Annotated in this window: 52 protein-coding genes and 2 pseudogenes; 31 read left to right on the forward strand and 23 right to left on the reverse strand. The window is 56.0% G+C overall.

Annotation, left to right across the window (positions count from 1 at the left end; genetic code table 11):
• Positions 1-232, forward strand: a 232-nt coding sequence (locus JX360_RS04890; RefSeq protein ID WP_244349480.1) for a hypothetical protein, incomplete at its 5' end; no start/stop codon positions are given.
• 47 nt (positions 233-279) lie between these two features.
• Here the strand turns inward: JX360_RS04890 and JX360_RS04895 are convergent.
• Positions 280-2,094 (reverse strand): calcineurin-like phosphoesterase C-terminal domain-containing protein, encoded by a 1,815-nt coding sequence (locus tag JX360_RS04895; RefSeq protein ID WP_244349481.1) that lies wholly within the window; start codon positions 2,092-2,094, stop codon positions 280-282.
• A 595-nt stretch (positions 2,095-2,689) separates the two neighbouring features.
• Here JX360_RS04895 and JX360_RS04900 point away from each other — a divergent pair.
• Positions 2,690-4,909: a zinc metalloprotease HtpX gene (locus tag JX360_RS04900; protein WP_244349482.1), complete on the forward strand. Its 2,220-nt coding sequence runs from the start codon at positions 2,690-2,692 to the stop codon at positions 4,907-4,909.
• A 6-nt stretch (positions 4,910-4,915) separates the two neighbouring features.
• Here the strand turns inward: JX360_RS04900 and typA are convergent, their stop codons facing one another.
• The 3 genes from typA to psbU all read right to left on the reverse strand — a co-directional run bounded on the left by typA (position 4,916) and on the right by psbU (position 7,779).
• The gene (typA, locus tag JX360_RS04905; RefSeq protein ID WP_244349483.1) at positions 4,916-6,733 is read right to left on the reverse strand and encodes a translational GTPase TypA; all 1,818 of its coding nucleotides are present in this window, start codon (positions 6,731-6,733) and stop codon (positions 4,916-4,918) included.
• A gap of 444 nt (positions 6,734-7,177) precedes the next feature.
• Positions 7,178-7,333 (reverse strand): hypothetical protein, encoded by a 156-nt coding sequence (locus tag JX360_RS04910; RefSeq protein WP_244349484.1) that lies wholly within the window; start codon positions 7,331-7,333, stop codon positions 7,178-7,180.
• A gap of 77 nt (positions 7,334-7,410) precedes the next feature.
• Positions 7,411-7,779 carry a photosystem II complex extrinsic protein PsbU gene (gene psbU / locus JX360_RS04915; protein ID WP_244349485.1) on the reverse strand — a complete coding sequence of 123 codons (369 nt, stop codon included), beginning with the start codon at positions 7,777-7,779 and terminating at the stop codon, positions 7,411-7,413.
• Positions 7,780-8,080: 301 nt separating this feature from the next.
• On the opposite strand from psbU, the gene gcvP reads away from it, so the two are divergent.
• Complete coding sequence (gene gcvP, locus JX360_RS04920; RefSeq protein ID WP_244349486.1) at positions 8,081-11,041, forward strand: aminomethyl-transferring glycine dehydrogenase; 2,961 nt, start codon at positions 8,081-8,083, stop codon at positions 11,039-11,041.
• Between the two features lie 161 nt (positions 11,042-11,202).
• Here gcvP and JX360_RS04925 read toward each other — a convergent pair whose 3' ends face one another.
• From JX360_RS04925 to truB, 4 genes are all read right to left on the reverse strand, one after another.
• Positions 11,203-12,399 (reverse strand): RNA-guided endonuclease TnpB family protein, encoded by a 1,197-nt coding sequence (locus tag JX360_RS04925; protein ID WP_244349487.1) that lies wholly within the window; start codon positions 12,397-12,399, stop codon positions 11,203-11,205.
• Between the two features lie 108 nt (positions 12,400-12,507).
• Entirely contained in the window at positions 12,508-12,687 is a 180-nt protein-coding gene (locus tag JX360_RS04930; protein WP_244349488.1) for a hypothetical protein, read from the reverse strand.
• Positions 12,688-12,693: 6 nt separating this feature from the next.
• Positions 12,694-13,197, reverse strand: coding sequence for an allophycocyanin subunit beta (gene apcB, locus JX360_RS04935; protein WP_244349489.1), 504 nt, complete (start codon positions 13,195-13,197; stop codon positions 12,694-12,696).
• A gap of 239 nt (positions 13,198-13,436) precedes the next feature.
• On the reverse strand, positions 13,437-14,336 hold the full coding sequence (gene truB, locus JX360_RS04940) for a tRNA pseudouridine(55) synthase TruB (protein ID WP_244349490.1): 900 nt from the start codon (positions 14,334-14,336) through the stop codon (positions 13,437-13,439).
• Positions 14,337-14,423: 87 nt separating this feature from the next.
• On the opposite strand from truB, the gene JX360_RS04945 reads away from it, so the two are divergent.
• Positions 14,424-15,443, forward strand: a complete 1,020-nt coding sequence (locus JX360_RS04945; RefSeq protein WP_244349491.1) for a DMT family transporter — start codon at positions 14,424-14,426, stop codon at positions 15,441-15,443.
• Between the two features lie 27 nt (positions 15,444-15,470).
• On the opposite strand, the gene trpS is transcribed toward JX360_RS04945, so the two are convergent.
• Entirely contained in the window at positions 15,471-16,466 is a 996-nt protein-coding gene (trpS, locus tag JX360_RS04950; RefSeq protein ID WP_244349492.1) for a tryptophan--tRNA ligase, read from the reverse strand.
• Positions 16,467-16,604: 138 nt separating this feature from the next.
• Here trpS and JX360_RS04955 point away from each other — a divergent pair, with 138 nt between their 5' ends.
• The 5 genes from JX360_RS04955 (at position 16,605) to JX360_RS04975 (ending at position 20,088) form a co-directional block, all read left to right on the forward strand.
• Positions 16,605-16,925, forward strand: a complete 321-nt coding sequence (locus tag JX360_RS04955; RefSeq protein ID WP_244349493.1) for a CRR7 family NDH-1 assembly protein — start codon at positions 16,605-16,607, stop codon at positions 16,923-16,925.
• 121 nt (positions 16,926-17,046) lie between these two features.
• On the forward strand, positions 17,047-17,568 hold the full coding sequence (locus JX360_RS04960; RefSeq protein WP_244349494.1) for a photosystem I assembly protein Ycf3: 522 nt from the start codon (positions 17,047-17,049) through the stop codon (positions 17,566-17,568).
• 67 nt (positions 17,569-17,635) lie between these two features.
• Positions 17,636-17,929 (forward strand): Asp-tRNA(Asn)/Glu-tRNA(Gln) amidotransferase subunit GatC, encoded by a 294-nt coding sequence (gatC, locus tag JX360_RS04965; RefSeq protein ID WP_244349495.1) that lies wholly within the window; start codon positions 17,636-17,638, stop codon positions 17,927-17,929.
• Between the two features lie 33 nt (positions 17,930-17,962).
• The gene (locus tag JX360_RS04970; protein WP_244349496.1) at positions 17,963-18,961 is read left to right on the forward strand and encodes an FHA domain-containing protein; all 999 of its coding nucleotides are present in this window, start codon (positions 17,963-17,965) and stop codon (positions 18,959-18,961) included.
• Between the two features lie 152 nt (positions 18,962-19,113).
• Positions 19,114-20,088, forward strand: coding sequence for an ABC transporter permease (locus JX360_RS04975; protein WP_244349497.1), 975 nt, complete (start codon positions 19,114-19,116; stop codon positions 20,086-20,088).
• Here JX360_RS04975 and JX360_RS04980 read toward each other — a convergent pair.
• Entirely contained in the window at positions 20,085-20,927 is an 843-nt protein-coding gene (locus JX360_RS04980; RefSeq protein WP_244349498.1) for a universal stress protein, read from the reverse strand. The genes JX360_RS04975 and JX360_RS04980 overlap by 4 nt on opposite strands.
• A 138-nt stretch (positions 20,928-21,065) precedes the next feature.
• Positions 21,066-21,914 (reverse strand): hypothetical protein, encoded by an 849-nt coding sequence (locus JX360_RS04985; protein WP_244349499.1) that lies wholly within the window; start codon positions 21,912-21,914, stop codon positions 21,066-21,068.
• Between the two features lie 285 nt (positions 21,915-22,199).
• On the opposite strand from JX360_RS04985, the gene JX360_RS04990 reads away from it, so the two are divergent.
• The 4 genes from JX360_RS04990 to JX360_RS05005 all read left to right on the forward strand — a co-directional run bounded on the left by JX360_RS04990 (position 22,200) and on the right by JX360_RS05005 (position 26,192).
• Positions 22,200-22,475: a DUF751 family protein gene (locus tag JX360_RS04990; protein ID WP_244349500.1), complete on the forward strand. Its 276-nt coding sequence runs from the start codon at positions 22,200-22,202 to the stop codon at positions 22,473-22,475.
• Complete coding sequence (locus tag JX360_RS04995) at positions 22,472-22,642, forward strand: PCP reductase family protein (RefSeq protein WP_244349501.1); 171 nt, start codon at positions 22,472-22,474, stop codon at positions 22,640-22,642. The genes JX360_RS04990 and JX360_RS04995 overlap by 4 nt, the downstream gene beginning before the upstream one ends.
• 114 nt (positions 22,643-22,756) lie before the next feature.
• Positions 22,757-24,301 (forward strand): site-2 protease family protein, encoded by a 1,545-nt coding sequence (locus JX360_RS05000; RefSeq protein WP_425244360.1) that lies wholly within the window; start codon positions 22,757-22,759, stop codon positions 24,299-24,301.
• Between the two features lie 46 nt (positions 24,302-24,347).
• On the forward strand, positions 24,348-26,192 hold the full coding sequence (locus JX360_RS05005; protein WP_244349503.1) for an aspartate kinase: 1,845 nt from the start codon (positions 24,348-24,350) through the stop codon (positions 26,190-26,192).
• Positions 26,193-26,220: 28 nt separating this feature from the next.
• Here JX360_RS05005 and JX360_RS05010 read toward each other — a convergent pair whose 3' ends face one another.
• The 3 genes from JX360_RS05010 to JX360_RS05020 all read right to left on the reverse strand — a co-directional run bounded on the left by JX360_RS05010 (position 26,221) and on the right by JX360_RS05020 (position 30,329).
• Positions 26,221-27,771, reverse strand: coding sequence for a phytoene desaturase family protein (locus JX360_RS05010; RefSeq protein ID WP_244349504.1), 1,551 nt, complete (start codon positions 27,769-27,771; stop codon positions 26,221-26,223).
• Between the two features lie 125 nt (positions 27,772-27,896).
• A complete protein-coding gene (gene psbA / locus JX360_RS05015) occupies positions 27,897-28,967 on the reverse strand; it encodes a photosystem II q(b) protein (protein WP_279611262.1) in 1,071 nt (356 codons plus the stop codon).
• Between the two features lie 444 nt (positions 28,968-29,411).
• Positions 29,412-30,329 (reverse strand): branched-chain amino acid transaminase, encoded by a 918-nt coding sequence (locus JX360_RS05020; protein ID WP_244349505.1) that lies wholly within the window; start codon positions 30,327-30,329, stop codon positions 29,412-29,414.
• A gap of 129 nt (positions 30,330-30,458) precedes the next feature.
• Here JX360_RS05020 and JX360_RS05025 point away from each other — a divergent pair.
• The 3 genes and pseudogenes from JX360_RS05025 to JX360_RS05035 all read left to right on the forward strand — a co-directional run.
• Positions 30,459-30,920, forward strand: a pseudogene (locus tag JX360_RS05025) (RNA-guided endonuclease TnpB family protein); the annotation flags it as partial.
• A 72-nt stretch (positions 30,921-30,992) separates the two neighbouring features.
• Positions 30,993-31,754 (forward strand): 3-oxoacyl-[acyl-carrier-protein] reductase, encoded by a 762-nt coding sequence (fabG, locus tag JX360_RS05030; protein WP_279611263.1) that lies wholly within the window; start codon positions 30,993-30,995, stop codon positions 31,752-31,754.
• Between the two features lie 144 nt (positions 31,755-31,898).
• Complete coding sequence (locus JX360_RS05035) at positions 31,899-32,771, forward strand: class I SAM-dependent methyltransferase (RefSeq protein ID WP_244349556.1); 873 nt, start codon at positions 31,899-31,901, stop codon at positions 32,769-32,771.
• A gap of 4 nt (positions 32,772-32,775) precedes the next feature.
• On the opposite strand, the gene era is transcribed toward JX360_RS05035, so the two are convergent.
• Together era and JX360_RS05045 are read right to left on the reverse strand one after the other, a co-directional pair.
• Positions 32,776-33,792: a GTPase Era gene (gene era / locus JX360_RS05040; protein ID WP_244349507.1), complete on the reverse strand. Its 1,017-nt coding sequence runs from the start codon at positions 33,790-33,792 to the stop codon at positions 32,776-32,778.
• Positions 33,793-33,802: 10 nt separating this feature from the next.
• Entirely contained in the window at positions 33,803-35,452 is a 1,650-nt protein-coding gene (locus JX360_RS05045; protein ID WP_244349508.1) for a SpoIID/LytB domain-containing protein, read from the reverse strand.
• Positions 35,453-35,565: 113 nt separating this feature from the next.
• On the opposite strand from JX360_RS05045, the gene JX360_RS05050 reads away from it, so the two are divergent.
• On the forward strand, positions 35,566-35,967 hold the full coding sequence (locus tag JX360_RS05050) for a DUF1818 family protein (protein ID WP_244349509.1): 402 nt from the start codon (positions 35,566-35,568) through the stop codon (positions 35,965-35,967).
• A gap of 41 nt (positions 35,968-36,008) precedes the next feature.
• Positions 36,009-36,815: an FAD binding domain-containing protein gene (locus JX360_RS05055; RefSeq protein ID WP_244349510.1), complete on the forward strand. Its 807-nt coding sequence runs from the start codon at positions 36,009-36,011 to the stop codon at positions 36,813-36,815.
• On the opposite strand, the gene JX360_RS05060 is transcribed toward JX360_RS05055, so the two are convergent.
• Positions 36,812-37,678 (reverse strand): ABC transporter permease, encoded by an 867-nt coding sequence (locus JX360_RS05060; RefSeq protein WP_244349511.1) that lies wholly within the window; start codon positions 37,676-37,678, stop codon positions 36,812-36,814. The two genes, JX360_RS05055 and JX360_RS05060, sit on opposite strands and share 4 nt — an antisense overlap.
• Before the next feature lie 93 nt (positions 37,679-37,771).
• On the opposite strand from JX360_RS05060, the gene JX360_RS05065 reads away from it, so the two are divergent.
• The 3 genes from JX360_RS05065 to JX360_RS05075 are packed head-to-tail and all read left to right on the forward strand — an operon-like array spanning position 37,772 to position 41,486.
• Positions 37,772-38,839: a BMP family lipoprotein gene (locus JX360_RS05065; RefSeq protein ID WP_244349512.1), complete on the forward strand. Its 1,068-nt coding sequence runs from the start codon at positions 37,772-37,774 to the stop codon at positions 38,837-38,839.
• A gap of 26 nt (positions 38,840-38,865) precedes the next feature.
• Positions 38,866-40,425, forward strand: coding sequence for an ABC transporter ATP-binding protein (locus JX360_RS05070; RefSeq protein WP_244349557.1), 1,560 nt, complete (start codon positions 38,866-38,868; stop codon positions 40,423-40,425).
• A gap of 20 nt (positions 40,426-40,445) precedes the next feature.
• Positions 40,446-41,486, forward strand: a complete 1,041-nt coding sequence (locus tag JX360_RS05075) for an ABC transporter permease (RefSeq protein WP_244349513.1) — start codon at positions 40,446-40,448, stop codon at positions 41,484-41,486.
• Between the two features lie 88 nt (positions 41,487-41,574).
• On the opposite strand, the gene JX360_RS05080 is transcribed toward JX360_RS05075, so the two are convergent.
• Positions 41,575-42,576 carry an AAA family ATPase gene (locus JX360_RS05080; protein ID WP_244349514.1) on the reverse strand — a complete coding sequence of 334 codons (1,002 nt, stop codon included), beginning with the start codon at positions 42,574-42,576 and terminating at the stop codon, positions 41,575-41,577.
• Between the two features lie 134 nt (positions 42,577-42,710).
• Between JX360_RS05080 and JX360_RS05085 the strand changes: the two genes are divergently transcribed.
• The 3 genes from JX360_RS05085 to JX360_RS05095 all read left to right on the forward strand — a co-directional run bounded on the left by JX360_RS05085 (position 42,711) and on the right by JX360_RS05095 (position 44,925).
• Entirely contained in the window at positions 42,711-43,151 is a 441-nt protein-coding gene (locus JX360_RS05085; RefSeq protein WP_244349515.1) for an RrF2 family transcriptional regulator, read from the forward strand.
• A gap of 100 nt (positions 43,152-43,251) precedes the next feature.
• Positions 43,252-44,163: a S1 RNA-binding domain-containing protein gene (locus JX360_RS05090; protein WP_244349558.1), complete on the forward strand. Its 912-nt coding sequence runs from the start codon at positions 43,252-43,254 to the stop codon at positions 44,161-44,163.
• Between the two features lie 147 nt (positions 44,164-44,310).
• A complete protein-coding gene (locus tag JX360_RS05095; RefSeq protein WP_244349516.1) occupies positions 44,311-44,925 on the forward strand; it encodes a hypothetical protein in 615 nt (204 codons plus the stop codon).
• A 63-nt stretch (positions 44,926-44,988) separates the two neighbouring features.
• On the opposite strand, the gene JX360_RS05100 is transcribed toward JX360_RS05095, so the two are convergent.
• From JX360_RS05100 to JX360_RS05110, 3 genes are all read right to left on the reverse strand, one after another.
• Entirely contained in the window at positions 44,989-46,203 is a 1,215-nt protein-coding gene (locus tag JX360_RS05100; RefSeq protein ID WP_244349517.1) for a Coenzyme F420 hydrogenase/dehydrogenase, beta subunit C-terminal domain, read from the reverse strand.
• 138 nt (positions 46,204-46,341) lie between these two features.
• Positions 46,342-46,944 carry a sulfite oxidase-like oxidoreductase gene (locus tag JX360_RS05105; RefSeq protein WP_244349518.1) on the reverse strand — a complete coding sequence of 201 codons (603 nt, stop codon included), beginning with the start codon at positions 46,942-46,944 and terminating at the stop codon, positions 46,342-46,344.
• A 119-nt stretch (positions 46,945-47,063) separates the two neighbouring features.
• A complete protein-coding gene (locus JX360_RS05110; RefSeq protein WP_244349519.1) occupies positions 47,064-47,702 on the reverse strand; it encodes a response regulator transcription factor in 639 nt (212 codons plus the stop codon).
• A 462-nt stretch (positions 47,703-48,164) separates the two neighbouring features.
• Between JX360_RS05110 and JX360_RS05115 the strand changes: the two genes are divergently transcribed.
• The 5 genes from JX360_RS05115 (at position 48,165) to JX360_RS05135 (ending at position 52,767) form a co-directional block, all read left to right on the forward strand.
• Positions 48,165-50,207 (forward strand): ribonuclease catalytic domain-containing protein, encoded by a 2,043-nt coding sequence (locus tag JX360_RS05115; protein ID WP_244349520.1) that lies wholly within the window; start codon positions 48,165-48,167, stop codon positions 50,205-50,207.
• 113 nt (positions 50,208-50,320) lie between these two features.
• A complete protein-coding gene (locus JX360_RS05120; RefSeq protein ID WP_244349521.1) occupies positions 50,321-50,959 on the forward strand; it encodes a type I restriction endonuclease in 639 nt (212 codons plus the stop codon).
• A gap of 91 nt (positions 50,960-51,050) precedes the next feature.
• On the forward strand, positions 51,051-51,197 hold the full coding sequence (locus JX360_RS05125) for a hypothetical protein (protein WP_244349522.1): 147 nt from the start codon (positions 51,051-51,053) through the stop codon (positions 51,195-51,197).
• Between the two features lie 60 nt (positions 51,198-51,257).
• Positions 51,258-51,824, forward strand: a complete 567-nt coding sequence (locus JX360_RS05130) for a methylated-DNA--[protein]-cysteine S-methyltransferase (RefSeq protein WP_244349523.1) — start codon at positions 51,258-51,260, stop codon at positions 51,822-51,824.
• An 82-nt stretch (positions 51,825-51,906) separates the two neighbouring features.
• Positions 51,907-52,767, forward strand: a complete 861-nt coding sequence (locus JX360_RS05135) for a DMT family transporter (RefSeq protein WP_244349524.1) — start codon at positions 51,907-51,909, stop codon at positions 52,765-52,767.
• A gap of 53 nt (positions 52,768-52,820) precedes the next feature.
• On the opposite strand, the pseudogene JX360_RS17840 reads toward JX360_RS05135, so the two are convergent.
• Together JX360_RS17840 and JX360_RS17510 are read right to left on the reverse strand one after the other, a co-directional pair.
• Positions 52,821-53,500 (reverse strand): annotated as a pseudogene (locus JX360_RS17840) (Uma2 family endonuclease).
• A gap of 148 nt (positions 53,501-53,648) precedes the next feature.
• Positions 53,649-53,783, reverse strand: a complete 135-nt coding sequence (locus tag JX360_RS17510) for a hypothetical protein (protein ID WP_279611267.1) — start codon at positions 53,781-53,783, stop codon at positions 53,649-53,651.
• Positions 53,784-53,858: 75 nt separating this feature from the next.
• On the opposite strand from JX360_RS17510, the gene JX360_RS05145 reads away from it, so the two are divergent.
• Both JX360_RS05145 and mraY read left to right on the forward strand, forming a co-directional pair.
• Positions 53,859-56,240, forward strand: a complete 2,382-nt coding sequence (locus JX360_RS05145; RefSeq protein WP_244349559.1) for a phosphoketolase family protein — start codon at positions 53,859-53,861, stop codon at positions 56,238-56,240.
• Positions 56,241-56,549: 309 nt separating this feature from the next.
• Positions 56,550-57,572: a phospho-N-acetylmuramoyl-pentapeptide-transferase gene (mraY, locus tag JX360_RS05150; protein WP_244349525.1), complete on the forward strand. Its 1,023-nt coding sequence runs from the start codon at positions 56,550-56,552 to the stop codon at positions 57,570-57,572.
• Positions 57,573-57,671: the final 99 nt, after the last annotated feature.

The raw sequence follows: 57,671 nt of genomic DNA on the forward strand, positions 1-57,671 counted from the left end.
CAGCGTTCACGGTTTTGAGTGGTATCTAAGCTTAGAACGCTGGCTCCCCCTTCATCTCTTCAATCTCCAAAACTACCGCACAGCAAGGCACCCAGCTATCTGTAAGCAGCTTTTGTCAGTCAATCAGGGTTACGAGTATCAGTTCGGCACCCTCCGCGGTCGAGAAGGGATCCACTGGTGGAGCACCCAAACCGCTCTGAATCGGTTACGGCGATGCCTGCTGAAGAGCTGAGGGGTGCTGAGGGGTAATGCTAGATGACTCCCGAGATGGGCCATGCTCTAGCCCTTCCACAGCTCATCATTCCAGTATCTAAAGGGCCGTTCCGCCCGCACTTCGAAAGGGATCCGCTCCACAAATTCTCGCCCATAGCGATCCTTCACCGTCACGCTGGCCACATGGGATCCCATGGGTAAGTCGGAAGGCAAAGGCCACCGCCAGAGATGGGTAGAACTGTTGGCAATTCCCCAACTGGCAATCCCCTGAGGAGCCACCGGCCCAAATCGTGAGCCTTGCCAAATCTCGAACCCCTGTGCCCGGGGATCCCCAGACGTACTCTGGTAGGCATAGCGCCCAATGGTTAATTGCCGCGGCACCGAAAAGGGATCCGCATACTCGGGGCCGGCAAGAATATCCTCTCCCTCTCCGGGCTGTGTGCGCGTCATCGCCTGGGGAGCACCGTTATCGATGCTGACAGACACCTCCGTATTGCGTTCTCCGCTCCACACATTTGCCGTCAGATAAACCCCTTCCGCCAGCTCATCTGGGGTAAAGAGCTTGAGATCCTCTAGATCGTTCACGGTTAGGGGTGGAATCTCTTCTGTCCCTGGCCCTCGATCGTCTTGCCATTTCCACAGGGTTTCAAACCAAGAGCGAAAGGCAGGGGTATTAAAAGATAGGGCCATCTTCCGCTGCTGTGGCTGATTGGAGGCATAAAAATCCACCCGATAGTCCGCTTGGTCAAAGTGAATCATCAAGTAGCCCTGCGGGGTACCTCCACGGGTAAAAGCCATCGGGATCCCGTCGAAGCTAAAGTCCCCCTGCCACCAATTGCCGGAAGGGGCACCGCCGACAATATGGTCGAAAGGAAGGCGGGAAACCCCCACTTGCTCTTGCCAGCCCCGAAAGGATTCTCCAGTAGACAAAATTTCGTAGGTGTGGGTATGGCCGGACAGAGAGAGGGCAGGCCGACCTTCCAGGAGCTTGTACAACTCATTGGCATTATCGGTTTGGTGGCGCCCGCTATTGCTGTCGATGAAGGAGACCAGTGGAATGTGATGCATCACCACCACCAGGTTGTCTTGGGGCACGTATTCTAAGGTGTTTTCCAGCCAAGTCATTTGCTGTTCTGGAATCCGGCCATTGTAGGTGGGATCCGCATCGGCACGGGTACAGGCTTCTCGACCGCCGGAGCCAGCATCGGCTTCGCCACAGGGATAAACCACATTATCCAAAACCACGAAAAACACATCGCCAATCTGGAAACTGAAGTAGTTAGGCCCATAAATGTATCGCCAACTATCGGCAGAATCTTCATCGGAGGTGGCATCGAAATCGTAGTCATGATTGCCATGGATGTAATACTGAGGCAAACCTACTGCCCCCATCACATTCATGAACCGAGGCAACAGGCTGAGATCATCTCCCATCACATCCCCAAGCAAAATCATGCACCTTGAGGAAGAGAGATCCTGAGCGAGGAGATCCTTAACAACTGTATCCCGGACATAGCCTATTTCAGTATTGGAGTAGGGCTGTGTATCTCCCATCACTACACAAGAAAAGGAGTTTGATTCCTCGCTGCGAGTTAAGGGAAAATCAATGGAGTCTGGCAACGGCCCGGTTGGGGCTATCCCGCCATAGCGAAGTTGTGTGGGTGTCCCCTCTGGCTTGTGAATATAGGAAAACTGCGGCACATTATTCTCGTCAAGGGGTACTCTGTAGCCAGAAGGTTTGCTGACCATGACGGTCATGTTGTCGAAGACGGGCAGGCTGTAGGCTCCCTCCGAGTCTGTTAGGGTCACGTCACGCCCATTGGAGACGATGATTTCCGGGATCCCAGGCTCATCGGCTTGATGTTCGCCATCCTGGTTCAAATCCTCAAAAACAATCCCCGATACCGTCTCTCCAGCCGCTGAGACTTCTGCACTAGAGCTTGTACTAGAGTTGGCTATAGCTCCGTCAAAGGGAGCGCTAAACTTAACCGACTCGCCTACAGATTGTGTATAAAAGAAAAAAGCTGCTATAAAAATGACAACAAGGCCTAATCTAAGGGTAATTTGTTTAACGTAGCGGTTCATTGTTGTGCTCTTCTTGTTTTCGGCTTTGTGTGGGAACCATAATTCTGACCAAGAAAAAGTGGGATGCCAACCAAGATGAGTTTAAGGTTTGGGCATGACTCGGTTAAGCCGTTTTCTCGGAATCTTTGCAGAGATTTGCTTGGGTTTTGGTTACTTGACTGAGTTGACTTGGACAAGTGCATCTTTTCTGTTGGCTGCCATCGGGTAGAGGGGTATTGCCATCGAGGTGGATAGACAGATTTCACCTTTTGTTTCATCTGGAACTCCGAACAGGCTACCTTGCCCAGATTCGCTGATCCCTCAACTACCCTCTTCGGGGGGATAAGGCCTCTCTAGGTCGGATCCCTGGGTAAGCTGGGGTAACAGGCAGATCCGCGACAGGAGCAAGCTGATGATCTCCGATGCCGTCCAGGCAGGCAAAGAAGCACTGCGGCAGGGCCGTTTTCAAGAAGCTATTCAACTTTTTGAAGACTACTTGGCCCAAGGGATCCCGGCAGCTCCACCCAACAGCGAAACCCTTGAAGCCAAAATGAACCTGGTGCGGGCCTACCATCAATCGGGCCAGATACGAAAAGCGCGGACCCTCTGCCTTGAACTGCTGCAACACCCCAACCCACAGGTGCAAAGTTGGGCCCAAAAAATCCTTCTCCGTCTGCCTGTCGTCGCAGAAAAGGACTCCGAACCTTTCCCCCCGGCCCAAAAGCGTTCTGCTTCCTCTATTCCCGTAGAGCCAGCCCCTAACCCTAAGACTAAACCCGACTTAGGAGCCCCATCCGCTCGTCAACGGGCCATTCAACTGGGCATGAAGCTCCCCTTACCGGATCGGGCCGGTTCTTTGCGCTGGGCCAAATGGGGATCCCTGCTGCTGGCCGCGGCGCTGTTGTGGTGGGTTTGTTTTGCGCTGGTGGGCGGACAACTGGATTTCAGTCGATTGGGCTTTCCGCGCCAACTGTCTTGGTTGCGGGGGGTGCTGCCCTGGCTGCGCAATGGGTTGCGCTGGCTGGTGGCCGGTAGCTTAGCGATCAACGTTGGCGTGGGCCTTTTGTTCTTTGCCCCCTGGCTGATGGATCAACTGCACCAACGGCTGCACAAATTGCGTTGGGCCAGCCTCAGTGAAATCGAGCGCCATAGCCCCGAAACCGCCCGCCTCCTGCAACGCATCTGCGCCCAGAAGCAACTGAAACAGCCTCGCTTGGGGGTGATCCCGGATGCTGGCCCCCTGGCATTTGTCTATGGCACTTTTTCGGATGGCTGCCGGATTGTGGTCACGAAAGGACTGTTGGAGCAACTCACTGAGGATGAAATTGCAGCGGTCTATGCTCAAGCCTTGGGGCGGATTGTGAATGGGGATGCCCTGGTGATGACCCTGCTGGGATCCCCGGTTCAACTGATTTACCTAGCTTTGGAGCAGGTGAGCAAACTGGGGGAAGGGCGGGGCCAGAGTCGGCGCAAAGACTTAATCGGTCATGTGGCTCCGTTCATTTACTTGCTCTACACGGTTTTGTCCTATCCTTTGTTTTTTCTGTCTCGCCTTGGCACTTATCATGCCGATCACTTTGCAGTGGAAGTGACGGGCAATCCCAATGGGTTGATCAGCGCCCTGATCAAAAGTGCTGATGGCCTGCAAGAGGCCCACAAAAACGACAAACGGCCTGCTTCTTTGCTGCACTGTACTCGCCTGTTTGCTCTGCTGGATTTCAAAACCACAACCGCTGCCGGAGCGGCAAATCGGGTTTTACAGAATCCGGAAGATCCACTGATGCAGCCAGAGCAAGTGGGACAAATCTTTCTCTGGGATCAGTACAATCCCTGGGCCCGTTGGATGCAGGCCAATTCCAGCCATCCCTTGATGGGGCACCGTTTCAAGGTTTTGGCAGGATATGGAGAACGGTTGCGGCTGCCAATGGAGCTGGGGCTGGGATCCCAAGCTGGACAAAAGCTGGATGCAGCTCGCCTTAAGGGTCAGTTTGGGTGGGATCTGGCCATTTATGCTGCTGAGGTGGTCGGGATCCTGATCGGTTGGCTGGTGGGGTTGATCCTCTATCTGACGCTGCAAAATCGTCTGGATCCCAAGGTGATCTTGGCGGCGGTGGTGGTGGGTTACGGGGTAGGGTTGTGGGCTAAGGCCGGCTTGATGTACCGGCGCACCCCCCAAGCCCGATTGACAGATGTCCTGAGTTTGGTTGCGGATCCCTACGCGGATCCCCGCCGGGGTCAGTGGGTGGAGTTGGAAGGAGAACTGGTGGGGCTGGGGCGTTCTGGCTATCAATTGGGGGCGGAACTGAAGCTACAGGACTCTACGGGGTTGATCCCGGTACGCTTTACCTCCCCTTTCGGGCCAGTAGGCAATGTGTTTTCCCGTCTGAAACGCATTCGGGCACTCATGGGCAAGCGGGTCAAACTGGTGGGCTGGTTTCGCCGCGGCAACACCGCTTGGTTGGATCTGGCCTATATACAGGTGGGATCCGAAAGGATTCACAGTCGCCCGCGCCTGTGGCTAATCCTGTTTGGGGCGGGTGTGGTCTTGGTAGGCATCTGGGGGGCCTTTTATTTCCCCAATCTGGCGTTCTACTTGCGGCAGCAGGGGCGACCTGTGTTTTGGTTTGGTTGAAGGGATTCAGCGGCGGGAGGTGGTAAGCTGAGCTTTCCGTAGGCGCACCGACTTGGGGGTGATCTCTACTAACTCATCCTCACTGATGTACTCGAGGGCCCGCTCCAGATTCATATCCACGGGGGCCTGCAAATGCACCAGTTCTTCTCCCCCCGCCGCGCGGTGGTTGGTCAACTGCTTGGTTTTGCAGACGTTCAACTCCAGATCCTGCGGGCGATTGTGTTCTCCCACCACCATGCCTTTGTAGACACGGGTTCCCGGTGAGATGAAAAACACCCCCCGATCCTCAGCATTTTTGAGGGAGTAGCTGGTGGCGACCCCTTCTTCAAACGCAATCAGCACCCCATTGCGGCGCATCTCCATTTCGGCAGTCATGGGGCGGTACTCCAAAAAGCTGTGGCTCATGATCCCTTCCCCACGGGTCATGCGGATGAACTCACCCCGGAAGCCGATCAACCCCCGTGCCGGAATGACAAATTCCAGTTGCGCCCGCCCATCGGAGCCAACCATCATGTTCTGCATTTCCCCCCGCCGTTGCCCCAACCGTTCGATACAGGATCCCATCGCTGACTCCGGCACATCCAGCACCAAGCACTCGTAGGGTTCGTAGGGTTGGCCGTTCACTTCCCGGAAAATTACCCGTGGCTGCCCCACCTGGAACTCATAGCCTTCCCGCCGCATGGTTTCTAGCAAAATGCCCAAGTGCAGTTCCCCCCGACCCGACACCAAGAAGCGATCCGGGGAGTCGGTTTCTTCCACCCGCAGGGCAACGTTGGTTTCCAATTCCCGCATCAGCCGCTCCCGCAGTTGCCGGGAGGTGACAAAGGTGCCTTCCTGGCCAGCAAAGGGGGAATCGTTCACGCAGAGCACCATCTGCAAGGTGGGCTCATCTACCTTAATCAGGGGTAAGGCTTGTGGATTATCCGGGCTAGTCAGGGTATGACCAATGTTGGCCTCCGCAAATCCAGCCACTGCGACAATGTGCCCAACTGTAGCTTCGGTCAGTTCGATCCGCTGCAACCCCTGAAAGCCAAACAGCTTGGTGACCTTGTTTTTGACGATCTTGCCCTCTTCTTTCACTAGGGCCAGTTGCTCCCCGAGACGGATGGTGCCGTTGTGGATCTTGCCAATCACGATCCGACCCAGATACTCCGAGTACTCCAGGGTGGTGACTTGCAACTGTAGCGGCTTGCTGGCATCGCCAATCGGTGGAGGGACATGCTTCAGGATCCCGTCAAAAAGGGGCTGCATATCCAGGGATCCGCTGTAGTTCCCTGCCAGAAAATCGTTTAGATCGGCCTCTTCGAGGGCAAAGCCCTGTAGCCCAGAGGCAAACAGATAGGGGAAGTCACACTGGTCTTCGTCTGCGCCCAGCTCCAAAAATAGATCTAGCACCTTGTCAATCGCTTTGTAGGGTTCGGCGCGGGGACGGTCGATCTTGTTCACCACCACAATGGGGCGCAACCCTTTTTCCAGGGCCTTACGGAGTACAAACCGGGTTTGCGGCATCGGGCCTTCGTTGGCATCCACAATCAGTAGACACCCCTCCACCATGCCCAGCACCCGTTCCACCTCGCCACCAAAATCAGCGTGGCCGGGCGTATCGACAATATTGATGAGGGTTTCACCGTAGCGAACTGCCGTATTTTTGGAAAGGATGGTGATGCCCCGTTCCCGCTCCAGGGTATTGGAGTCCATCACACAGGTGGGAACTTCCTCCCCCTCCCGAAAGGTGCCCGCTTGCCGCAACAGCGCGTCCACGAGGGTGGTTTTGCCATGATCAACGTGGGCAATGATGGCGACATTACGGATGGGGAGTGACATAAAAATAAGCCAAAAGAGATATGGCCTTTCTGGCTGGGTTGCCGCAGGCATTTCTTTACAACTTTAACGCAAAGGAGCGTTACATTGGTAAACACTCTTAGCTTTGTGCTCAGCACTCCTCACCGGATGGTCTCAGCTGTCTCTTCCGGCAAAAGCCCTAGCTTGCGCCGCAGTTGATTCAAGGTCAGTCGGCTTGCTTCTTGCTGTAAGCCTTGTTGTAAGTCCTCTTGCAGGCCCTCCTCTCTGGAAGCTGGTCTGGTACACCCGTTCCGACCGGGTTTTTCGCAGGTAAATTACGAGCTGCCGCAGCTGCTGGTCGGGGTAGCGGCGGTAGAGGCGCAGACAGTAATCGGCCATGCGAAAAGGCAGCTCAGGGTCGGGGTCGGTTTGGAACTCCAGGTGCAGGATCAGGTTTTCGGCCCTCAGGAGCATGAGGGAATCGGCTCAGATGGGCTTGCTGGAAAGTTCCGTCGGCTGCAGCTGAACCCAGGGAACAGGGGATCCCAGCAACCACTCGGCAAAAGTATCGGGAAACAGCTCCACCAGGTACTTGCAGACGTTATCGTCCTCCGGACGACCCGTAGGGTCATCGTAGGCCACACTCCCCCTTTAATCGGTAAAGAGGCAGTCCAACGAGCCCATTCCCTTCAACAGCCATTCTGTTGGGAGCATTAGGATCAACCGTAGTAGCCTTGGTTGATGCGGTTTTCCAGTTGGTTGGCCCCCTCCTGATACTCACCGATGACAAAGTTCTCGGCATTAGCTTTGATCAAGGCTTTTTGTTCCTCTGTCAGGCCCGGGATCCGCAGCATATCCTCCAAGCTGTTGTAGGGAGCATTCTGCACCAAAGTGCGGGCCAAATTGGGGTAGAACCCAGGCAATTGGCGGTAGTTGCGCAAGATGGTGTTGTTCACATCAATCGGGGCATCCAGATGCTTCACAGCGGGAAGTTCCGCAGCATGAGCCACACCCAGGATCCCCAAAGGGGCAAAACACAGACACACAATCAACAGGAAACGAACTAGGGCGGACAACAGGAAACGCATAACACCACTTCTCCGAACAGGGTTCAAAACGCTCGTTTGATTGGGCGATACAGCTTTTCCAGCGATACTGACTACAGCCAACACAGACTCATCTCTTGCCTAGCAAGGATCCTGCTCAGCCTCAAGTCCTCTATGAAGTCGGGACCTGAAGTCGGGAAAAGCTGTAATATCTTCCAACCATTTAGTCTCTCATCCCCCCTACCCCGAATCGAGAGCCGAGGTGGGATCTCGATTCCTACAGAAACAATTTTTAACAACTATGATCAGGAGACAGTCTCTTTTTTGAGTCCAGCCTTGCACCATGACTGACTCCGCTACTCTCAATCCGGCCATTTCCACCTCCCCCGCGCAGGAGCAACTCCCTACAGACGGGACACCACCCCAATCTCCTGAGCTGGGGCTTCTTCAGCAATCGGAGCAGTTTGTATGGCGGCATATTGGCCCGGATCCCAAGCAGATTGAGCAAATGTTGGCGGTTTTGGGGCTGGGTTCTCTCCAGGAATTGGTGGAGAAAACGGTACCGACGGCGATTCGTACCCCACAGCCTTTGCGGTTGGGATCCCCGCGCACCGAGCAGCAGGTGTTGGCGGAGCTGAAGGAGATTGCTGCTCAAAACCAGGTGTGGCGCTCCTTTTTGGGGATGGGCTACTCCAACTGTCTGACTCCGCCCGTTATTCAGCGCAACATTCTGGAAAACCCTGGCTGGTACACTCAGTACACTCCTTACCAAGCGGAGATCGCCCAGGGACGGTTAGAAGCCCTGCTGAATTTTCAGACGATGGTGATCGATCTGACGGGGATGGAGATCGCCAATGCCTCTTTGCTGGATGAAGCCACCGCAGCAGCAGAAGCCATGACCCTCAGTTATGGGCTAGCGGCCAAAGGCAGCTCCATCTTCTGGGTGGATCGAGGCTGTCATCCCCAAACCTTGGCGGTATTGCAAACGCGGGCCGAGCCGTTGGGGATCCAGATTCGCGTGGCGGATCCGGCGGAGTTTCGGTTGGACGGAGAAAGCTTTGGCCTGCTGCTGCAGTATCCCAACACCTCCGGTGAGATTCGGGACTATCACCAGTTGGTCGAGCAAGCCCATCAGCGGGGGATCCTGGTTACGGTGGCTGCTGACTTGCTCAGCTTGACCCTTCTAAAACCACCCGGGGAATGGGGGGCAGATATTGTCGTCGGATCCACGCAACGCTTTGGCATCCCACTTGGGTACGGAGGCCCCCATGCCGCCTACTTTGCCACCCGCGAAGCCCACAAACGTCTATTACCGGGACGCCTGGTGGGTGTTTCTCAAGATGCCCAAGGTAAGCCTGCCCTACGCCTAGCGCTACAAACGCGCGAGCAACACATCCGCCGCGACAAAGCCACCAGCAACATCTGTACGGCCCAGGTGCTTCTGGCGGTGATGGCCTCCCTGTACGCGGTCTATCACGGCCCTAAGGGATTACGGAAGATGGCCTTGAGGATCTATGGGCAGGCCCATCGGTTGGCGGCCAGTATCCGGGAGCTGGGCTACAAGGTGGGGCCAGAGCACTTTTTCGACACCTTTTGGGTGCAAGGTCAATCCCCAGCCCAGATCCAAGAGATTCAGGCTCGGGCCGTCCAACAGCGGATCAATCTGCGGCAAATCGACGAGCGAACGGTGGGGATCAGTCTGGATGAAGCCACAACCGCAGTCGATATATGGGATCTATTCCAACTTTTTACCGGCTCCAATCTCCCCTTTGAGGAACGAGAAGGCTGGGATCCCAATCAGCCGTTGCCCGATTTGAGTCGGAGCTTGCCCCCCAGTTTGATCCGCACCACACCCTATTTGACGCACCCCGTCTTCAACCGTTACCACTCAGAAACCGAGCTCCTGCGCTATATTCACCGCCTGCAAAGTCGGGATCTATCTTTGACCCACTCCATGATCCCGCTCGGTTCCTGCACCATGAAGCTAAACGCCACGGTGGAGATGATCCCGGTGAGTTGGCCGGAATTTGCTCAGATCCATCCTTTTGTCCCTCTGGAGCAGACGCGCGGCTACCAAACGCTATTTGCCCAACTGGAACAGATGTTGGCGGAGATCACCGGCTTTGCCGGGGTTTCCCTACAGCCCAATGCCGGATCCCAGGGGGAGTATGCCGGTTTGTTGGCGATTCGCCGTTACCACCAGGCCCGAGGAGAAGGACATCGGCAAGTGTGTCTGATCCCCACCTCCGCCCACGGTACCAACCCAGCCAGCGCAGTGATGGCAGGAATGCGGGTAGTGAGCGTGGCTTGTGATGCAGCCGGCAACATCGATATCGAGGATTTGCGCAGCAAAGCCGAACGACATCGGGAGCAGCTGGCGGCTTTGATGATTACCTATCCCTCCACCCACGGTGTGTTTGAGGAAGGGATCCGGGACATCTGCCAGATTATCCATGAGGCGGGTGGGCAGGTGTACATGGATGGGGCCAATCTCAACGCCCAGGTGGGCCTTTGCCGTCCTGCTGAGTTGGGGGCGGATGTTTGCCATCTGAACCTGCACAAAACCTTCTGTATTCCCCACGGGGGAGGCGGGCCGGGGGTAGGGCCGATTGGGGTGGCAGCCCATTTGTTGCCTTATTTGCCCGGTCATCCTTTTCTCCCGGGGTGCAGGGGGCCCGTCAGTGCCGCCCCTTGGGGCAGTGCCAGCATTTTGCCCATTTCTTGGGCTTACATTCGCCTGATGGGATCCGCCGGACTGACCCTTGCCACCCAAGTGGCGATTTTGAATGCCAACTACATTGCCAAGCGGTTGGATCCCTACTACCCGGTGCTCTACAAGGGATCCACAGGCCTGGTGGCCCACGAGTGCATTTTGGATTTGCGCCCCCTCAAGAAGAGTGCAGGTATCGAGGTGGAGGATGTGGCCAAACGGCTGATGGACTATGGCTTTCATGCCCCTACCATTTCTTGGCCGGTGGCGGGCACGATGATGGTGGAACCGACGGAGAGTGAGTCGCTGGAGGAGTTGGATCGCTTTTGTGAGGCAATGATCGCCATTCGCCAGGAGATCGCTGCCATTGAGCGGGGGGAGGCGGATCCCGTTCACAATCTCCTCAAGCAGGCGCCTCACACTGCCGAAGTGGTGACGGCGGATCAGTGGGATCGTCCCTATTCCCGTTCGCTAGCCGCCTACCCTGCCCCCTGGGTGAAAGCTCACAAGTTTTGGCCAAGCGTGAGCCGGATTGACAACGCCTACGGGGATCGACATTTGGTTTGTAGTTGCCAGCCTTGGTTGGAAGACTAGACGCCTCAACAGGGATCCCATGGGATCCCCAGTCCTTCAATCCGACAAAACAGCAAAAAGACTGCTCCGCAGGACAGCCCCTACTTTTGTGGAGCCTTAAGGCAATTTCAGCTCAATGAACTTTGACACTCCCCCGGTTAGAAACCGGGGGATTCTCCCTTCTAGCTCCCCACAGCTTGAAGCTGTGGAGGATTCATGGAGTTCAGGGGATTGCCAACTACCCCATCCCCTGAGCCGACCGTACCCATTACAGATACGGCTTCTTTTAGACTCAGAGGACACGCGAATCCGTCCCACTGGGCAATGTTCATTGCGGCATTCCAGTCGGCATCACAGCAATACCCGTCCTGCCCAGTGAACAGATGCCCACTCCTTTTCCCAATGGCCTCCGGCCCTGCGGAGCAGATCAATCCTGTCCTGTGGTCGGTTTTGGATGTGTAGGCAGCAGGGCGCTTGTGTAGAGTTCTACCTGCCATTTCCAGCTTGTAGGCAACCTTCCACTCCAGGTCGTAGTACGACCAGGTATGGCGCGATTTCCCGGCATCCGAACGCGCCTTCTGGCTCTGTCTGGATTGGCGGATACCTGAGAGGTCTTCCATCCACACATCCGCATTTACCGCCTTGGCAAACCGTACAATGCGGCGGCTCACGGTGTGGTTGACCGCCCTCATCCAACGGGCTTCTTTGCGCTCCAGTCGCTTGAGTGCTCGGTATTTACCCGCCTGTTGCAACTGGGCACGACGCTTCTGGAAACGACGACGACGATAGGCTACCTCTCCACCCCCAAAAAACACCGCCCGACCCCAACGGGTGGCCGCCACTGCCAAACGGTTCTGCCCCCGGTCAACACCCAGTCGCTCCGTACTCTTCACTTCGGGAACTTCCCAAGTGATAGATACAACCGCGTACCAACAGCCCCGTAGCTTCATGAGTTTCAAGGTTCCCCGTTCACAATCCTGTTCGGCCAGGATGCGCTCAAGACGCTCGGCATAGTAGGAACTGCTAACCTCAAGGGGAACCCGCTTGTCACCCTGAATCGTGGGAAAACTCACCGAGTAGGTGCTACCTACTTTGTGCAGCTTCCAGTTTTGGTTGTTGACCTCTGGCCAGAACACTTTGAAGTGCTTGACCCGCTGGCCGGCTTTCCCCTTCAGGACACGAATCACCTGGTTGGAGAGGGCCGACTTGAGTGGTGTCACCACTTTGGCGGTTGTCAAGGCTTTTCGTTCCTTCGGACTGATGCGGAGCAGTTCGTTTGCCAGTGCGGTTGTCGCACAAACCGTCTGGTTAAACATCTCTGCTTTGACCGCATTGAGGTCAAGAAACTTGAGCTTGAGTGTGGTGGTGACCCGTTTCATGGGGACTATTGTATATATATTTCTGTTGCTGAATAAATTCAGCCTGTGCGCTTATATCCCCCGGTTAGAAACCGGGGGCTTTACGCTGCTTTTCGTAACTATGAGTAACTACCCTCCCGCTTTCCAGGTACCCCCATAACGGCAGAAAGGATTGTTCCGGCTGAGGGGATCCCAGCAGGTAGGGCATACCAACCACCAACGGCCTGTCGCCTCAAACTGGATGCCATAACGAATATGCACCGCTTGGCTGCAGTGCTGGCAGGGCTTGGGTTGAGAGCGGGTGCTCAAATCGGCTCAAATATCTCTTTCGCTCAGCCCGTCGCTCAGGTAGTCAAAGGGTTCGGCTACAAAGCTGTAGTCTTCGTCAGTGCCCAGCAGCTCTAGGGTTCGCACCTTCATGTTTTGGATACCAATCACCGTCGGTGCAATTGGCACACCGAGAGAGTTGTAGGTTTCCCGCAGCCCCGCCAGCACCCGTTCATCCAAAATGCTGGTATCGGCAGCTACGATGGCATAGGAAGCATAGCGCAAGAAATAGTCCATATCCCGCAAACAGGTGGCATAGCGGCGGGTGGTATAGGCATTGCCCCCCGGACGAATCAGATCCGGCACCTGGGTGAACATGCCCGCGGCAGCCGTCTTGACGATATCCACTGAGTTGAGATTGATTACATTCACTGCCTTGATGCGCCGTAGCCCCGAGTCATAAAAAGACTTGAGTGTGTCCATCGCATCCCGATCCAGGTAGCGGCCTGTCAGGTCGTAGGTTTTGATCAGTGTGGTCACAGCATCACGCATATCCCAAGCTCCGTTCCTGTAGCGTCTTTTATTGAATCGGCTGAGATGAAAAAATGAGAAGAGATTTTGCTAACCGGGATCCGAATGCAAACCTCAGAAAGTAGGCGATGGCCCAGAAACAGTCAAGGCTCTAGGCTCCCAATTCGCCCTCAGAAGTCTAACATGCAGGGGTTTCTTGCTGACTTTGCCCTGAGAGAATGGCAAATGTTGTTACGAAAATGTAACATCCCTGCAACAATTCAGGGATCCGGCAGCAACACCCGCAGCGGCTTGAGCAGCGTGTCCTGACGTTGCCCCAACCCCAAAAACTGGCCATCATTGTCCAGCACCCGCACGGTCTCGGAGTTGGGATAGGGCGGATCGAGGTCGATTGCTTGCCCCTGCTGCCACCGTTTGGCCCCATCGGGGGATAGCACTATCGGATCCCAGTGTAAAAAACCCGTTTCGATCGGCAGGAGCGCCGCGGTGGGATCGACGGATCCCTGCCAGAGATCCAGGGGCAGACTCTCCTCAATGCGAAACGGGCCACTTTGTAAGCGCCGCAACCGGCTCATCAGTCCTCCGCAGCCCAATTTCTCCCCCAGATCACGGGCGATGGCACGAATGTAAGTACCCGGTTCGCAGGTGATCTCCAGATCAATTTCGGGGAAGTCTCCAGGTCGCCATTGCACAATCTGCAGTCGATGAATCACCACCCGGCGCGGCTCCAGTTGCAGTTCCGAGGCTTCCACACCGGCCCGAGCCCACTGATAGAGTTTTTTGCCCTGCCGTTTGATGGCGCTGTAGAGAGGCGGCACCTGCTCAATCTCCCCCATAAACTCCTGCAAGAGCTGCTCCACCTGTTCCCGGCCTAGGTTAGGACAAGGGGATCCCACCTGGATCTGCCCTTCAGCATCGTCGGTATCGCTGCGTTGCCCCAAACGGAAGGTGGCGCGGTAGGCTTTATCGCCGGACAAAAAGGACAAAAACCGCGTCGCTCGCCCCACAGCCATCGGCAAAACCCCTGTTGCCGCCGGATCTAAAGTGCCCCCATGGCCCACCTTACGGGTGCGCAACACCCGCCGTACCACCGCCACACAGTCGTGGGAGGTGAAGCCTGCCGGTTTATCCAGGTTGAGAAAGCCCTCCAGGGATCCCATGGTTATCCACCAATCATTAAGATTTGTAACCGAACTGCCTTAGCGCTTAACATGGGGTTAATTTCTGTCCCAAAGTCTTAAGTACTTATGCCCCAACCTGCCCTGTTTTCTCAGCCTATCTGGCAACGCCTGCTGATGATCGCCCCTTTCTTTCTCTGGGGTTCGGCGATGGTGGTGATGCGGGATGCCTTGGCGGAAACCACGCCGCTCTTCATCGCCATTCTGCGGTTGCTGCCGGCTGGGATCCTGGTGCTAGCCTTCCGACTTTGGCAAGGGCGTGGCTCTCAGGCTCAATCTCACCCCAAACCCTGGCATCCCCAGGGGCTACGGGGCTGGCTGTGGGTAGTGGCTTTTGCGCTAGTGGATGGCACCTGTTTTCAGGGGTTTTTGGCCCAAGGGTTAACCGAAACCGGCGCGGGCTTGGGATCTGTGTTGATTGACTCGCAACCCTTGGCTGTTGCCTTGATGGCCACCTGGTTTTATCGGGAACGGATGGGATCCCTCGGTTGGGTCAGTCTCGGCATTGGGGTACTAGGCATTGGCCTCATCGGCCTATCGGGTGGGGGATCCCTGCACCTCAGCTCCGGTGTGCTTTGGATGTTGATGGCCTCTTTGTCGATGGCGATTGGCACCGTGATGATGCCGAAGGTGGCAGAAGTCGCTGATCCAGTCTTGGCGACGGGTTGGCACATGGTGTTGGGCAGCCTGCCTTTGATCCTCCTCTCGGGACTCACGGAAACTCAGCAGTGGCAGGGCTTAAGCGGATCCCATTGGCTTGGATTGCTCTATGCTTCAGTGCTGGGTAGTGCGCTGGCCTATGCCCTCTTTTTCTATTTCGCTTCCCAAGAGAATCTGACCGAATTTAGCTCCCTCACCTTTTTAACCCCTGTCTTTGCCCTTCTATTCGGCAGCACCTTCCTAGGAGAATCCCTGACACGGCTGCAGTGGTTGGGGGTGGCCATCACCCTCATTTGTGTCTATCTGATCAACCACCGCCAGGAATGGCAAGCTCGGCTACAACTGGGGTGGAAAGGGATCCTCTCGGAATTGGGCTTGGGTTGGGTGCTGAGTACCGTCGAAATTCGGGATGGGAACCCGGATCGCTAGCTCCATCGGCACCCATACAAAAGCTTATTAGGCGGGCAGAAAGCCCATCGCGTCCCGAGCGGTTTGCAGCGTTTGATTGGCAATGGTACGGGCTTTGGCAGCATTTTCTCGCATCAAGTGGAGCAAATGGTCGGGGTTATTCCAGAGTTCGTGGTAGTGCTTCTGGATCGGTTCTAGGGCAGCAATCACGCTGTCCGCCAGGAGCGGTTTGAACTGTCCCCAGCCCATGTCGGCACATTCAGCCGCCACCGCCTCTTTGCTTTTGCCGGAGGTGAGTCGGTAAATGGTGAGCAGATTGTTGGCTTCTGGGCGGGCCGGATCGTCGAAGGTGATGCCGCGAATCGGGTCAGTTTTGCACTTTTGAATCTTCTTGCGAACCGTATCGGCATCGTCGAGGAGATGAATACGGCTCAAATCCGAGGGATCCGATTTGGACATCTTGCGGGTACCATCCGTCAGGCTCATCACCCGGGCTCCCTCTTCCCGAATCAGGGCTTCTGGGATGCGAAACACCTCACCAAAGCGGTCGTTAAAGCGACGGGCAATATCCCGACTCAGTTCGATGTGCTGCCGCTGATCCTCCCCCACCGGCACAAACTTGGGCTGATAGAGCAAAATGTCTGCTGCCTGCAAAATCGGGTAGCTAAAGAGGCCCACACTGGTCTCTTCTCCCTGCTTCTCTTTTTTCTCCTTGTACTGGATCATGCGCTCGGCCCAGTTCATCGGAGTAATCGTGTTGAACAACCAAGCCAGTTCCGTATGAGCAGCCACATGGGACTGCACAAACAACACACAATGCTCAAGGCTCAGGCCACAGGCCAGATAGAGGGCAAACAGCGAGCAGGTACGCTCCCTCAATAGCTTGGGATCTTGGGGGACGGTAATGGCGTGCTGATCGACAATGCAAAAGAAATTCTCGTAGTGCTCTTGCTCGGCCACCCAATTTTTAATTGCCCCCAAGTAATTGCCCAGATGCAGTTCGCCAGAGGGCTGAATACCAGAGAAAGTGCGTGGCTTGGTCATAGGGTGAACCGAATCTCAACAACAAACCAAGAAAACCCAAGAAAACCCTTTTCAGGATATCAAGGCAGTTGCCCTCGCGTTAGCGGCACGGAGTTCTGTAAGTTGGCGCATGATGAGTAAAGACATCCGGATCCACTCATGTCAGTCCATAACTCAGACTACTCAGACTACGAGCCCGAACAGCTACGCGCCGCTAGCCACTACGTGCTGCTCATGCCCGGCTTGCCAGAACAGTTTCTCAGCCCTGAGGAGTTGCAGGCATTTCTGGAACAGTTGTTGCAGGAACACCCTCATCTGGTAGATGCGGATCTGGCCCGTTACCCCACCCCCCAAGCGCAAGCGCAACGGCTGATTGATACGGCTTGTGAAGTCGAGGTCACCCCCGGCGAGATTTTGCAGTGGCACCCCGTGCGCCTGAATAAGCGGGCCTCAAATCCCCTCCGTTTCGGATCGTTATGAGAACCGAGAAGCGTACCGCATATCACTTCATGAAGCTGGACGAGGGTTTGTAGGGGATCCCGGCCTACGCATGATAAAACGCAAGAGTGAATAAATCCATCTCTAACCCAAGAGGTCAACCATGCCGCGCAGCATGAAGAACGACAACTTCATTGACAAGAGCTTCACCGTCATGGCGGATCTGATTCTCAAACTGATGCCAGGGGTGAGTTCCGACCAGAAAAAAGCCTTTGCCTACTACCGGGATGGCATGGCTGCCCAAGGGGATGGAGAATACGCCGAAGCCCTGGATAACTACAAAGAAGCCCTCGCTCTAGAGGAAGGGGAGGAAGACCGCAGTTACATCCTCTACAACATGGGCTTGATCTATCAAAGCAACGGTGAGATCGACAAAGCCCTCGAGCACTACCAACAGGCCCTAGAACTCAATCCGCGTCTGTGCTCTGCATTGAACAACATCGCCGTGCTGCTACACCATCGGGGCGAAGCCAGCCTGGAAGCCGGAGATGAAGAAGCAGCCGAGGCCCTGTTTGATGAGGCGGCCCAATACTGGATTCGTGCCATTCGCATTGCCCCCAACAACTACATCGAGGCGCAAAACTGGTTAAAAATCACCGGGCGAGCCAATCTGGAAGTGTACTGAGGAGGGAGCCACTCTCAAAATAGGTTAAATTAATAACCTGCTAGGTGCTTACAGACCAGAGGGGCTGATGCTGAAACGGGAAGAGGTACAACACGTTGCTCATTTGGCTCGTCTGGAGCTGAGTGAGGAAGAGGAGATCCAGTTTACAGAGCAGCTAGCGGACATTTTGGCCTACGTGGAGCAACTGAAGGAGCTGGATACAGAAGGCGTCGAGCCCACCTTCCATGTGTTGGATATGGAATTGCCCACCCGCCTGGATGAGGTGCAACCCTACCCAGATACGGAAGGGATCCTCTCCAATGCTCCCGACCGTGCCGATACCTTCTTTAAGGTGCCCCGCATTCTGGATGCGGAAGAGTAACCCAGGAGCCTTTATCCTTTAGGAGGGTTGGGCATGACTGGTTCTGGATCCCCACAGTTGCGTCATGTGTTGGTGCTGGATGACCCACAGGGACGGCGAGCCCTAATCTTGGATGCGGCCACCTATTCTTTGGGCCGGGATCCGCAAAACTCGATTCCGCTCCAGTCCAGCTCCATTTCCCGACAACATGCGCTGTTGCTGAGGGTGCCCGCCAGCTCTGGCTATCGCTACCGCATCTTGGATGGCAATGCCGAAGGGAAACGTAGCACCAATGGGATCCGGCTGAATGGGATCCCTTGTACCTCCCAGGATTTGGAAGATGGGGATTTGATCGAATTTGGCCCCGATACCAAAGCTCGTTACTACCGCCGCGAAATGACCGAAGAAGAGATCGGACGGTATGCCGAGTCACTGGAGTACCGCAGCATCAAAGCCAGCACCGTCAGCCTGAAAAGCACCGATCTGTTTGGGGATAAGCGGGATCGGGTCTTGCTGCTGCAACCCCGTGAATATCAACGGAGCGGTGTGCTGCGCCCAGGGATCCCGCATCCGGTTTTGGGACTGATCTTTCAAAATCAGTGTTACTACTGCGAGCGGCTATTGGGAACCGATCTAGAGGAGGCCATAGAGCAATGTCGGAGCCGTCTGGAGCATCCTCTGGAAGAACGGGAATTTTGTCTGTTGGTTCAAGATGACTACGGGTACCGGCTGGCCCTACATCAACCGCAGTTGGTGGCTGTGGCCTACGACTCCTTCTTAGCAACCACCTGTCAACAAATGCGGCGGGACATCCGAGTCGAAGATCGGCGTTGGCGGCTGCGCAAGTTTGAAAAGTGTTTTGTGGGCTCGGATGCAGTGACTTGGTTGGCGGGCCACTTTCAGATCAGCCGGCCTGAGGCGGTACAGGTGGGTCAAGAGTGTCTCCAGCGGCGCTTGTTTTTGCATGTGCTGGAAGAACAGAATTTTGCCGATGAGGGCTATTACTATCGCTTCCGGGAAGATGGCGGCCCAGAAGAGCGAGTGGTGGGGTGAGATTTCACCTGCAATTCCCCGCAGTTGAAATGAGGGGTGAAATTAGGAACTTGTACTACCCCTCAAACCCAGTGATGTTATACCGTCACCCCAGAAGAAGGGTTATCTGTCAGTCTCGCAGTGCAAGGGGATGAGGTTTCCTGGAGGACTTTATGAACATGGCTCAACTGATCGCCATCCTCTCGACCGCCATTGCGACCGCCACACCGCTGGTATTTGCCTGTGTCGGGGAAACCATCACCGAACGAGCCGGAGTGATCAATCTCTCTGCCGAAGGGACGATCATGCTGGCTGCTATGGCCGGGTTTGCCACAGCCAAGCTAACCGGAAACCTCTGGCTGGGTTTTGGGGCCGCCGCCGCGGTAGGAGCCTTGTTTGCCCTGATCGTCGCTTTTGGTTCCATAAGCTTGAAGGGATCCCAAATTGCCATCGGTTTCGTGTTGGCTCTGTTGGGGGCGGATTTATCCTCATTTTTGGGCAACCCATTTGTGCGGATCCCAGGGCCGACGGTGCCGAACTTGCCGATTCCGATTCTGCGGGATGTGCCGGTGTTGGGGCCACTCTTTTTTCGCGGTGATCTGTTGGTGTATGCCAGCTACGTTCTCATTGGGGGATCCTGGTTCTTTTTCTATCGCACTCGACCGGGCCTCATGTTGCGAGCCATGGGGGAACAACCGGCGGCAGCTTTTGCTCGCGGTACTGATGTGATCTTCTGGCGATACGCCTATACCCTCTTGGGGGGATCCCTTTTGGGTATTGCCGGAGCTGCCTTTTCTCTGGATTTCAAGGCCGGTTGGAGCCACCGACATACGGCGGGCTATGGCTGGATAGCTCTGGCCATCGTGATTTTTGGTGGTTGGAATCCGCTGCGAGCGGCCCTGGGCGCTTACTTGTTTGGGATTTTGCAATCCTTTGCCGGGGTTGCCCAAACCACCATCCGCGCTGTTCCCACCCAAGTTTTTACCGTTGCCCCCTTTGTATTGATGATTCTGGTGTTGGTGCTCACCTCAGGGGAATGGTGGGAGTATGGCTTGCGTGGGATCCCGCCGCGACTGCGGCGCTGGATTCAGCAAACGGTAAAGGCAACGCCACCTGCGGCCTTGGGACAGATCTTTGAGCAAGATTAGTCAGTGTCCTTACTCGAGCGCACCATCAGGACCGGACAACCGATATGAACTCGGACGTAGTCGGAGATGGAACGGCCTAACAGCCGATCCAGGTCAGGAATGCTACGGGCAATCGTGGGCCGACGGTCTGGGGATCCCATCACCAACAGGTCGGCATTGCTTTGTTCAGCCAAACGCACGATCTCTGTACCGGGATCCCCAACGGCGGTGAAGACCTGATAGCCAATGTGCCGGTTTTTTAGGGTGTCGATGGCCCGATTCAGGACTGGATCGCTGCTTTGGTTGTCGGCATCCAGTTGCACACGGGCCAGAAAAATCTGGGTTCCCTGAATGCCAGAGACCAGATCTATGGCGGTGGAGAGAGCCTCCCAAGCACTGGGGGAGTCGTTAAGGGCCACCATAACCCGATTGGGATACTTGACGTAGGCATCGTCTTTCACCAGCAACATCGGACAGGAGGAGAGCTGAAACACGTATTGGCTGACAGAATTTTGCAAAATAGCAATAATGCGATTGCGACCCCGGGATCCCATCACAATCAACGGATCCGGTAGCGACTCCGCCACCTCCAACACCACCACCTTGGGATCCCCTTCCACCAGTTGAGTGCTGATCTTGACGCCGGGCTGAGCTGGGAAGCTTTGTAGGGTTTTGGCCAACAGGTCTTGCCCCTTTTGCCACGCTGTCCGCATGTCTTCCGCTGAGGTTTGGGAAGGTACCGCATGCAGCAACGTTACATTGCACTTGGCAAAGGCTGGTAAGGAGAGCAGGGTGTGGATCATCTGCTCAGTGGTGCCACTGCCATCAATGGCGGCAATCACATTTTCAAATCGAGGCATGAGAGGACTCCTTCCCGTGGACGCGGTGGTTCTCTGATCGAGGGCCAAAATTCACCAAAACTCATCCTAGATCTGCCTCAACAGATCCCTGGGATCCAAGCGGATATCCTGCAACATTTCGTCTAATTCAATAACTTTTCAATAACTTAGCCAGACATAACCGGTGATCCCGCCACCTGCGCTGGTATTCCGTCCACTCACGTAATGAAATCCTCCCAAGCCCAGCGTCCAACCGGGATCCAGTCGCCAGTTGAATTGACCGGAGAGCTTCAGGTTGTCGTAGTCCGGGTCTTGCACGGGGTTGCCCTCAAAGAGGAGGGGAGCGCCATTACCCAGCGTAAAATCTCCATCCAGCGAGAGGATCGTTTGTAGGCTGGGCAGGAGATCCGCACCGACGGTGAGGTTGGCTTTGATGCGGTTGCCAGGGTAACCCAGGTAATCCCGAAAGGTGAGGCAGGAGTCGAAGAAACTGGGCAAGGATCCAACCCGCCCAGAAACCGCCACACCCCCACTTAGGTCATAGCCAAAAACGCCGTATCCCAACGGCAGGGGGGTAGTTTGAGTATCATAACCGGGTGGGATCAAAGCCGTTAACTGGCCTGAAAAGAAGGGATCCCCGTTCCCCCAGGAATAGCGCAAGCCCACTTCCACATCGCGCAACCCCTGATTGCGTTGGGTCACCGTATCCTCACCACTGGCAAAGCGATTTTCCAGAAAAGTGTAGGCCGTATTCAGATTGAGGGTGAGACGATCCGTCAGGCCTGCTTCCGCAAAAACATTCAGGCTGGTTTCATCAAACTCTGAAAAAGCCGACACCACTCGCCCCCCCTCGTCAAAGCGAGTACGAGGCCGAAAGATCTCCGGTTGCAAGGAAAAAAACAAATTCCCCGCTCCACGTGGAAACCCACACCCTGCCCAGCCAGGCTGCGCCCACAACGGGATCCCGACTCCCCCAACCAGCAACCCCAGTACCAACCCCTTCTCCATTGTTCACCCCTCAATCGTTCCAGCACTTGCTCCGGGAGCCAGCAGCGGATCCCTCAGCAGGGATTGTAGATAACAAAAGTGAGGTTGTCCCTATCCTTGGCCAAGGATTGATCTCGCCTCTTTGCCTTTCATGCCAAACATTTCATGCCGAATCGTCATGATGATTATGTTGAGTTCGGGTTGGGTTCTAGTAAAGTTGAAAGTTATACGAACCCTACAATAGAGCGTTTCCCCAGGGATCCCGTACTTGTGGCAAACTGAGGGTAAGTTGGGTTGGTTTCACCTATGCCGCAACCGCAGCCTCCCCGCAAACTGGAAGATCAATTTGTGGAGAATGTCTCCCGTTATCCCACCTACTTTGTCACGGTCTTGCTGGGAGGGATCTGGGCTGGTGTACAGCCGTTCGTGAATCTGTATCGCAAAAGCCCGACGGCAGGGGCTATGGTGACCCTGGGCTGCCTTTTGCTGCTACTGTTTGTCTATTTCACCTTGCGGGGCATGACGGGAGAGACCTTTCTGCCAGGATGGATGTTGCGTTGGAGCTCAGGGGGTCTCTCGTGAGCGAAGCCGTGCAATGGACTCCGGAAGCAGAAGCTCGCCTCAAGGAGATCCCTTTTTTTGTGCGCCCTGCCGCCCGTAAGAAGATCGAAAAATTTGCCCAAGAATCTGGGATCCAGCAAATCACCGTGGAAATCTACGAACAGGCCAAGCAGAAATTTGGCTCTTGAGGGGATCCCTTGCGCGTCAGCGGCTCCCAGCTCTGGCAGAGCCGTAGCAGGGTGATTGGATTTACCGCTAGCTTGGTAGAGGTATTCTCCCCTATTCCCTTCTTCTTGCAACTCATGGCAGATTGGATCCTCTTGGCACTGGTGGGTTCTGTAACCTACCTGCTGCTCCAAAAAAGTGTGGCCCGCCTCTCGAAGGTGCCGTGGCGGATCCTGTGGCTGGTGATGATGATGCCGCCCTTGGTGTGGGTGTTGGGGCGACAAGTCTTCCAGTACGAGATGCCGCCTTTGGTGATGCTGGTGTTATTTCTCACCTCTTATTTCACCAGCATGACCCTGGTGCGGCGGGGACGCCTTCGACCCCCAACAGCCGGCCCTAAGCCAGAAGTGGAGAATCCTTCCCCAGATGCCGAGACCGAACCGGATCCAGACCCCGAAGAAGAGACCCCTACCGAGCCGATTGAGGACTCCCTCTCGCTGACACAACCGGTTGCCTTGGCTCATACCCCAATTTCGGAGGTTCCCCGCGAGAAACTGAGCAACTGTTTTCCTTGGAATGTTTTTTATCTGCAAAACGTGGAGTACCGTCCGCAGGCGATTATCTGTCGGGGCAATTTGCGAGCGGATCCCAGCGAAGCCTACGAGCGGGTGCAGCAGAATGTAGAAAACACCTTTGGCAATCGCTTTTTGCTGGTATTGCAGGAGGGGTTTGCCGGTAAGCCCTTTTTTGCTTTGGTGCCCAATCCAGCGGCGCGGCGCTCTTTGACAGCCAATGGGGATCTGCCGATTTTGGCGATGGGGCTGCTGCTGTTCACCTTCTGGACCACCCTCAGTGCCGGGGCGCAGGCGGCGGGGGTCAGTGCTGACCAACTGTTGCATCTGCCCTCTCTGATGAAGGGGTTACCCTATGCCCTGGCGATTCTGGCCATTTTGGGATCCCATGAGTGGACTCGCTACTGGGTGGCCCGCCGCCACAACATCAAAACCTCACTGCCCTATTTCATCCCGGTGCCCTTTGTGTTGGGAACCTTTGGGGCGTTTATCCAGTTGAAAGAGCCGGTACCCAATCGCAAGGTGCTGTTTGATATCGGCATTTCTGGACCACTGGCGGGCAGTATCGTCGCCTTGGGAATGTTGCTGTTGGGCTTGTTTTTTTCAGAGCCTCAGGCGGCCCCTGCTGTGCCAGAAGGGCAACCAACCCCGATTAGTTTTCATCAAATTGATCCGCGCTTGTCGGTGCTGCTCGGGATCCTCTCCCGCATGGTGCTCTGGGATCAGTTGCAGCCGGGGCAGGTGATTGATTTGCATCCGCTGGCCTTTGCCGGATGGTTGGGGTTGGTGGTGATTGCTTTTAACTTGATGCCAGTGGGCCAATTGGATGGCGGGCACATTGTGCATGCGGTCTATGGGCAGCAGATGGGGGCAAATGTGGGTCGGGTGGCCCGTTGGTTGGTGTTGCTGTTGGCTTTGACGGTGCAGCCTTGGCTGTTGTTGTGGGCCCTGTTGCTGTTTGTGATTTCCAGTGCCGATGAGCCTGCCCTCAACGATGTAACGGAACTGGACGAGGGGCGGGATCTACTGGGGTTGGGGATGCTGACTTTGCTGGTGTTAATCCTGTTGCCGGTGCCGCCTTTTTTACAAACTTGGCTTGGCTTGGCCTAGATCCGGGGTAGGATCCTGACCACGTCTTGATGTAGTGCCCACGGTCATGAAGCCCAGCCTAATTGTCCAGAAATACGGTGGAACGTCTGTCGGCTCCATCGAACGGATTCGGGCGGTAGCCAAGCGGGTAGCCCATACGGTGGAACAGGGACATCGGGTGGTGGTGGTGGTCTCGGCGATGGGGGATGAAACCGACCGCCTGGTGCAGTTGGCGGAGCAACTCTTAGCGGGATCCCCAACCACCCCCAGCCAGCAGCGGGAATGGGATATGCTCCTGTCCACTGGCGAACAGGTGAGCATTGCCCTTCTGGCCCTAGCCCTACAACAACTGGGGTATACCGCCCTTTCCATGACAGCAGCGCAGGTGGGCATTTTTACCACGCGGGATCACATGCGGGCCCGCATTTTGGAGATCCACACCGAGCGCCTCCAGCATCATTTGGAACGGGGGGAGGTGGTGGTGGTGGCCGGGTTTCAGGGCATTACCAGCCCGACGGAGCTGGAGATTACCACCTTAGGTCGAGGGGGATCCGATACCACGGCGGTAGCCTTGGCAGTGGCATTACAAGCGCAGCTGTGCGAGATCTACACGGATGTGCCCGGCGTTTTTACCACCGACCCGCGCAAGGTGCCAGAAGCCAGGCTGCTGCCGGAGATCACCAGTGCCGAAATGCTGGAGTTGGCCAGTTTGGGGGCGCAGGTGTTGCATCCCCGCTCGGTGGAGATCGCCCGCAACTATGGAGTGAAGCTGCGGGTGCGTTCCAGTTTGCTGCCCTTCCAGGGGGAGGAGGCAAACCTGGGCACGTTCATTGTGTCTCCCCCTGCTCCGCCGGGTATCCCTAGGGGGGGATTAGAGATGGGCTTGGCAGTAGATACCGTCGAGGTGGACCGGGATCAGGCCAAGTTGGTGCTGGTGGGGGTACCGGATCGGCCCGGGATTGCTGCTCAGCTTTTCCAAGGCATTGCAGCAGCAGGGGTGAATGTGGATTTGATTTTGCAGTCGCTACAATTTAGCCCGGAAGATGCATCGCTCTCCACTCAACCCACCAATGACATTGCCTTCACCGTCAGCCGCTCTCAGGTTAGGGAGGCAGCAGCAGTGGCCCAACGCATCGGCCAAGAGCTGGGGTGTGAGGCGGTCATGGTGGATGAGGCGGTGGCCAAAGTCAGCATTGCTGGAGTGGGGATGATTGGGCGACCAGGGATCGCCGCCCAGATGTTTCAGGTGCTGGCGAAGGCGGGGATCAACCTGCAGATGATTTCGATGTCGGAGATGAAAGTAAGCTGTGTGGTAGCTGCTGAGCGAGCCGGTGATGCCGCCTTGGCGCTGGGGGAATCGTTTCAGGTGATCCCCCGTTTACATCGGCCTCAACCTTTCCCTAGGGATCCGCTCCAACCAGCGGCCCGCCACCCTGTACGGGGTATCGCTCTGGATCTAAAGCAATCCCGCCTAGGCATTCGTAAGGTACCGGATCGACCGGGAACGGCTGCCCATTTGTTCGGACAGTTGGCTGCCGCCGGAGTGATTGTCGATACGATCATCCAAAGCCAGCGGGGCTACCACAACGGGATCCCGAGCAACGACATTGCCTTCACGGTGCCCCAGGATCAGGCGGGGGCAGCGGAAGCGGTGTGTCAGCAGGTGGCCCGAGACCTGCAGGCGGCGGGAGTCGATATCGATCACGAGATTGCCAAGGTCAGCATTGTCGGGGCGGAAATGGAAGCCCATCCGGGGGTGGCCGCCCATCTGTTTGCCACCCTGGCGGCAGCCGGGATCAACATCGAGATGATCGCCACCTCTGAAATTAAGGTGAGCTGTGTGGTGCGCCGTGAGCAGGGTCTCCTCGCCTTACGAACGATTCACCGCGCCTTCGAGCTGGATAAACCCTAGAGTTTCTCGGGTTGTGGGGATCCCTGACTTACACCCCCGCAGAAATACCCACCGGAGAACGGCGCACTCGCTTGTCTGTAATCAGCTCCACCACATCCATGCCGTTGCTGATCACCCCCGGTACACTCGGATACCCGGCACTGGCCCCCACCAAAAAGAGGTTGGGCAGTTCCGTTTCATAGCCGAGGCGATGTAGCCCCACTTGCTTGGGCACCAACTTCGCGCCGTAGATGTTGCCTCGAGGTTGGCCGAGGAAATGCTCGCTGGTAGTGGGGGTACCGTACACTTTCATGCGGATATACCGATCCACATCCGGGATCAGATCCCGCACGCTGCTCATCACCGCCTGGTAAACCTCCCGTTTTTTGGCTTTGTAGGCTTTGGGATCCGCGTCGTGCAGTTGCTTAAAGGGTTCGTAGGGACAGACGGTAGCAATTTCCAACACATGATGTCCAGGAGGAGCCATACCCGGTTCGTCGGATTTTACGGTTGGGCAAGAAAGGAAAATCCAGGGGTGCTCCAGGTTGCCCGCCAGTTGTTGGTCGTAGGCGCGGTTCAGATCCCCGTCGGGATAGTACCAAATGTTCCAGTTACCGATGCCATAGCGGGCCGGGTTAAAGCGGCTATCCAGACCCAGGTAGATGTTAAAGGCACTGGCGGAATACTCGTAGTTGGTGAGGCGCTGTCGCTCCGCTTGGCTCAGGGATCCCCCGTGCATCAGGTCTACCGTTAGTTTTGGATCCAGATCGCTAATGTAGGCTTTGCTGGCAACAAAGTGAGTTCCCCCCGCCGTTACCCATTCCACCACGCCACTTTTGGCTTCGATGTGTTCGACCGGAGTGGAATAGCGGATGGTCCCTCCCGCCTGCACAATCGCATCCACAATCGTGTCCACAAAGCCCTTGAAGTGTTCCCGTGGATAATAGGCCCCTTCCGAGTAATCCCAAACCAGCGCAGTGTGGGTGAGCAGGGCGATCTCTTTTGGGGGCAGGGCATAATCACCGCTTTGCCCGGCCAGAAGTGCTTGCAGCTTTGGCGAAACACCGACCCGATCGTAGAGATCCTGAAGTGTCCAGTGCCGTTTCTGGAACAGGTTGAAATACTTAGGCAGTTTCAACCAGTCGTACCATTTGGGGTCGTACCAGCGCACCTCTTGGTTGAGCTGGTGAATGTCTGCGTGTAGGCGCTGAATTTCATCACAGTAGCGGTTGATTGCCGCTGCTTCTTCGGGGAATCGATCCAACAGGCGGTTACGCAAGTTCTCCCAACCCAAGGGAATAGCAAAGTCCACCTCTGGGGTGATTACCCGATCAATGCAATCGGGATCCAGTGAATTGAATGCAACCTCGCGGCCAATGTAGTTGAGAAACTGGTCGATGGCCTGCCCCGGCCCACACTGGGAAATGTAGTGGACATCCGCGCAAAAGCGGTAGTTCCCGTAGTCGAAGGTATGGCAACAGCCTCCGGGCAAATAGTGTTTCTCCAGCACTGCCACGCGGGCTCCCTGACGGCTCAGGCAAGCCGCTGCTGCCAATCCCCCCAATCCAGCACCCAACACCACATAGTCAAACAGTTCCATGGCCAGCTCCTCCTCGTAGGGTAAACAGTCCCTATCGCAGATGAACACTCCTCACCAGCCACCTTGCCGCTCTAGCCGAAACTGCTCTCAGCCTGATGACCTCAGCCTAGCCTCTTAACCAGCTCTTAACCAAGAGATTGCAGATCCTCTGACGCCAACAACAGCGGGAAATGATGGGCATTGGGGGAATGCATCGCCTGGATCCCCAAATTGGCGCGGTTGAGCACATCCGCATAGGTACCGATAAAATGCCCCTGACTATCCAGAATCGACTGGTTGAAATTCAACCCGTTCAGGTTAAAGCTCATCAGGCCGATCCCAATTGCTGCCGCCCAAATGCCGACAGTGGGCAGGGCCGCCATCCAAAAGTGAACGGAACGACTGTTTTTGAAGCCGAGGCTGGGCACCCACAACCGCCCCAAAAAGCCATAGTGCCCGGCCATAAAGTTGTAGGTCACCTCCTGCTGGCCGAAGCGATAGCCGGCATTGGCCGATTCCATCTCGCTGGTTTCTCGGATCAAGCTAGAGGTGACCAAAGAACCGTGCACGGCAGCCAGCAAGGCTCCGCCAAAGACCCCAGCTACCCCCAGCCAACTGGTGGGATGCATCAAAATGTTGTGGTCAGCCTGGAAGGCCAACATGAAATGGAAGGTGCCGGCAATGCCGAGGGGCAAGCCTTCTGAGAAACTGCCCTGACCAATGGGGTAGACCAACAACACCGCTGTGGCAGCCGCCGCCGGCGCCGAAAAGGCCACTGCAATCCAGGGGCGCATTCCCAGCCGATAGCTCAGCTCCCACAGCCGACCCAGGTAGCACCAAACCCCGATCAAAAAGTGCAGCACGATCAGTTGATAGGGGCCGCCGTTGTACAACCACTCATCCAAGGAAGCCGCTTCCCAAATCGGGTAAAAATGCAAACCAATGGCTGCTGAAGTGGGGACAACCGCTGCAGAAATGAAGTTGTTTCCTCCCATCAATGAGCCAATTATCGGTTCACGGATCCCGTCCATATCCACAGGAGGGGCTGCAATAAAGGCAATGACAAAACAAATAGCAGCTGCCAATAAAGTTGGGATCATCAGCACCCCAAACCAGCCGATGTAAAGGCGGTTTTCGGTACTGGTAATCCACTGACAAAATCCATCCCACCTCCAACCCCTCGTCATGCTGGGTGAACGACGAATCAGAATGCTCATAAGCAATGACTCCTAAACTATCACCGACAGAGCCTGTCCCTCCGGCAATCCGGTCACCAGAGCCGCAGTAGAAAGGATCCGTAAAGGATCCGTGAAAAAGCAGTGACAACGGCTCAGCTCAACGGTTGCTAGGCAAGCCAAAAAGATCGATGCAACCTGACATTCACTGGCATTCATAACAACGCAACTTGCCTTAGAAAAGCTCCATTCTGGGTGAGCCTCTTACCCCAGGCTAGACAATTCAACCCCGAGCGACAGGGATCCCTAACGGCAAGCGAGGGGAATGTGAAACAAATTAATCTGCTGACACAAAAAAGAACTTGAGTATTACAATCTTTGTCGTTCTGCCAAGGGAGTAACAGCATCAGCCCTGAATCCAACTGAACCGACTCCCGCTGGTTTCAGGGCTGGGGATCCCAGATGTACCCATCACTCCAATCGACTCTAATCATCGAAGCGAACCACCTTCACCCAGTGGGGATAGTCGGGATCCCGATTTTCTGTAATTGCCGCCAGTTTTTGTCGCAACTGCTCAGTGATGGGGCGGTTAGCTGGCATTTGGTATTGCTCAATTTGACGAACTGGGGTGATTTTGGCAGCAGTCCCCGTTAAAAAGACTTCGTCGGCGATGAACAGTTCCGATTTGTCGATGGGGCGTTCTTGGGTTGGGATGCCAAGGTCACGAGCCAGCGTGAGGATGCTATCGCGGGTGATCCCTTCCAAAATGTCTTGGTCAAAGCCGGGAGTGATCAGAATGCCGTTGCGCACGATGAAAATATTCATGCCCGAGGCTTCGCTGACTTTGCCCTGGGAGTTCATCAAAATCGCTTCGTCATAGCCCGCCTGGACAGCCTCGGTCTTGGCCAGAGAGGAAGTAATGTAAGCACCGCTGATTTTGCCCCGCAACGGCAGACTGCGATCCTCTTGCCGGGCCCAAGAGCTGATGCGACAACTCACCCCCTCCGGCGAGAGATAATCCCCCAGTTCCAGGCCATAGACGAAAAAGTCTTTCTCGATGTTGTGCAGGCGGGGCGAAATACCCAGATCTGAGGTGTATACCAGAGGGCGGATGTAGAAGGAGGAGGAGGGGCGATTTTTTTGGATCAGCGCCACAATCACCTGCTCAATCCGGTCGGCAGGCAGATCAAAGCAGAGCAGATGGGCACTTTGGCTCAGTCGTTGGCAATGGCGATCCAGCCGGAACAACAGAATTTGGTCAGGGTTTTGCGGATCCGGGATCCCGCGCAAGCCGCCAAACGCCGCCGTCCCGTAATGCAACGCATGGGTGGCAATGGAGATCTTCGCCTCAGCAAAGGGGACAATCTGGCCCTGAAAGTAGGCGTAGGGCAGAAAATCTGGCATGGTCGGCACCCATTACGGTAGGAACTAGGAATAAAAACATTATCACGAACATCACTTACACCTGGAAGCCCCACCACTTTAGTGCGGGGAGGAAAGGCGAGCGCGACTTTAGTCGCATATAGTTCTGTTATGGAACAAACACTGACACTTGTTTGCAGGCTTCAACCCACTCCTGAACAAAGCGTCAAGATGGAAGCTTTGTTGCAGGCGTTTGCCGATGCCTGCAATTTTGCCAATCAGTCCGTCAAAGCCTCCGTAACCAGTAAGACCACAATTCAGAGTTTGGTCTATCAGGAGTTGCGGGAACGGTTTGGGTTGAGTGCCAATCAAGCTGTCAGAGTTTGTGCCCGTGTTGGGGCTAACCGCAAAACCTCCAAACTGAAAGGTAAGCCGATAAAGACGTTTCGGCCCACATCGGCTGATTACGATGCCCGGATCTTTGCTTTTAGGGAGAAGGATTGGACGGTTAGCCTGACTCTTTTGGGATGTCGGGAGCACATCAAACTGAAGCAGGGTAACTATCAGATGGGCAAATTGAAGGGGCGTAAACCCACTTCTGCCCAACTGTGCAAACACCGGGATGGTTCCTACCCTTAGCATCAGCCTCCCCCAAAGCGTCATATACTGTTGCGGCTGTTGGAATCGTTCAGGAACCTGCCGCTTATGTCTGAGCTTCTCCCTTTGCCCTCTCTGCAAGACCAAGTGGTGATCGTCACGGGAGCCAGTCGGGGGATTGGCCGAGCGATTGCCCTCCATTTGGCAGCGCTGGGGGCAAAAGTGGCGATTAACTATGCGCGTTCGGGTGCTGAGGCTGAGTCCTTGTTGGAGGAGATGGCAGCGCTGGGATCCCCAGGGATTGCCCTGTCCGCCGATGTTTCACAAGCGGAGTCCGTAGAGGGCCTTTTTGCTCAGGTCATGGAGCGCTGGGGCCGAGTGGATGTGCTGGTGAATAACGCCGGCATCACCCGTGACACGCTGCTGCTGCGCATGAAGCCGGAAGATTGGCAGGCGGTGCTGGATCTCAACCTGACGGGGGTTTTCCTCTGTTTGAAGGCAGCAGCCAAGATCATGGTGAAACAACGGCAAGGGCGCATCATCAACATCACCTCTGTGGTGGGGTTAGTGGGGAATGCGGGGCAAGCCAACTACAGCGCCGCCAAGGCAGGGGTGGTGGGTCTGACCAAATCTGCAGCCCGGGAACTGGCCAGCCGCAACATTACCGTCAATGCCGTTGCTCCGGGGTTTATCGCTACCCAAATGACGGAGAAACTGGATGCCACCCCGATCGTGGCGCAAATTCCCCTAGGCCGGATGGGATCCCCGGCGGAAGTGGCGGGGCTGGTGCGCTTTCTGGCCGCCGATCCAGCAGCAGCCTACATTACGGGGCAGGTGTTCAATATCGATGGCGGCATGGTGATGCACTGACCGTCCACAACCGAGAGGGAGTCGAGGTAAACCTCAACCCGCTGGGATCCCGACCCCATCGCTTGGAAACTGTTGCCCAACCCACCGAACATTGGGGATCCCCTTCCGTATCATCAAGCTTGGATGATTAACGCTTTGGCTGCCATGACTGAAACCCTGACCCCACCTCTCTCGGTTGAACCCATCGATTGGTTTGCCCGCTGGCGGGATCGGGTGGAAGCTCGGGAAGCGCAGAATGTGCGTTGGCAGAGTCCGCGCATGGGGGATTTGGGGTTTTGGGCTGTGGCTGCTCCCCGCTTTGCCCGGATGACCCGCAATTTGCCCACAACCGATCCCTTTGTGCAGGCGATGCGCGTTCGGGTACAACCGGATGACGTGATTTTGGATATTGGGGCTGGGGCAGGGCGATACAGCTTGCCGATTGCCCCTTGGGTCAAACAGGTGATTGCGTTGGATCCCTCGCCGGAAATGTTGCAGCAGTTACAGTTGATCGCTGCGGAGCAAGGGAGCCCCAACATTCAAACTCTACAGGGATCCTGGCCTGAGGCCCTGGCGGATCTACCGCCGGTGGATGGGGTGATCTGTGCCCATGCCTTTTACTGGGTCAGGGAGATGGAACCCTACCTGCAAGCCTTAAAAACAGCAACAGGCCGATTTTGTCTGATGCAGATTCGCACCCATCAGATCGATGCTTTTTTGGATCCCTTGTTTCTCCGCTTGCATGGGGAGTCTCGTCCGCCTGAACCGGTGTTCCTGGATCTCTACGGGGCACTCACGCAAGTGGGGATTTGGGCCGATGTGCAGATCGCCAAGGGATCCAGCCGTTCCTACCCTGAGGTGGAGGAATTAACTGAGTTCGCTACAGCCCTGCTCTGCTGGAGGCCAGAGTTGGCCTCTGTGCTCAGTCGGGAGGAGATCCACGCCTACCTAGAGGGGATCCTGGAGTACCGGGACGGTCGTTACTGGCTGAATGACCAAGCCAATCAGATGGCCATGGTGAGCTGGCAGAAGGGCTAGGGGTTCAAGTTTCGGCTCGATAGCCCAAATCGCCAAGGGTGCGCTCCGACCGCCGCCAATGGGGCCTCACCTTCACGAAAAGCTCCAGATACACTTTGCCTAGGATGAGCTTCTGGATTTGCAGGCGGGCAGCCTGGCCGATTTGCTTGAGCATTTCCCCCCGTTTGCCGATCAGGATCCCCTTTTGTGAGTCCCGCTCCACCGAGAGGGTGGCCAAGATGCGCGTTAGGCTGGGGGTTTCTTCCACTTGATCAATATTCACCGCCACCGAATGGGGGACTTCCTCACGGGTGTGCAGCAGCACCTGTTCTCGAATCAGCTCGGCCATGATGAAGCGCTCCGGCTGATCCGTCACCAAATCCGGCGGGTAGTAGTAAGGCCCATTGGGAAGTAAATCGATGGTGGCTCGGAGCAAGGGATCCAAACTGCTGGGATCCAGCCCAGAGACCCACACCACAGGGGCTTGGGGCCGCAGGGCTTGGTAGCTTTCCTGATGGGCTTGCCGAGTTTGAGCATCCTTGGGGGCAAGATCCGACTTATTGCAGACGATCACACAGGGAGAGTGGGCCGGGATCCGCTCGGCGATAAAGGCATCCCCTCGACCGGCGGGCACGGATCCATCCACCACAAAGAGGATGGCATCGACAGCGGCCATGGCAGCCTGGGCATTGTGGACCAAAATTTCCCCCAGCCGATGGTGGGGCTTGTGGATACCGGGGGTATCCACCCAGATGATCTGGGCTTCCGGCAAGGAGAGGATCCCCTGCAGGCGGTTGCGGGTGGTTTGGGCAACCGGCGAGGTAATGGCAATTTTTTGGCCAACCAGGGCATTGAGCAGGGTGGATTTGCCGACATTGGGCCGCCCGATTAAGGCCACAAAGCCCGACTTAAACCCCGGCGGCGCAGTTGGGATCCCGTAGGAGGGCAAATCTTCTGGCGCTGCGGAAGGATTGGAGGGTCTTTCAATTCCGTCTAGCTCCCCTGAGACAGTGGGTACAGAGTCGGTAGGAAGATTCACCATACCCAAAATCCTAATGGCCAGAATGGGCGACGGAAGCATCCGGCAATTGCAAAGACAGGGATCCCAAGGGGGCCAAGGTGGTGCCGGGATAGTAAAACTCCAGAATCTGCGCCGGGCTAAACCCCTGCCGTGCCAGGGTGTAGGAGCCGTATTGACTCAAGCCAACCCCGTGTCCAAATCCTCCGCCAACAAATTGGTAACCCGTCAATTGATCCCCCTGCTTCAGGGGCTCTACCCGAAACATGGTGCTGTACAGACGCGGAAAGGCTAGGCGCACCTGATCCTTGTGCAAAGTGATCGAATACAGCCCTTCTGTCGTTTGTAAATCCAACTGCATCGCCTGCACGCGGCCACTGGCGGAGCGCTCCAGAATGTTCATGCCCTTGATGCTGGTCCACTGCGGCATCGGGATCCCCAAATAGTCTTGGGCCGCCCGCAGTTGTGCATTCAGCTCGTTCAAGGACTGGGCAAATTCCCAACGGAACAGGCGAGATACCCCCACTTCGTTGAAGCCTTCCCGCTGCGCCAAGAAGGATTGAAAGCTGCTCTCCTGGCGCAAATCCAACGACTGACCCGGTTGATGGGCAATATCCGCTTGTGGACGGAGGTAGGGGCGCGGATCCCCATCCCAGACATCTTCAAACGCGGCGGAAACCCCGCCATTGGTGGAAGAATACACCGCATCCACCAGTTCGCCATTGTAAGTGAGCACCTGGCCACTGGTTTGTCGAATCGCCTCGTCGGTGCGGGGGTTAGTCCCGGTGAGCCCGCGATACACTTGGCAGTGGGTATTGGCGCAGATCTGGTAGTCATCGATCTGAAAGCGGTGCAGGTTCTTTAGGGCGTAGGTGCGGGCCAAAATCGCCTGAGCGGCCATGGCGGCAAAGGGTGCCCCCGGCCCCACTTCATGGGGCACTACCCCCCGCAGGTAGGTTTCTAACGGCACAGCATTGACCACCGTATAGCTGCCGTAGGCATTGGGCTGAATCGTCAGGGATCCGGCATAGTAACGGTCGTTCACCCGTAGGTATCCAGCATCGGAGGTAACCGTCAGGCGGGTGCGATGGTAGCGGAAATGGTCGTGAACCCAGCTCAGCTCGGCCCGCTCTTGCCGCTCTTGTACCACCGCCCTGACATTCGGGATCCCTTCTTCTTGGGCATAGAGGTGGATTTGCGTCAGTTGTTGGGGGGTATAGGCGCGGTGGGCCCACACCTGCCATTCCTCCGGTTGAGCGATCTCGGTGCTAATGCCCAAAGACTGCCAGTGGTTGGCATTGGCCTCGGCACTCTCAAAACTTTTGTGGCTGCTCAGGATCAGTCGATGGATCGTTTCTGGGGTTGTCAGGGCGCGATTGACAATACCGATGGTGACTTGAGCGGTGCGCTGGGTCTGAGGGGTACCATCGGCTTGCTCGAATTGTAAGGTCAGCAGGGAACCTGCCGGGGCAGCCAATTCCACCTCATCTGTCTCGGAGCGGCCAAACCGTTGCAAGATGCCCACCTGCAGGATCGGGTTTTGGGGGGTAGCCACGGTAGCCAAAGCCTCTTCACGGAAGGGATCCCCTGCCCCAAAGGCTGTGAGCAGCAAGCTTAAGCCAGAAATGAGCGTACTCTGGACAACCCGACGGGTTTTCACAGTAGGGGGCTGGTAACTGGGCATAGCTGCTTTATCCTGACAACACACCCTGTCGATTTTACTCGCATCTTTTCCGGCCTACCCCCAGAGCTATGGATTCTTTCCCCCTTGCCCCCTCTGCTCATACACCCCAGAGCATGGCCCGATCCCCCCTACTCAAGGGATCCGGCTGGCGATTGGGTTGGGATCCCTCTGGACAAGATTTTGTTGCTTTGGTGGGGGGAGAGGTATGGGCGCTGGAACTCACCCGGACAGAATGGCAGGACTTTGTGACGGGGCTGCAACGCTTGGTCCAGGACATGGAGGCGATGGGATCCCAATTGATGGCGGAGGAAGGCATTACCTTGGAGCAGGCTTTTCCCAGTCTGACCTTGATTGCCAGCGGCACGGCCACTGCCTGGAGTCTTTACCTACAGCTCCACCAAGGGCGGCGCGGAGAAGGCTTCTGGCCCGCCAGTGCAGCCATCGAGTTGTCTAGGGCGGTGGCTCAACAAGAAGTTGGGATCCCAGCCATGAGCAGAAGGGAACACATGGCCTAGAATGCAACAATTCTTGTTCCTCTTTCTACTGAATCTGCCCCATGGATCTGCACCAGCTTCACACCTATATGCGCCCTCAGCAACTGGCGGAGCTATCCCGCTGGGATCCGAGCTGGAACTGGTTGGCAGGAGGAACCTGGCTGTTTTCGCAACCGCAACCGCACCTGCGCGGCTTGGTGGATTTGCATCCTTTGGGGTGGAATGAGCTGGAGATTGGTACGGAGGGGTTGAAAGTCGGGGCAACCTGTACCTTCGCGCAGTTGCTCCAGCAGGATTGGCCAGCCGATTGGCCAGGGATCCGCGCCCTGTGTGACGGGATCGCTTCCTTGGCTTCATTTAAGGTGGCCCACTTGGCAACGGTGGGGGGGAATCTTTGCTTGGCCCTGACGGTGGGGGTGATGGCCCCGGTGTTGATCGCCCTTGAGGCCACCTATACGCTGGTGAACTTGCAGGGATCCCAGCGCCAAATTCCAGCCCATCACTTTCAAACCGGCCCCCAACAAACTCTGCTGCAAGCGGGGGAAGCGCTACGGCACATTTGGATCCCGGCCCAACGCCTGCGCGGCCCCAGTTCTTTTCAACGGCTTGGCCTAGCCCAAACGGATCCCGCCTTGGTGATCGTGGTTGGCTCTCGGGATCCCGATTGCGGCGATTATCGCTTTGGCCTCAATGCTGCCGTTTCTTCGCCGCAGTTGGTTCAGTTCGGATCCCGGCCCAGCCCCGAACAGATTCGCTCCCTTTTGGCAGAACAAGTGCAAGGGTGGATGAGCGACTTCCGGGCCAGTGCCCTTTACCGCCAACACATGAGCGAAGTGTTGATACGACGTGCGCTGACAGACTTAGGCTAGTCGGGGTGTTGCCCCATACCAGCTGGGGGTTGAGAACGGCGAACCCATCCCGCCACCGCCAGCAACGTGAGCAGGTAGGGCAGAGCCAGCAAAACATCCCTCGGCAGAGGTAAGGTTAGGGCCTGAGCTTGCAGTTGTAGAGCTTGAGCTGCCCCGAAACAGAGGGCGGCGATCAAGGTGCCGAGGGGGCGCCAGTTGCCGCAGATCAGAGCGGCCAGCGCAATGAATCCCCGTCCTGCCGTCATCTGCTGCACAAACATGGAGAGCTCACCAATGGAAAGGTAGGCCCCACCCCAGCCCGCCAAGGCCCCAGCCGTCAACAGCGCCAGATATCGGTAGCGCTGCACCGGGATCCCGACACTGGCCGCCGCTCGGGGATGTTCTCCCACCGCCAAAACCCTCAGTCCCCAGCGGGTTTGATCAAGAAAGCCTTGGATCCCCAGCACCAGCAACAACCCCAAAGGCACCAATAGGTTCAGCCCACCCACAAACGGGGGCAGCTTCGGCACCCTCGGCGAAGTCCCCGCCACCCCCCAAAGGCTTTGCAACAAAAAATTCGGCAAGCTTAAGGCCAACAGATTGAGCCCCGCCCCCGCCACAATCGGGTCAGCCCGCAACCCCACACACCATACCGCGTGCAACGCTGCCCCCAGCACCCCACACAACCCGCCCACGAGCAAACCCAGATAGGGATCCTGGCTGACATGGCTCCCCAAAGCTGCCCCAAAGGCGCCCAGCAACATGTACCCTTCCAGGGCAATATTCATGATCCCCACCCGCTCCGAGAGCAGGCCCGCCATCCCCGCCCAAATCAGGGGGGTCGCCATGCGCAAAGTGGCCAGTCCAAAAGCCAGGGAGAACACCGGATCCCTCTCGTCGTGGCTCCAGGAATACAGCAGGAATCCCAGCAGGAAAAGTAACTAAAGCTACCCTTTCCCACTATTGCTAAAGGAATAATGAAGGCTCAACGTTTGCATTCCCAACGTGAACCCATGCGCCGCCCACCTTCATTCACCAAACTGCTCCAACTCTCAGTGGCCTGGCTTAGCCTGCTGATCCTCTGGGTAGCTGTCCACCCTGGGCTTGCGCAAACCTCCACCGTCACTGTCACCATGGTGACTGACCAAGCGGGGTTAGGGGATCAAGGCTTTAACGATCTGGCTTGGGCCGGGTTGCAGAAAGCAACGGCAGAGCTGGGAGTGGAAGCCAAATACATTGAGTCACGAGAATTTGCTCAATACGTGCCCAACTTGAGTGCTGCCGCCCGCAGCAGCGATCTGACGGTTGGGGTCGGGTTTTTGCTCACCGATGCGATTGCTGAAGTAGCCAAGCAAAACCCGGAGCGTAAGTTTGCCCTGATCGATGCCGTAGCAGAGGAGGGAATTGACAATATCGCTTCGGTGGTGTTTCGAGAGCAGGAGGCCTCCTTCTTGGCGGGAGTGGCCGCCGGTTTGATGACCCAAACGGGCAAAGTGGGAGCGATTGGGGGTATGGAAATTCCGCCAGTGGTGCGTTGGATCTCCGGCTTTCAGGCGGGGGTAAAAACCGCCAACCCCGAGGCGGAAGTGCTCGTGGGCTATGTGGGCAGTTTTGCGGATCCCGCCCAAGGAAAGGGTTTGGCCGAAGCCCAGATCACCCAGGGGGCAGACATTTTGTTTGAAGTGGGGGGCTTGAGTGGCACTGGCGTGTTTGAAGCCGCCCGAGAGCGGGGAGCAGGCACTTGGGTGATTGCTTCTGACAAAGACAAAAGCCAACTGGCTCCCGATAACCAGCTGGCAGCCGTGGCCAAAGGCGTAGATGTGGCGGTATTTAGCCAGGCAGAAGCAGTAGCCAAGGGTACTTTCCAGGGAGGGATCTTCGATCTGGGGCTGAAAGAGAAGGGTATGGCCTTGCTCACTCCCGGCGACAAAATTCCTGCCCCTATCCTGGAACAGGTGCAGGCCTACGCCGTTCAAATCGAGTCCGGTGCCTTGGTTCCCCCCACCACTGCCGAAGAATTGGCCGCCTTCCAGCCGCCCCAATAGTCCTGCCGGCTTGGGCAGAGTTGACTATGGCGCAAGGGATCCCACCTGCCGTCGAAATGAGCGGCATCCTCAAGCGTTTCGGCCCAGTAGTGGCCAACGCAGGCATTGATTTGCGGGTGGAATCCGGTGAAATTCATGCCCTCTTGGGGGAAAACGGGGCCGGAAAATCAACCCTGATGGCTATTCTCTACGGCTTGGTCAGTCCCGATGCCGGCATAATTCGGATCAATGGCATCCCAGTGCGCTTTCGGAGTCCCCGCGATGCGGTGGCCGCCGGATTGGGCATGGTACACCAGCATTTCATGTTGATCCCACGCTTTAGTGTGGCCGAAAACATCATTTTGGGATGTGAGCCAGGGCCAGGGGTGCGCTTGAGTCGTCGTCGGGCGGTGGCTCAAGTGGAAGCTTTCATGCAGCAGCAGGGGCTGTGGGTGGATCCCTGGGCGAAGGTGGCGGATCTGCCGGTGGGAATGCAGCAACGGGTGGAACTGCTCAAGGCTCTATACCGGGGTAGCCGCATTTTGATTTTGGATGAACCCACCGCTTTGCTCGCTCCCACAGAGGTTGAAGAGTTTTACCAAATCCTGCAACGCTTGCGGGCCAACGGCCAAACCATCCTCTTCATCACCCACAAACTGCAGGAAGTCCTGACGGTGAGCGATCGGCTAACTGTGATCCGCCAGGGGCGCACAGTGGGCAGTTGTACCGCTGCGGAGGCTACCCCCAGTCAATTGGCGGAGATGATGGTGGGTCGCAGTCTTTCTCCGGGATCCCAAGTAGCCACCCCAAGCCTTGGGGATCCCTTGCTGGAGGTGGAACGGCTTACCTTGCGGCCTACCTCTACCCGCCAGTCGGGGCACTCTCAGGAGGGGATCCAACTGCAGGTGCGTGCCGGGGAGATCGTCGGCATTTGTGGTGTCGAGGGCAATGGTCAGACCGAGCTGTTGGACTTGCTCATGGGGCAACAGCGCAGCCCCGTCGGAACGGTGAAACTGCGCGGGCAGGATATTAGCCAGTCTTCTCCTCTGGTCAGACGCCGCTTGGGGGTGCGAGCCATTCCCCCGGATCGCCATCAACAGGGGCTAGTCCTCGATTTTTCTCTTCTGGAAAACCTGCTCCTCACCCACAGCGAAGAGCCGCCGCTAGCCGGTCGGGTTCGCCTCAATTACGCCCGTGCCCAGACCGTAGCCCAAGAGCTGCTGCACCGGTTTGATGTGCGTGCTTCCTCCACCCGCCCACCCGCCCGCACCCTTTCGGGGGGCAACCAACAAAAGTGGATCATCGCCCGGGAACTGTGGGGGGATCCCTGCCTATTGTTGGCCGCCCAACCGACACGAGGATTGGATATTGGGGCAACCGACTTTGTGCATGAGCGGCTGCGGGAGGCACGGGATCGGGGCTGTGGGATCCTACTGATTTCCTTCGATCTAGACGAGATTTTGGCCTTGAGCGATCGCATCCTCGTGCTTTTTCGGGGACAGATTCACGGGGAATTTGCCCGTGGAGAAGCCTCACGACAAACTTTGGGGTTGCTCATGAGCGGTGGCAGCCTGGATAGGGTCTGCGGGCAGGAAGGGATCAGCTAATGATGCAAGGGATGCAGGGAATGAACAAGGGACTTTGGGGAACCTTCTCAGATCCGCGGGTATGGCTGTTGGCCACCTTTGGGGTCGCCTTTGTGATGGGCGGTCTCCTGATTGCGGTTGCTGGACGGGATCCCTGGCTAGCCTATCAAGCCCTGGTGCAGGGGGCTTTCGGCGGTGGGGCAGCCTTGAGCGAAACCTTGGTCAACTCCACACCGCTGATCTTCGGGGGACTGGCCTTTGCTTTGGCCGCTCGGTCGGGGCTGTTCAACATTGGGATCGAAGGGCAACTGGTGCTGGGCGGATTGGTGGCCGGATGGATGGGATCCCTACCTTTGGGGTGGCCCCGTGTTCTGCATTTGCCGTTGTGTCTGGGGTTGGCGGCTGTGGCAGGAGGACTTTGGGGCCTCTTACCTGGGATCCTTAAAGCCCGCAACGGCACTCATGAGGTGATCACCACCATCATGCTCAACTACCTCAGCTTCCGCCTAACCGCCTATCTGGTGGGGCCAAGTGGGCCATTACGTTCTGGGCCCCTACCGGCTACAGCTCCTTTGGTGGCCGCGGCCCGGTTGGATCCCTTGTGGTCGGGTACCCGCCTGAGTGGGGGGTGGCTCTTGGCTTTGGGGCTGGCGGCGCTGGTGGGGTTTGGCCTCTTCCGGACTCGGGTTGGCTTTCGCTTGCGAACCGTCGGCTCCAGTCCGGGAGCGGCTCAGTATGCAGGCATTTCAGTCACTAAGGTTTGGATCGGAGCGATGGTGCTGAGTGGGGCTTTGGCCGGGCTCGGCGGGGCAGTGGAGGTGTTGGGGTTACATTATCGCTTTTACGACCAATTTTCCCCTGGCTACGGATTTACAGCGATTGCCGTCGGCCTAGTGGGAAACAATCATCCCTTGGGAGTGGTATGGGCCGGACTGCTATTTGGAGCTTTAAACAATGGGGCAACAGCGATGCAAACCCTAGCCAATACCCCCAAAGATCTGGTGCAAATTTTGCAATCTCTAGTGATTTTTTCAGTAGCCGCGGTAGCAGGACTAACCCGCAAACGGGGAGGAAAGTTTTGAGTATAGCTTGAAGGGATCTCCCAAGCCCCCCTGAATGAGTGGGGATCCCTCGGTTGGAGCAAGCTCCCGATTGACAGCCCTTTCCTATTCAAACAGGGGGCTCGATTGACGAAACAATATCGCGGATCACCGCCTCTGCCTCTTGCCGTTGGTTGCCAGCCATTTCTCCAGACCCGAGCAGAGAAATCCGATGCGCCAACACCGAGACGAACAACGCTTGTAAATCCTCTGGCAAGCAAAAACTGCGCCCATTCACCAAAGCCTGCGCTCGTGCTGCCCGTGCCAAGGCCAACGCCCCACGCGTTGAGACCCCAGCCCGCAACAACTTGGAGGTGCGAGTGGCCTGCACCACCTGCAAAAGGTAATCCGCCAGGGATCCCTCTAAATGCACCTGATCCACTGCTGACTGAATGCGCCGCAACTCATTCAAAGAGAGCACTGGCTGTAAGGAATCGACTGGCTCGGCTTGTTGACGGTGTAAAAGGAGAGCTCGCTCGATCTCAGCACTCGGATAACCAATCGACAACCGCACCAGAAACCGATCCAACTGACTTTCAGGTAGGGGATAGGTGCCGTGATATTCCAACGGGTTTTGGGTGGCCAAAACCATAAAGGGATCCGGCAGAGGATAGGTGCGATCATCTACCGAGACCTGCTTTTCTGCCATTGCCTCAAGCAGAGCACTTTGGGTGCGGGGAGATGTGCGGTTAATCTCATCCGCTAGAATCACATGGGCAAAAATCGGGCCGGGGCGAAATTCAAAATCGCCCTTGTCTTTGTTGAACAGGGTGAGACCCAAAATATCTGTCGGCAACAGGTCGCTGGTGAACTGAATGCGTTGAAAATCTGCCCCCAAACTGCGGGCTATGGCACGAGCCAAAGTGGTTTTACCCACACCTGGCACATCTTCCAGCAAGACATGGCCACCTGCAACCAAGGCGGTGACGACCGCCCACACCACCTGAGACTTGCCCTGAAACACCGATTCGACATTCGCCTTCAGCCGACCAATTTGTTGGTGTAACACCTGTAAGGCTTCTGCCGGGATCCGCGTTGAACCCGAAGCAGACAGGGTAGGGACAGCAGCCATCACTCATTCCAAAAGGAGCCTATATCCACCATACAGGTCGGATCCCCCTCCTCAACAGGAGATGGAATCCTGACAAACCCCAGTGGCAAACCGGAGTATCATAAGATTGGATGCCCCCACTAAGGATTTGAACCTTGGAACTGTCTTGTAAAAGTGAATACGCTCTACTGGCTCTCCTGGAATTGGCTCAGCACCACAATGATGGACAAGTCTTGCAAATTAAAGAAATCGCCGCCCATCAGTCGATTCCCGACCGCTACCTAGAGCAGTTACTGGCCACCTTACGTCGGCAGGGATTGGTTCGCAGTCAACGGGGGGCCAAAGGCGGTTACTCTCTGGCACGGGCACCCTGGACGATCTCTCTGCTGGACGTGATCCAGGCCATCGAAGGGGAAGATCTGACCCGCTCCCGCGAGTTACCCACAGCGGATCCCACCCCCGAGCGGGAGGTGCTCCTCAAAGTTTGGCAGGATGTACAGGCTGCCGCAGTTGCTATTCTGCAAAAGACTACCCTTCAAGACCTGTGCGACCAGCAAGCGCAACAGCAACGAGCCAACCTGATGTACTACATCTGAACCCACCCCACCCATCCCAGGACTGTTCAAGACAGGCTGGGATCCCTGGCAAGTTTTGGGTTATCCTGAAGCGCATTGTTTTTTGACTGACCCTATTTCCATGACCGTCCAATCTCCTCGCTCTCAGGCTGCTGATTCTTTTTCCTCGGAAGATTTTGCCCAGGCTTTAGACGCGCAAAACCTCGACTTTCGACCGGGACAGGTGGTGCGTGGTCGCATCTTCCAACATCAAAATGACGGTGCCTTGGTGGATATTGGCGGCAAATCTCCGGCCTTTTTGCCCTTGCGGGAAGCAGGGATCCGCCCAGTGGAGGATTTGAGCGAGCTGTTCCCCCTGAAAACGGAAGCCGAGTTTCTCATTGTGCGAGAAGACCGCGATGGACAGATGCTGCTCTCGGTGCGTCGCTTGCAACTGAAGCTGATCTGGGAGGAACTGGCCCAGAAGCAAGCCAACGGCCAGACGGTGACGGTTCCGGTCATCGGCACCAACAAGGGTGGGGTGCTGGTGGATGTACAGGGGTTGCGCGGCTTTATTCCCCGCTCTCACCTCAACCAACGGGAAGATCTCAAGGAGCTGGTGGGGCAATCCCTGACCGCAGGCTTTATCGAAGTGAATGCAGAAGCCAACAAGCTGGTGCTGTCGCAACGGGTGGCAGCTCAAGCCGAGAACTTGGGCCGTTATGAGATTGGCCAGGTGGTGGAGGGCAAGGTGAGTGGTCTGAAGCCCTTCGGAGTATTCGTGGATTTGGAAGGGGTAACCGGCCTGCTACACATCAAACAAGTGAGCCAAAGTTTTGTGGCCTCTCTGCCGGATTTGTTTAAGCCTGGCCAGTTGATCAAAGCAGTCGTGATCGACCTGGATGAAGCCAAAGGACGGATGGCCCTTTCGACGCGGGTCTTGGAGAAGCATCCTGGCGAGGTGTTAGAGCAACTAGCGGTGGTTATGGATGAAGCGGAAGAACGTGCCAGTAAGTTAAAAGGGAAAATCACGACTGACGGCAAAGTTATCTGAAGCTATCTGATGCAACCTTGCTATCGCGGCACAGGGGGGTATTCCTAATGGGCAGGGATCCCTTTCCCCCACTAGAATCAAGCTCAATTTCGTCAGTCAATGCTGCGCTATAGTTGGGTCAACCGTTCAGCCCAAAGCGTTAAGCCTGTGAGCGATACCAATCAGGAAATCAAAGACTTACTGGTGCTCCTGGCCCAGCAGGTGACAGGACTTGGCGAGCGAATGACGCGGATTGAGGAAGGTTTCTCCACCCTCGACAAGAAGATAGAGGTGGGATACTCGGAGCTGGATAAGAAAATAGAAGCTCAGTACACAGCCCTCGACAAGAAGATAGAGGTGGGATACTCGGAGCTGGATAAGAAAATAGAAACTCAGTACGCAGCCCTCGACAAGAAGATAGAGGTGAGGTACTCAGAGCTGGATAAAAAAATAGAAGCTCAGTACGCAGCCCTCGACAAGAAGATAGAGGTGGGATACTCAGAGCTGGATAAAAAAATAGAAACTCAGTACGCAGCTCTTGAGAAGAAAATAGATGCCCTCGACAAGCGAATGGAAGTAGGCTTCACGGAGGTGAGAGGGGAGTTTAAGCGAATCGATGGGGATTTGCGACGGGTGGAGGAAACCTTAGCCAGCAGGATGGATGGAATGAACAAGCGGGTGGACAACCAGGAGTTTTTCAATCGAGGTGTGCTCCTGGCCGCTATTGGAGGTACATTGGGCGCTGTTGCTAAGGTTCTCTTTTTCCCAAACTCTGGACTGTAGCTCCTGGGTTCTGCAGTCTTATCTAGGGATCCAAACTTTCTCTCTATTTTTATTTATCTTTGTTTATGTTTTGGGCAAGCGGTACTGACCGACAATGCGCCGAGCAAAGGCAGGAACATGGTGTTCTAGCTTTTCCGGATAGTGGCGGCGGACATACAGATAGTTGCGGGTGAAATGGGAATCAATGGAAAAGCGGGCATATTCCAACCCCTGCGGTCCAATCCGTTCAATAACTGCTCCCATGAGGTGGGCCAACCACATCGGCAAGGTCATGGCTTGATCGTAGGCTTGGATCCCTTGTTGAACAGCAGCCTGCCGGGATCCCTTGGATACTACCGGCTGCGTTTCCAGATCCTCCCACACCAGCTCCAGCAATTCTCGCCCACGCCGATTGCGCACCACCAACCATTGCCAGCCCAACGGGGATCCCATATAGCCCACCACCAGATCCGCCAAGGCATTCACATAGTCAAAACAACTGAGGCAGGAGGGGGCAAAAACATCCTTTAATTGCTTGGTATTGAGGCCAAAAAAGGGCACCTTTTCCACTGAGCCATCTTCGTGCTTGAAATGGACGCGGAAATCCTGCATGAATTCATAATGCACAACCGTATCTGGGGAGCGGCTGGTGGTTTCCAGAAATTTTTGCAACCCGGCCCGGCTAACATTATCCACACAAGGGGTGCCCAATACGTAGAGTTTTTCTAGACCTAGCCTTTTCTCTACCGCCCGCAAGGCTTGAATTTGACAACCCACCCCGATTACCAACAGCCGTTTTAGGCCGCTTTGCTCCACCTGTTCCAAAACAGACAAATTGGGGGATAACGTCGGTTTATTGACCCGTGCCGCCAAAACTTCCTCGGGGGTACGCGCCAAAATCGGTTGCGGCTTAAAGCGATCCTGCGCATCCGCTTGCACGCACACCACCCCCTCCACCAAGCCGGTATTGAGTGCTTTCATGCCGATGCTGCTGACAATGCCTGTCCACTGGGCTCCCTCGATCGGATCCCGTTTGCGGGCCGTGAACATCTCTTCGTAAATGCCGAAGTAATCGGTATCCGAAACCTCCGAGGTTGGGGATCCCGTCCGTACCGATTCCCGCGACCGTCCGTGGGTTTGTTCCTCCAATTCCGTAAATTGCTGTTTTAAGAACGCACAGGCTTCTTTGACCTGCGCCACGTAATGGGTATCGCAAAGGCCGCACTGGCTGCACAGCTCTTTGGCAGGGTAGTGGCCGGAACGGATGGGTCGGGCTGGACGTGAGGAACGGGATCCCATGGAGTCTTCAGGAAAAGCACCTCCTTCAGTTTGGGGTCAAAACCTCCTGCAGAGGGTAAAGAACTATAAGATAAGGGATCCCCGGCAAAGGATAACCCTCTAGATGCTGCACCTCCCGCCCCCGTAGGCATGGCAGGATCACAGATCGCTGTAGCGTTCTTCCGACCAAGGTTCGCCGCGCATGTGGTAGCCGTTGCGTTCCGAAAAACCCGGTTGATCTTCTGGGAGAAACTCCAGGCCGCTAATCCACTTGGCACTTTTCCAGGCGTAGAGATGGGGTATCAGAGTCCGCACCGGGCCGCCATGATCCACCGGGAGCCGCTCCCCTTCTAGGGTATGCACAATATAGTTTTCGGGACGGATGAACTCCTCTAGGGTCAGGTTGGTGGTGTAGCCGCCGTAACAATGTTGCATCACCGCCTTGGCCTCAGGACGAATCGACACCGCCGCCAACAAATCGGGGATGCGCACCCCCGCCCAGGTTACATCCAGCTTCGACCAGCGGGTGACACAGTGAAAATCTGCCGTGAAGGTGTGTTGGGGCAGCGCCAGCAGATCCTCCCAGGTAATCACCACCTCTTTTTCTACGCATCCCCAAATGCGCAACTGCCATTCTTCCGGCTGGATCACCGGGGTATCCCCGTAGGTGAAAACGGGAAAGCCCCGCGCCAAATGCTGCCCAGGAGGCACTCGGCCAGACAAGGGATCCTCTCCAACCAACTTTTGAAAAAACTTGCCCACCCTATCCCCCTTGCTCTGCGTTCCCGTCAGCGGAACGGAGTCCAAGCGTCGCTACTACCCACCCTATCCCCAAAAGCCCTCGACAGGGTGAGAGAACCCTGCGAGAAGACAGAAATCGCTTAAACTCGGTTTTTGCCCAACCCACTTTCCATGGCCCAACGCGCCAATTCCGTACGGTTGTGGAGGCCAGTTTTACCCAACATGTTGCTGACATGGCTTTCGATGGTGCGCTGGCTTACCCCAAGAGCATCCGCGATCTCCCGATTGGACATCCCCTTAGCCACATATTGGATCACTTTCGTTTCCGTTGGAGTGAGGTCAATTTCCCGATCCAGTTTCATGATCGGTTGAATGCCGATATTTTGCATTTGCAACAAGCGATCCGTATGTTTCAAAGAAGACTCCACCTGGGCTACCAATTCTTCTGGTTCAAAGGGCTTAACCATGTAAACATCCGCCCCTGTGGTGAGGCCGCGTACCCGATCCGCCGTTTGCCCGCGTGCCGACAAAAAGATCACCGGCACCCAATCGGTGGCAGAATTCGCTCGAATCGTCTCCACAAAGGTGTAGCCGTCCATCTCCGGCATCATCACGTCACAGATGATCAGGTCAGGGGTAAAGTTACGCATCGCCTCTAGCCCCTCTCGACCGTTGCTGGCTGGGATCACTTCATAGCCGCGAAACTCCAGGTAGTCCTTAACCAGGAGGATCAAGTTCGGGTCATCATCAATGAGCAACAAACGCTTTGGGTTATCCACAGTTCGCCTTTTGCTTGCTTCAAAACTTAGAGGGCTGAAGAGGAGCGCACGAGAGAAAGGACAAGATTGCCCCCCACGATCTCGGCCCACAACTATAATACCCAGGGATACCCAGGGATCCGATAGTTTACTGAACCTCTGTCGCTAAAATTTAACCCAAACCTGCCGACATATGTAGATGTTCCCTTATACATCTTTTATACAAAATTGGCAAGTTATCAGCAGACGTGAGTTCGCCCAACCTCAAAGGCTTAACCACTGCATCGGGCTGCTTCAGAGGTTTCCTCACAGTTCAGATCCAGTCAGATCCAGGAACCCCATTCTTTGATGTTGTCTTTGGACTTTGCCCAGCCAGCACTGTTTTGTTACAACTCACGCTCTTATGTCCCAGTATGCCTGCACATGGGCAGATGAACGGAGCTGATGGAGAATGGGAGAAAAGCCTGAGCCGAGGAAAACAGGGTGGAAAAGGGCACGCTGGTGGAGTTTCGTCACAATAGCGACCGTGTGTTGGCGGTGGTTCAGGGCACAGAAGGCAAGAAAAACCTGTTGCTGGGGGTCTCTTCGGGTCAAGTCCACAGCGTTCATCCCCGTCAGATTACCTTTGCTCTGAATGGCGGCTCCAGCTTTACCGCTTCTGATATTCCCGGCTTTTGGGAAGCCGTACAAGCCAAATTGGATCCCGAGAGTCTGGCGGTTGCCTGGGAACTGGTGCAAGAAGACCGCCACACTCTCAGTCTGTCTGAGATGGCCCAGTTGTTGTTTTCCGATGACTCCCCCATTTCTACCTACGCCACCTACCGCCTACTCAGCGACGATCGCACCTATTTCAAGCCGAAAGGGGAAGGCTACGAACCGCGTACTCCAGCTCAGGTGAAGGAGATTTTGCATCAGATTGCGGTTACCCAACAACGGCAGCAGGAACAGGCGGAGTTTGAAGCCCATGTGCAACAGGCTTTGGCCCATCCTGGGCAAGGATATGCCTGGACTGCTGCCGAACGGGCACGGTTGGAGTTGCTGGAGCGATTGGCTTTGCAGGGGGCAGCGGCAGCGATTCGCAGCCACGACGATCTTTCCCACAACCTCAACGTCTCGGATCGGGAACGGGCCTCGCAACTGCTGGAACAGATGGGCTTTCCCGCTACCCCTCAAGGGGCCTTCGATGCGCTGATTGCTCTGGGCTTGTGGAGCCGCCACGAAAACCTGGCCCTACGCCTGACCGGGATCCCGACCCAATTCCCAAAGGAGGTGGAGCACTATACTCAAACCTTGCTGGAGGATCCCCCGCCTGAAAACTTGCCCATACCCCGCCGCGATCTCACCCAGCTTCACACCTACACCATCGACGATGCCAGTACCCGCGATATTGACGATGCCCTCAGTATCGAGTCTTGGTCTGAAGAGCAGGTGAAACTGTGGATCCACATTGCCGACCCCAGCCGCTGGGTGCAGTGGGGGGATCCCCTCGATGTGGAGGCCCGTAAGCGGGGTACGAGTGTGTATCTGCCCGAACAAGTCATCCCGATGTTCCCGCCGCAACTGTCGACTGGCCCGATGAGCTTGGTACAAGGGGAAGTTCGGCCTGCCCTTAGCTTTGGCATTGTGCTGGGATCCGATGGCCAGGTGCGGGAGTTTGAAATTTGCCTTAGCCAAATCAAAGTCACCTACCGCCTCACCTACGAAGATGCGGACGAGATGCTAGAGCTGGGGGCCGAAGCGGAACTTACCGCTATTGCACGGGCAGCTCAGTGGCGCTACGCTTGGCGCATGAGTCAGGGGGCCATCCAGATTGGCCTACCGGAACAAGATATCAAGGTGATTGACGAGATCCCACATCTGCGGGTGATCGAAGATACTCCTGCGCGGCAGATGGTGGCGGAAATGATGGTGTTGACCGGGGATGTGGCGGCCCGCTTCACCCACCAAAATGGGATCCCGGTGCCCTATCGCCTGCAGCCAGCTCCCGATTTGCCTTCCCCTGAAACCCTGGATCTCTATCCCCAAGGGCCTGTGCGCTCCTTTGCCATCATGCGTTGCCTATCGCGGGCGGAAGTGGCCACCCAACCCGGACGCCACACAGGATTGGGCCTGGATGCCTACTGTCAGGTGACCTCCCCGATTCGCCGCTATGCGGATTTGCTGGCTCACTACCAGATCAAAGCCTTTTTGCAGGGGGATCCCTTGCCTTTGACAGAGTCGGATGTGCAGCAGTTGTTGCTGGCTTTGGAGCCGGGTACTGCCGAAGCTGTTCAGGTGGAGCGCAAATCCAAACGCTACTGGAGCATCGAATATCTGCGCCTGCGACCGGGCCAGGTATGGCGGGCTTTGGTGCTGGGCTATCTGCGGGAGCACGAGAATTTGGTGCTGGTGATGCTGGATGAAATCGCCTTTCGGGTGCCTGTGAGGTTAGAACGTCAAATCCCCCTTGGGGCTTGGATTGAACTCGAAGTGCTGAAAGCGGATCCCCGTGCAGATGTCATCGAATTGCGGCAGGTGGAAGAGTAACAGCCAACAACAGCACAATCAAGGTCAGGAGCTAGAACAGAACTTGGAATGATCCTGCGTCGAGGATCCCAGCAGCCTTTAGGATCCGGGGGCACTGAAAGGAGCAAGCATCCATGAGCCAAACGACCCTAGCAACAGAAGTCACCCTGCGGCAGCTCAAACAGGCTTTTGGGTTGCAGTTGGCGACGGATCCCGCTTTCTTCGGAGAATGGAGGGAAGTGGATACGACCGTTACCGAGAATGAGAAAGTTGTTCTCGATCGAGTCAAAGATAATTTTCTACATCTGATGGAAGACCCGCCGCTCCTAGAAAATACTGTGAAGTTGGTGGTGTTAGCCCCTCTTTTAGATCTAGCAGGTTTTTATCAGAACCCCTTTCGCATAGAAACAGAAACCAGCATTGATGTGAAATTGGAAGATGAAGGCTTAATCATTCACGGACGAATGGATGTGTTGATCTTGAGGGATCGGCTTTGGTTATTGGTAATCGAATCCAAACGAAGTGATTTTTCGGTAGCGCGGGCAATTCCACAACTCCTTACTTATATGTTGGCCAACCCCGATGCTGTTCAGCCTAGCTTCGGCATGATTACCAACGGCAACGAGTTTATCTTTCTCAAAGCGACTCGCCAGCCTGTTGCTGCATACGCAAATTCCCGACTCTTTTCTTTGTTGAATCCTGATAATGAGCTGTATTCCGTGCTGCCAATTCTGAAGCATTTGGGAAACCAAGTGCTCCCTAACAGTCGTTGAGACTTTTTCTCTTCTGGGGCACCTTTAGCAAATTCACTGCCGAAAACAGCCAGCCCTTTGCCGCAGAGTTCCGTAGTTTGGAACAGCAGGTGTGAATCAGGGTGAAGACATGCAACTGGATCCAGAACAATCGAGCCCTGCAAGCCAGGGATCCCCGCTGACTCGCAAGCAACTGGAGGTTTATGCTCAACATTGGCGACCCGCCTATGCGGCGATGCATCTTCACTCCCCCTGCTAACCTATCCCCACTCTCCCTCTTAGCTTAGGATTTGCTCCTTACCCAAATAGGATCCTGAAGATGTCGTCCGTAACCCCCTTGTACTGGGATCGCCTCACCAACGGGATCCCGACCGCCCTTGAGGCTGACCTGATCCTGGTTTCGGATGGGCAGGCTCTGGTGGCTGTAGAGTTTTCCCCCTTTGAGCAGGGCCTGCGGCAACGACTCGAAAAACGCTTCCGTGCCGTAGATTGGATCCCTGAGGCGAATCCACAGGGGGTGAGAGAAGCCGTACGGGCCTATTTTGCCGGGGAATGGGATCCCATCCAGGCGGTGCCAGTGAATCCGGGCGGTACCTCCTTTCAGCAGCAGGTATGGCAGGCACTACGCGGGATCCCGGTTGGAGAAACCCGCACCTACGGGGAGCTGGCCGCTCAACTGGGTAACCGCCATGGGGCACGAGCGGTGGGCATGGCCAATGCCCTCAACCCCATCGCCATTGTCATCCCCTGTCATCGCGTTATCGGTGCAGGGGCAGATCTGACGGGGTATGCAGGCGGGTTGGAGCGCAAACGCTGGCTTTTGGCCCATGAAGGGGTACCGCTGGGCAACTGCTCTGCACACGCTCAGTTGAGTTTGCTCTATTGATATCAGGTGATATCAGGCCATTTCACGAGTTGATGACTTTATTGATTTTATTGATGACTATACAGAACCGGGATCCCTGTCCATGCAATTGAGAGATGTTTTACGCTTGCTCCTGCTGTCCGCTATTTGGGGATTTTCCTTCATTTTTATGCGGGTCATTGCGCCTGTGTTGGGGCCAGTGTTGACCGCAGAGCTGCGGGTGATGTTGGCGGGGATTGCCCTAACGCTTTATTTTGGGTTAATTCGCTTTCCGGTGGGATGGAAAGAGCATTGGCGGCAATACCTAATCATTGGAACGATCAATTCTGCCCTACCTTTTTTGCTGTTTTCCTTTGCCGCACAACATATTCCCGCCGCTTATTCGATTATCTTCAATGCCAGCGCGCCCTTGTTTGGGGCGATTTTCGGGGTGATTTGGCTGGGGGAATCCTTCAGCTTCAGCAAAGGCTTGGGTTTGCTTTTGGGGTTGGCGGGAGTGGCTTTGGTCAGTCGGGCAGGCCTTAGCACAGCATTTTCCCAGTGGTTTGGGTGGGCAATGGCAGCCTGCTTGGTGGCCTCAATGTGTTATGGGTTGGCCGGGGTTTACTTGAAACGCTTTGCCCAACACATTAAACCGATGGGAATTGCAGCCGGTAGCCAAATTGCGGCAGGGTTGGTGCTCTTGCCTTTGGTGCCTTTCGCTCCCCCGACAGGGCCTTTTACAGCCGTGATTGGGTTGAATGTGCTGGGGTTGTCGTTGCTCTGCAGTGCCGTGGCCTATCTGTTTTACTTTCAGTTAATCGCCGATATTGGCCCCACCAAAGCCTTGACCGTTACCTTCTTGGTGCCTGTGTTTGGCTTGCTGTGGGGAGCCCTGTTTTTGGGGGAAGCAGTGACGGTTTCGATGCTGCTGGGGTGTGGGTTGGTGCTGTTGGGAACGATGCTCGTCCTGCGTAGATCCTAGGGTTGCTCAGTTGGAGAAGATCCTCCGAGACTTCATGAGGCACCCTAAGATCTTCAATCAAGAATAGGATCGGGATCAACACCCAACTCCTGCAGCTTGGCCAGAAGGCGCTGATTCCGCTGATATTCCAAATCCACTTGCCGTTGGGTGGCCTCTAACTGGTTCTGCGCAGCCACAGCAGCTTCCTCTGGGCTAGCCACTAGGGATCCCTGAGGGGTAAAAAACCGCAGTTGATGCTCATGAATACCCAAATAAAGGCCCAGCTGTTCGCTCCAAAGCCAACCTTGTTCTGTGGGAGAAAGGGGTTGGTACTTGCCATCCACGAGGTGAAAGCCTTCAAATTCCAGACTTTGCGGGTCAAACCAAAAATAGTCGGGGGTGCGAAAAATATCCTGGTAAAGCTCCTTTTTCAGGGTGCGGTCGGTAATTGCAGTAGATTCTGAAAGTAACTCCACAATCAGATTGGGATACTTCCCCCCCTCTTCCCACACTGTCCAACTTTTGCGGGGCCGTTTCTCGGTGTTTAAAACAACAAAAAGTCTGGGCCTCTAAAGTCTCTGGATTTGACTTGAGTAGGGCTGTAGTAGATTGTCAGGGTACCCGAGGCATAGAAGTCTTCCCGCTCACGCCATAAGCATTTGAGCAAGCGGATCAGCAGGTCGATTTGCTCTCGATGAAGATCGGTTTCCAAGGGGGGTTCGTCGCTGTCAAGGTTGCAGGGAGGCCACACAATATCTTCAGCCTCTTCCGGTGGTGGAGAGGTCTGTAGGTTGGGAAAGAAGTCAGTGGTGGCAGAAGAAGACACAGCAGCCAGAGCAACTCAACCTCAAGGATAGCCAGCCCAGAGGGACTCTTGTATACAGGAGGCTCTAGCCTAGATTTTAGGGGATCCCAGAATATTCAGAGCTGGCCAAACTCGCTGGAACAACGGGATGCTCTTGGGCAGAAGCAAAACCAGGGATCCCCATCGGCAGGATCCCAGCAGCGGTTCCCTTCCCAACCCAATCCCAATTCAAAAGAGATTACAAGATCCCCGCAGCATTCATGAAACCTGAACCACCATGGGGGTATAGATACCTATGGGTCTGGTTATGGTTCTGGCAGAACAGCTCTCAACAAAACCCCTTAGCGCTGACCAACTGCAGAAAATCGATGCCTACTGGCGGGCTGCCAACTACTTGTCCGTCGGTCAAATTTACCTCATGGATAATCCCCTCTTGCGGGAGCCTCTCAAACTGGAGCACGTCAAGCCGCGCCTGTTGGGGCACTGGGGCACCACACCGGGACTGAACTTCATCTACGTCCATCTCAACCGCATCATCAAACGGGATCACCTCAACATTCTCTACATCACCGGCCCCGGACATGGTGGGCCCGGCTTGGTGGCCAATACCTATCTGGAAGGCACCTACAGCGAGGTGTATCCAAACATCGGCCAAGATACAGAAGGACTGCGCAAACTCTTCAAGCAGTTCTCCTTCCCCGGCGGGATCCCGAGCCATGTTGCCCCCGAAACCCCCGGCTCCATTCACGAAGGGGGGGAATTGGGCTACGCCCTTTCTCATGCCTTTGGGGCAGCCTTCGATAACCCCGACTTGCTGGTGGCTTGTGTGGTGGGGGATGGCGAAGCGGAAACCGGCCCTCTGGCCACCTCCTGGCACTCCAACAAATTCCTTAACCCGATCCACGATGGCGCAGTGCTGCCGATTTTGCACCTGAACGGCTACAAGATCGCCAATCCCACGATTTTGGCCCGTCTCAGCCGGGAGGAGTTGCAAAGCCTGTTTGTGGGGTACGGTTACAAGCCCTACTTTGTGGAAGGGTCGGATCCGGCGGAAATGCACCAACTGATGGCCGCCACCCTGGATACCGTTATCCATGAAATCCAGGAGATCCAGCACAACGCCCGCAGCAAAGGGGATCCCACTCGTCCGCAATGGCCGATGATCATCCTGAGAACCCCGAAAGGATGGACAGGCCCGAAAGAAGTGGACGGCAAAAAAACCGAAGATTTCTGGCGCTCTCACCAAGTGCCCCTGGCGGAAGTGGCCTCCAAGCCCGAGTATCTGCAAATACTGGAAAACTGGATGCGCAGCTACAAGCCGGAAGAACTCTTCGATGAAAACGGTCGCCTCATCCCCGAGTTGCAAGAACTGGCACCCCAAGGGGAAAAGCGCATGGGAGCACTGCCCCACGCCAACGGTGGTCTGCTGACGCGAGATTTGAAAATGCCGGATTTCCGTCGTTATGCTGTGCCTGTGCCTCATCCCGGTACTACTGAAGCAGAAGCCACTCGCATCATGGGGCAGTTTTTGCGGGATGTGATGAAGCTGAACCAAGATCAGCGCAACTTCCGCATCTTTGGCCCGGACGAAACCGCCTCCAACCGCTGGAATGCAGTGTTTGAAGCCAGCGACCGCACCTGGGTGGCAGAAACCTACGACTACGACGAGCATCTCTCCCCCGATGGGCGGGTGATGGAGATCCTGAGTGAGCATACCTGTCAGGGCTGGCTGGAGGGCTACCTGTTAACAGGGCGACACGGCTTTTTCTCCTGCTACGAAGCCTTTATCCACCTAGTGGATTCCATGTTCAATCAGCACGCCAAATGGCTGAAAACCACCCGACATATTCCCTGGCGGCGACCGATCCCCTCCCTCAACTACCTGCTCACCTCCCATGTGTGGCGGCAGGATCACAATGGATTTAGCCACCAGGATCCCGGCTTTTTGGATCATGTGGTTAACAAAAAAGCCGATGTGATTCGGGTGTATCTGCCCCCCGATGCCAATACCCTGCTCTCGGTAACCGATCACTGTCTGCGCAGTCGCCACTATGTGAACGTGGTGGTGGCAGGTAAACAACCGGCCCTGCAATATCTGGATATGGATGCAGCCATTAAGCACTGCACCCAAGGTCTGGGCATTTGGGAATGGGCCAGCAACGATCAAGGCTCAGAGCCGGATGTGGTCATGGCTTGCTGTGGCGATGTCCCAACGATGGAAACCTTGGCGGCGGTAGACTTCTTGCGGCAGCACCTGCCGGATATCAAGATTCGGGTGGTGAATGTGGTCAACCTGATGAAGTTGCAACCCCCCGGTGAGCACCCCCACAGCATTAGCGATGTGGATTACGCCAGCATCTTCACTCCCGATAAGCCGATTGTGTTTGCCTTCCACGGCTATCCCTGGTTAATCCACCGCCTCACCTACCGCCGTCCCAACCACAACAACCTGCACGTGCGCGGTTACAAGGAGGAAGGCACCACCACCACACCGTTTGATATGTGTGTCCTCAACGAGGTGGATCGCTTTAGCCTGGCAGATGACGTGTTGGATCGGGTGGATCGCTTCAAATACGAGCGGGCCCATATCAAGCAGATCATCCACAACAAGTTTGTCGAGCACAAGCAATACATCCACCAGTACGGAGAAGACATGCCGGAGGTGCGCAACTGGAAATGGCCCTATTGAGGGGTGAACCCTAGGTCAATTCCAAGGGATCCTTACACAACGAACGTTCGCATCTGAGCCTCTGGCGGGATAGAGTTTTTCTGGGCTCTCTCTTGCCGGAGCTTTTTTTGGGGTGGCTGTTGTGGTGTGTTGGAGGCTGTGGCTGTGAAGGATCCCGTACCCGTCTCTTGGTCTAATTCAGCATCTGGTTCAGCTGAGTCGGAGTGGTCCGCTCCGGATCCCTCTGCTGATCGCGTCAGCGGGACGGACTCTTTATTAACCCCAGAGTCTATGGAGCCAGGGGATCCACCTTCTGCTCCATGGGGGGGGATGCTGCTCTCCTTGGGGTTGGGCTTGGTGCTCACGGGCCTGTTGGCGGGAGTACGCCCCTGGGTGCTTGTCCCCTTTGGGGTGAGTGTGGTGGCCTCTATGGTATTGGGATCCCTGTTGATCCCTTGGTTGCAACGGTGGAAAGCGGGGCAGGTGATTCGCCAGGAAGGGCCACAATCGCACCTAAAAAAGGCGGGTACGCCGACCATGGGGGGGATCAGTTTTCTCCCGGTGGGGCTGCTGGTGGCTTTGGGGTGGACGGGATGGGATCCCCAGGTGCTGGCGGTTGCCGGGCTCACTTTGGCCTATGGCTTTGTCGGTTGGCTGGATGATTGGCAGGTGATTCGCCAGCAATCCAACAAGGGATTATCTCCCCAGCAAAAGCTGTTTTTGCAATTGGGGATCGCAGCTGTCTTTTGTGGATACTTGGCCTGGCAAGGGATCCCTACTGGGCTGACGGTACCGGGGCTAGGCCGGCTCCCGTTGGGTGGGCTGTTTTGGCCGCTGGCGGTGTTTGTGCTGGTGGGCACCAATAACGCCGTCAACCTGACGGATGGCATGGATGGGTTGGCGGCAGGGGTAGTGGCGATTTTGCTGTTTGGGCTGGGGCTGATCCAGGCGGATCCGCAGTTATCGCTGCTGGCTTTTGGGTTGAGCGGCGCCTGTTTGGGGTTTCTTGCCCACAACCACCACAAGGCAAGGGTCTTCATGGGCGATACCGGATCCCTGGGTTTGGGAGGAGCGCTAGCGGGTTTGGCGCTGCTCGGGGATCAACTGTGGGCCTTGGCCTGGATGGGGGGCGTGCTCGTGGTGGAGGCGCTGTCGGTGATTGTGCAGGTGAGCTACTTCAAATACAGCAAACGCAAAACAGGGGAAGGGAAACGTCTGCTGCGCATGTCCCCGCTCCATCATCATCTGGAATTGGGGGGCTGGTCTGAGGTACAGGTGGTTGGATCCCTGTATGGGATCACGGCGCTGTTGGTGGGGTTAGGCTGGGCCTGGTGGCATTGGGCCGGGGTTTGAGCCGACTTGTTAACCCAACTGCCCAGTTTCAAGTGCCCTCCCTGCAGAAATGGATTGGCCGCGAACAGCGATAGGCAGTGGGGGTTAGCGGGATCCCAG

The sequence above is a fragment of the Thermostichus vulcanus str. 'Rupite' genome (assembly GCF_022848905.1).
GTDB classification, from domain to species: domain Bacteria; phylum Cyanobacteriota; class Cyanobacteriia; order Thermostichales; family Thermostichaceae; genus Thermostichus; species Thermostichus vulcanus_A.

Coding starts and splice junctions, on each gene's coding strand:
- JX360_RS05145 (WP_244349559.1), top strand. CDS start 53,859: ATGGTTCTGGCAGAACAGCTCTCAACAAAACCCCTTAGCGCTGACCAA.
- typA (WP_244349483.1), bottom strand. CDS start 6,733: ATGTCACTCCCCATCCGTAATGTCGCCATCATTGCCCACGTTGATCAT.
- JX360_RS04925 (WP_244349487.1), bottom strand. CDS start 12,399: ATGAAACGGGTCACCACCACACTCAAGCTCAAGTTTCTTGACCTCAAT.
- JX360_RS05100 (WP_244349517.1), bottom strand. CDS start 46,203: ATGGGATCCCGTTCCTCACGTCCAGCCCGACCCATCCGTTCCGGCCAC.
- JX360_RS05130 (WP_244349523.1), top strand. CDS start 51,258: ATGTCGTCCGTAACCCCCTTGTACTGGGATCGCCTCACCAACGGGATC.
- psbU (WP_244349485.1), bottom strand. CDS start 7,779: ATGCGTTTCCTGTTGTCCGCCCTAGTTCGTTTCCTGTTGATTGTGTGT.
- JX360_RS05135 (WP_244349524.1), top strand. CDS start 51,907: ATGCAATTGAGAGATGTTTTACGCTTGCTCCTGCTGTCCGCTATTTGG.
- fabG (WP_279611263.1), top strand. CDS start 30,993: ATGTCTGAGCTTCTCCCTTTGCCCTCTCTGCAAGACCAAGTGGTGATC.
- JX360_RS05035 (WP_244349556.1), top strand. CDS start 31,899: ATGACTGAAACCCTGACCCCACCTCTCTCGGTTGAACCCATCGATTGG.
- JX360_RS05120 (WP_244349521.1), top strand. CDS start 50,321: ATGAGCCAAACGACCCTAGCAACAGAAGTCACCCTGCGGCAGCTCAAA.
- JX360_RS05090 (WP_244349558.1), top strand. CDS start 43,252: ATGACCGTCCAATCTCCTCGCTCTCAGGCTGCTGATTCTTTTTCCTCG.
- JX360_RS05020 (WP_244349505.1), bottom strand. CDS start 30,329: ATGCCAGATTTTCTGCCCTACGCCTACTTTCAGGGCCAGATTGTCCCC.
- JX360_RS05070 (WP_244349557.1), top strand. CDS start 38,866: ATGGCGCAAGGGATCCCACCTGCCGTCGAAATGAGCGGCATCCTCAAG.
- JX360_RS05045 (WP_244349508.1), bottom strand. CDS start 35,452: ATGCCCAGTTACCAGCCCCCTACTGTGAAAACCCGTCGGGTTGTCCAG.
- JX360_RS04985 (WP_244349499.1), bottom strand. CDS start 21,914: ATGGAGAAGGGGTTGGTACTGGGGTTGCTGGTTGGGGGAGTCGGGATC.
- JX360_RS05055 (WP_244349510.1), top strand. CDS start 36,009: ATGGATCTGCACCAGCTTCACACCTATATGCGCCCTCAGCAACTGGCG.
- JX360_RS05000 (WP_425244360.1), top strand. CDS start 22,757: ATGGCAGATTGGATCCTCTTGGCACTGGTGGGTTCTGTAACCTACCTG.
- apcB (WP_244349489.1), bottom strand. CDS start 13,197: ATGCGTGATGCTGTGACCACACTGATCAAAACCTACGACCTGACAGGC.
- mraY (WP_244349525.1), top strand. CDS start 56,550: ATGCTGCTCTCCTTGGGGTTGGGCTTGGTGCTCACGGGCCTGTTGGCG.
- JX360_RS04945 (WP_244349491.1), top strand. CDS start 14,424: ATGCCCCAACCTGCCCTGTTTTCTCAGCCTATCTGGCAACGCCTGCTG.
- JX360_RS04990 (WP_244349500.1), top strand. CDS start 22,200: ATGCCGCAACCGCAGCCTCCCCGCAAACTGGAAGATCAATTTGTGGAG.
- psbA (WP_279611262.1), bottom strand. CDS start 28,967: ATGAGCATTCTGATTCGTCGTTCACCCAGCATGACGAGGGGTTGGAGG.
- gcvP (WP_244349486.1), top strand. CDS start 8,081: ATGACTGACTCCGCTACTCTCAATCCGGCCATTTCCACCTCCCCCGCG.
- JX360_RS04960 (WP_244349494.1), top strand. CDS start 17,047: ATGCCGCGCAGCATGAAGAACGACAACTTCATTGACAAGAGCTTCACC.
- JX360_RS04975 (WP_244349497.1), top strand. CDS start 19,114: ATGAACATGGCTCAACTGATCGCCATCCTCTCGACCGCCATTGCGACC.
- JX360_RS05080 (WP_244349514.1), bottom strand. CDS start 42,576: ATGGCTGCTGTCCCTACCCTGTCTGCTTCGGGTTCAACGCGGATCCCG.
- era (WP_244349507.1), bottom strand. CDS start 33,792: ATGGTGAATCTTCCTACCGACTCTGTACCCACTGTCTCAGGGGAGCTA.
- JX360_RS04980 (WP_244349498.1), bottom strand. CDS start 20,927: ATGCCTCGATTTGAAAATGTGATTGCCGCCATTGATGGCAGTGGCACC.
- JX360_RS05010 (WP_244349504.1), bottom strand. CDS start 27,771: ATGGAACTGTTTGACTATGTGGTGTTGGGTGCTGGATTGGGGGGATTG.
- JX360_RS04970 (WP_244349496.1), top strand. CDS start 17,963: ATGACTGGTTCTGGATCCCCACAGTTGCGTCATGTGTTGGTGCTGGAT.
- JX360_RS04955 (WP_244349493.1), top strand. CDS start 16,605: ATGTCAGTCCATAACTCAGACTACTCAGACTACGAGCCCGAACAGCTA.
- trpS (WP_244349492.1), bottom strand. CDS start 16,466: ATGACCAAGCCACGCACTTTCTCTGGTATTCAGCCCTCTGGCGAACTG.
- truB (WP_244349490.1), bottom strand. CDS start 14,336: ATGGGATCCCTGGAGGGCTTTCTCAACCTGGATAAACCGGCAGGCTTC.
- JX360_RS04900 (WP_244349482.1), top strand. CDS start 2,690: ATGATCTCCGATGCCGTCCAGGCAGGCAAAGAAGCACTGCGGCAGGGC.
- JX360_RS05005 (WP_244349503.1), top strand. CDS start 24,348: ATGAAGCCCAGCCTAATTGTCCAGAAATACGGTGGAACGTCTGTCGGC.
- gatC (WP_244349495.1), top strand. CDS start 17,636: ATGCTGAAACGGGAAGAGGTACAACACGTTGCTCATTTGGCTCGTCTG.
- JX360_RS05065 (WP_244349512.1), top strand. CDS start 37,772: ATGAAGGCTCAACGTTTGCATTCCCAACGTGAACCCATGCGCCGCCCA.
- JX360_RS05075 (WP_244349513.1), top strand. CDS start 40,446: ATGAACAAGGGACTTTGGGGAACCTTCTCAGATCCGCGGGTATGGCTG.
- JX360_RS05050 (WP_244349509.1), top strand. CDS start 35,566: ATGGCCCGATCCCCCCTACTCAAGGGATCCGGCTGGCGATTGGGTTGG.